Source organism: Acidovorax sp. GW821-FHT09B03 (genome assembly GCF_059418305.1).
In genome coordinates this window covers 1-54819 of the sequence record NZ_JBWKPP010000027.1, presented here as the reverse complement: position 1 = coordinate 54819, position 54819 = coordinate 1, and the positions used below count along the sequence as shown (strand labels likewise).

Below are 54819 nucleotides of genomic sequence, written 5' to 3'. Positions count from 1 at the left end.
GCTGACGCCCAGCGCCATCACGCACTGGCGCAGGGCCGTGCCCCGAAGCCGCATGCGCGAGCTGCATGCATTGACGCAGGGGGCAGTGGACTTTGCGGGCATGTTGCCCAGCAAGTCCCGGGGCGGCAGTGGGCCGGGCCCGAAAGCCCCGGACGCCGAGGGCTGCTGATTTTTCGCTTTCTCCTTCCGCAGCGCCGATGCAGCCGGTGCTGTGGACCTTGCCCGGCGCTGCCTTGTTTTGCCTGGTGCGGCGCCGGGTGTTTTTTCTTTCTTTTGTGATGGGCCCACCCGTGCGCTCCTGCGGGAGCGTGGGCGCCCGCACGCCTTGTGAGGAGCCGTACGAGCCATGCGATCGACCACACCATCCCCCGTGCATGCGGGGCCCAATGCCTTTGAATCGGTGCGCCCGCGCGGTGCCGTTGTTGCGGCCGCCGATGCGGCTGCGCCGCGCCTTCAGGCCCGCGGCGGCGCTTGCGCCCACGGTGTTGAGGCGGTGCCTGCCGATACGGCGGTACTGTTGTTCAACTGCCGGGGTCTGCGCACCGTGGGCCTGGCGCCGCGTGCCAGGGGGGCGATCTGCATCGAGAGCCGCGCCCAGGCGCAGGCCAGCCTGGACAAGAGCCGCCGCATTGCGCGCGACTGGAGGCAGTGATGGCGGTTGGCAACACCATACAGCGCCTGACGCCCGACGTGCTGCGCGCCGCCGCGCAATTGGCGGCCGCGCAGCACATTCCGCTGGCCGAGGCGAACCCCCACGAGCCGGGCACCGCCTTGTGGGCGCAGTTCAACGAGGCCTATGCCGTGGCCCCGGGGCAGGAGGGCGCGTGAGCCATAGCAGCACCAGCACCAGCAGCAATGTGAAGGTCAGCGCAGGCCTGCCTGCACCGCTGACCTTGCCCGCCTGCGACCTGAGCGACTTCCAGTACATGGAGCTCGACGTGCGGCGGCTGCGCGATTCGAAGTTTGCCGCGGCGGCCGAAGGCGAGGCGTTTCGCGCGGGCATTTTGCTGTGGTGCGCGGCCTGGCACCAGGTGCCCGCGGCCTCGCTGCCCGACGATGACGTGGAGCTGGCCAACCTGGCCGGCTATGGCCGCGTGCTCAAGGAATGGAAGAAGGTGCGCGCCGCGGCGCTGCACGGTTTTGTGAAATGTGCCGACGGGCGCCTGTACCACCCCGTGGTGGCCGAGAAGGCGATTGCGGCCTTTGCCGCCAAGGAGAAGTACGCCTACGAGAAGTACTGCGACCGCCTGCGCAAGGAGAACGCCAAGCGCGCCAAGGAGGGCAAGCCCGCACTGGGCGTGCCCCCGCAGGCGCTGTGGAAGACCGGGGCCTACCCGCATGGCATGGCGCCGCAGGGCGAGGGCTGCGGGCCCGAACAGGGCGACTGCTTTCCGCCGGAAATCCTGCACCCGTCCGCCGGCAATCCACCGGAAACCTGCCTTAAAGGGAACCGAAAGGAACGGAGCCGAGAGCGAGACGGAGAAGGAGATGGAACAGACCTCTTTGGTGGGGACAGCAGCCCCGTTGCTGGCGCAATGTGCGGCGCTGCACCGGCCAGCGGGCAGGGCAGCACGCAGGGGCCTGCGCCCGCCAGCCGGGGCGGCGGTGCGGGTGCCGGCCTGCCACCCGAGGGGCCTGCCGATGGCCTGACGCGCGATGCGCTGTGGTCCGCGGGCAAATCGCTGCTGCAGCAGGCGGGCATGCCGCGTGCGCAGTGCGGCAGCTTTGTCGGCCGGCTGTGCAAGGACTATGGCAGCGACATCGTGGCCGAGGCCGTGCGCGTCGCCTGCGTGGCCCGCCCGGCCGACCCGGCGCAGTACCTCAAGGCCGTGTGCATGCGCGCCGCAGGGCAGCGCAGCGGCAGTGGCGCTGCAGGCATGCACATGCCGGGCGTGCTGCACGCGCCGGCCAACCGGCAGGAGGCGCTGGAGCAGCGCAACCGCAGCGTGGCCGATGCCTGGGCGGCCGAGGCGCCCGGGCTGTCCGAGGTATTGGATCACCCACCCACCCATGGAAAGGAGCCACCGCATGCAGCCCTCTGAACGCACCTTGTTTGCGCAGCTGATCACCGACGTGCTCGCCTACTACCGGCAGGACGCCAGCCGCTTTGTGCTGGACCTGTGGTGGGGCGCGTGCCATCCGTTCGAGCTGTCGCAGATCCGCCAGGCCATGCAACGCCATGCCACCGACCCCGAGCACGGCCGTTTTGCGCCGCGCGTGGCCGATGTGGTGCGCATCCTTGCTGGCACGGCGGCCGACCGGGCGGCCCTGGCCTGGGGCAAGACGCTGGAGGCCATGGGCAGCGTGGGCGCCTACACCGACGTGGTCTTTGACGACCCCGCCATCCACGCCGCCGTGCAGGACCTGGGCGGCTGGCCCAAGGTGTGCCGCACCGACCTCAAGGAGCTGGGCTACCTGCAGCACCGCTTTTGCGAAAGCCACCGGGCCTACACCGGGCGCGGCAGCTTCGACTACCCGCGCTGCCTGGGCGGCGACCGCAGCCCGGACAGCGAGTACGCCAAGGTCGGCCTGCCGCCGCCGCGCATCGCATTCATTGGCAATGCAGAGCGCGCGCGCCTGGTGTACGAAGGCGGCAACGCGGCGGGCAAGACGGCGGTGCGCTTTCACTCGCTGCAGGCCCTCACGGCAGCGCCGCTTGCCGGTGGTGGAGACGGTGATGGCATGCCATCGAGCGCACCCCCAGCCACGGCGCAGCCGGCTTCGGCCGAGCCGCGCCATGCGCTGCCCATTGCTGTGCGGGCAGTGCAACCAGCCTCGCCCGCCATGGACCGTGCCGCCCTGCGCGCACTGGCATCGGCGGGCCCCCTGGCGGCCGCAGCACCACTCCAACGGCCCGGCGCATTGCGTGCCGCGACCGGGGTGCGGCGGCCGGCCTACCGCCCGGGCCCCGCAGCCCATCCCCTGAACACCACCGCAGAAAGGACGTACCACCCATGAAAGCCATGCTCATCAAATCCGCCGAAGGACTGCGCGGCACGACGCCGGCCGACCACGATGCCTGGACCCGCTTCGCGCGCAAGCTCGAAGTCATGAAGCCTGGCACCTGCCTGCGCATGGAATGGAGCCGCCCGCGCAATGCCCCGCAGCACCGCCGCCTGTTCGCGCTGCTGCAGGTGGTGGCAGAGAACAGCGAGATCTACGACACGCGCGAGAAGGCGCTGGTGGCCTTCAAGCTTGCGGCTGGCTATTGCGACGATGCGATCGACCCGCGCAACGGGAAGACCGTGCCCATCGTTCAGTCGATCCGCTACGAGGCCATGGACCAGCAGACCTTCGAGCGCTTTTACACAGCGGCGGTGGATGCGGTGCGGCAGCGCATCTTGCCCGCCATGGACCGCGCCACCCTGGTGCGCCTGATCGCCATGGTGGAGGAGGGCTGGTCATGAGCGCCGCACTGCTGATTGCCGAGCGCCCAGGCGCACGGCCCGTGGTCTGCGCGCTGCTGCGCAGTGGTGGGGCAGGGCAGCCATGCCCTGCGTGCCAGGCCGCGCAGACGCGCGCGCACAGCCCGCTGTTTCGCGCCCACTGCCATGGCTGCAAGGTGCGCGCGCTGGCGCAGGGGCCGCAGTTCTGGCGCTCGCTGAAGGAGGGCGCCCACACCGATGCCTACCAGGGCGAGCTGGCCGCCGTGTTCGGCGCGGCCGGCGCCGGCGCCGGCCATGCCGTGGTGCTGGCGGAGTACCGGCGCCTGAAGGCCCTGCAGGACAACGCCGTGCGCTGCGGCGTGGTGCCACGCACGCTGAAAGCCGCAAGCGCCGATGCCCTGCACGGCCACACCGACGACACCACCACCAACCAACACCAGGGATGACCATGCTGATGACCACCGACCCCACCCACAGCCCCTACCGTACCGTGGAAGAGGGCTATACCCGCGCGGGCACCTCGTCCTCGAACCTGAAGGTGGACCCCGATCGTCGTGGCGATGCCGATGTGCTGATTGCCGCCGGCTGGTCGCCCGGCATGCTGGGCGGCGCGCTGATGCGCCTGCGCGGCGAATGGGACAGCACCGCGCAACAGCGCCGCAGCCACCCGGTGGCCGATGCCGTGCAACTGCTCTCGCGCCTGCGCTCGCTGGCGCAGGTGCTCGAGGCCGTGGAGCACTGGGCCGCCGCCAAGCGCCTGGCCGACCCGCGCTGCCTGGCGCGCACCAGCGTGTGCTATTGGCTCGACCCCACCTGCCGCGCCTGCATGGGCCGCGGCAGTGCGCTGGTGCCCGGCACGCCCATGCTGGGGCGCGTGTGCAAGGCCTGCGGCGGCAGCCGCAAGGCCCGCGAGCCCATGGGCCAGGACGGCCGCCGCATGCTCAACATGCTGGACGATTGCGTGAGCCGCCGCAACCAGTCGATGAAAAAACGCTTGCACAACGCCATGCATCGCGGTTAGAATTGCACCAGACGATTGCAGGGGGTGCTTACCCTCTCGCCCGTCGCCCCTCTGTTGATTGCCCGCAGCCACAGCCTGGCTCCTCGCCTGTAGCGACTGCGGTAGATGGTTGGGGTGGTGTGTCGTCTTGAATTTCTGCCAATCCCGCATGGTTTGCCCTGCGGGATTTTTTGCTTTTGCGGCCCTGCTTTTCGGGGCCGCAGCGTTGGTTTCGTTCTCCCTCTTTCCACTGTCCCTGTGCATGGCGCACCCGCGCTGCGCGCGCGTTGCGGCGTGCGCCAACATCCATTCGCCGAGGTCCCCATGAACCCCGCCACCAAAGCACTGCATGAAACCTTGATCCGCCTGGCCAAGGGCGCGATCACGGCCTGGGAGCTGTGGCTGCACAAGCAGCAGCCGCCGCAGTCCTGACCCACCGCTCACTCTGCCCCGCGGCAGGCCGCTCCTTCCGGTTCTTCTGGATGGACACGCCTGCCCCATGCCACGCAGAACTTCCGCCGCACTTTCGTTGATTGATGCGGCTTTTTTGTTTGTCTGTTGTCACTTCAACATCTCCACTGAAAGGCCCATTCCATGGCTGTATCCCTGCCCGACGGCGCAACCATCGCCATTGCAACTACCTACGGCTCGGTCAAGACCGTGACCGCCGTTACCAACGCCAACCCCGGCGTCATCACCTCGGCCGCGCACGGCCTGCTCAACGGTGCCTTCTACGAGCTCAAGTCGGGCTGGCAGAAGATCAGCGACCGCGTGTTCAAGGCCTCCAACGTGGCCACCAACGCGCTGGACGTGACCGGCATCGACACGACCGACACCAACCGCTTCGCGGCCGGTACCGGCGTGGGCAGCCTGCGCGAGATCACGGCCTGGACGCAGATCCCGCAGATCCTGGAGTTCACCACCAGCGGCGGTGATCAGCAGTTCGCCAACTTCTCCTTCCTGGAAGAAGACTACGAACGCCAGCTGCCCACGGTGACCAGCGCCCAGTCGATCCAGATCGGCATCGGCGACGACCCATCGCTGCCCGGCTACCAGGCCCTGAAGGCCGCCGGCGAAGCCCGCGCCATCCGCGCGCTGAAGGTCACCCTGCCCAACGGCGCCGTGCTGCTGTACAACGGCTTCGTGTCCTTCAACGAAACGCCCACGCTGACCAAGGGCAGCGTGATGCAGGTGCGCGCCACCATCTCGCTGCAAGGCCGCCCCACGCGCTACTGAGCGGTTGTTCCCGGCGCGCCCGGGCACTTCGCTCCATGACCTGCACCGCCAGCCATCCCCGGCCTGGCCGTGCTGTCACACCCCATGCACCGACCCGGCCCTGTTCGCTCCTTCGAGGGGGCGGCAGGGCTGGGCACGGGCTTTTCTTCTCTCTCCCTCGAAAGAACAATCACCATGGCCAAACTCGTTATCGGCAAATCCACCCCCAAGTCCTTCGCACTCAAGGTGGAAGTGCCCACCCCGCACGGGCTCGACGAAGTGAACTTCGACGCCCGCCACCTGCCTTCCACCGTGTGGGCCAAGATGCGCGAGCAACACGCCGATGCCATCGGCAAGACCGTGCAGGCCCTGTTCGACGCCGCACGCCAGGAGGCCGAGCAGGCCTATGCGGCCGAGCAGGCGAACAAGCCTGTGGCCCCGGCTGCCGTCGCCAAGAAGCCTGCCGGCAAGAAGCTGGCGGCTGCTGCAGCGGTTGCCGCAGCCAACGATGGCGGCGAAGTGGTGTCGTCCGACGCCGACGCCAAGGACGCCGCCATCACGGCGCTGATCAAGCCCGTGAAGGAAAGCGACATCGCCAGCCTGCGCGCCCGGCACAGCGCCGAACTGATCGTGCAGATCGTCACCGGCTGGGACCTGGACGAACCCCTGGGCGTGGACGCCCTGGTCGACATGTGCGACAGCTACCCCGGCGCCGCCGAGGCCGTGTTCAAGGCCTACAACGAAACCCGCGAAGGCCTGCGCCTGGGAAACTGAAGGCCATCGGGCGCGCGCCGTACCACAAGCCGCCCGACGAAACCGAGCTGGCGGCCTGGGGCATGCGGTTAAGCGACTTCCCCGAGCAGGACGTGGAAGTCTGGCCCGAGCACGTGGACGCCTGCCTGCTGTTTTGCAGCGTGAGCACCCAGTGGCGCGTGGGTATGGGCGGGGCCACGGGGCTCGACTACCCGGCGGTGTTTGCGACGCTGGATCGTTTGCACCGAGGCAAGACCGATGGCGAGCGCGACGCGATCTTTGCGGATGTGCAGGTGATCGAGCGGGCGGCGTTGGAAGAGATGAACAGCGGCAGGGATTGATGGCCGTAGGTTTTCGTCCCCTGGTTGCACCAGGCATCGCCAGCGATGCCATCCAATTTTCATGAGGCTTTGTGCTGCGCATGCGCACCAGGGCTGCAGGTGGCCGAGAGCAAGGCTGCTTCGAATTGACTGTAGCCAGGCCACCTTCGGGTGGTCTTTTTTGTTTTCTGGACCTGCTGGGTGCGAGTCCTCTTTTGTTGGGGTTTGACTATGGCCATTGATTTATCTGCAGTAAGCGGCATGACCCCTTCGGGGCTGGCCGTGCCTAGCTATATCGAGGATGAAATCAGACTGAGCCGCAAGCTGCGCAGCGAGCAGGAAATGGTTGCTGCTGCCGTCAAGGAAGTGACCGCTGCGGCTGGCGCCAGCATGGCGGCCTTCTCTAAGGTGGGTGATGCCGTAGGCGGAGTTTCCAAAGACATCGCGTCTTTGGTTTCGGTCCTGCAGACATCGTTTGGCTCTGCCACGAAGGATGCGGGTGCGCTTGCGTCCAGCTTGCAGTCCGTCGCAGGGTCTGCGCCGAAGGGCGTTTCAGAGCTCAACGCCGGTCTGGCCGATTCGTCGGCCAAGGCCAAGGCGGCAGCCAATGATTTCATGGGGTTAGGCCAGGCTTTTGGGGCCATCAAGGGCCACGTTGCTGCGAACATTGGCGATTGGGCTCTGCAGGGTGTCGAAAAGCTTGTGGACGTGCAGCGGGAGTTCGACAAGCTCAACACCACCATGGTTGTGGCCACGGGCAGCTCGGCCAATGCCGCCCGCGAATTCCAGTGGCTGCGGCAATTTGCCATGGACACGCCTGTCAGTCTGGCAGAGGTGACGCAGGGCTTCGTGAAGATGAAGGCGGCGGGCCTCGATCCAACGCAGGAGGCCATGACCAGCTTCAGCAACACCGCCACGGCGATGGGGCTGGACTTCGGCAAGATGATCGATGCGGTCACCGATGCCACCGATGGCAAGTTCAGCGGCCTGGAGCAGCTTGGCATCTCTGCGAAGAAGGAGGGGGACAACGTTGCCCTGACCTTCCAGGGCGTTACCACCACGGTCAAAAACAGCTCCGAGGAGATCGTGGGCTATATCGAGAAGATCGGCAACACGACGTTTGATGGGACGACCGCCAGGCACGCGCAGACCCTGGATGGGGCGCTGTCCAAGCTCAGCAATACCTGGGATGAGCTGTTCCGGTCGATCAGTGAAGGTGATGCAGGTTCACTGATTTTTGACTCCGTGACGCTTGCGACGGGGGCGATCAGGGACGCCATCACCATTGTCCGGTCCATGACTGGGGCGATGGATGACAACGCACGGTCTACCGGAGCGCTGGCCACTTTGCAGAAAGGCATTGGCCTGGTGTTTGAAGGCGTCGCCATCGGTGCCGCCACCCTCAAGCATGTGCTGGTGCAGGTCGGCACCCAGATTGGCGGGATGGCCGCGATCGCGGTGCAGTTGGCCACTTTCAATTGGTCTGCCGCGGCTGAGATCTCCAAGCAGGTGAAGATCGACAGTGACGGCGCGGCGAAGGACCTGGTGGAGACAATTGGGCGCATCACCAGCGCAAGGCAGAAAGCGCAGGAGGCTCCAGCTCCAGCCCAGAAGCCTGCTCCCGACACTGGCAGTCCGAAAACCACCTCGGGACCGGCGAGCGTTTCTGAGGCGGCCACACCACCTGCCGGAGGCAAGCCAACCCCTGCAACCCCGTCCGCTGTCCGCTCGGCTGTCTGCTGCTGTGATGATAAATCCGGGAGACCCCCTGCCGCACCAGCGGTGTCCATGCAGCAGTCGCAGGCGCAATCGCAGCAGCAACAACAACAGGAAGCCAAGGCCGCAGCTGCGGCAACCGTTTTGGGGTCGGCGCGGGCGACGGGGAAGACGCCGGCAAAAGAGGCAGTTGTTGCGGCCGCTTCATCTTCGTCCTCATCGTCATTGGCACTTGTCATCCCTGCGGCCAAAGCGCCTGCCGCTCCTGTGGGCAAGCCGGAAGCAGGCGCGGACGAATACGCCAAGGCGACGGAAGAGATCAGGAAGCAGACGGCCGAGCTTGCCAAGCAGCGGGCGACCCTGCAGGCCAGCATCGACACACTGGGCAAGAACGAAATCGCCGTCGCGAAGCTGAACGTTCAGCAAACAAAGGAGCGACTCAACGCCGCCGCCACTCCTGGCTCCGAAGACCATCAGCCCGAACGCATTGACGCATTGAAAAAGCTGCTTGAAGAGCAGGAAAAGACGGCAGCTACCAAGGAGACGGCGGACTATTCCAAGCGCAACCATGCGCTGAAGGAGCAGATCGAGCAGTCCCGCGAGAACAACGCGCTCGTTCAGCAGGAGGTCAATCTGACAGGCTTGTCGCAGTTGGAGCGCAGCAAGCTCGCTGCGCTGCGGACCATCGAAATACGCCAGGCCAAGGAGCTTAATGAGATCAGGAAGAGCGGCCACTCCGAGGAGAACAAGAAGGAACTGAACGACAAAGTCAAAGAGAAAAGCCGGATCGATGCGGAAACCGAGGTCCAGAAACTGGTGCAGGCCGACTGGCAAAAGACAGCCGACCAGATCAACGGGAGTTTGACCGACGCGTTCATGAAGAGCCTGGAGTCGGGCAAGGACTTTGGGAAGAACCTCCGCGAGGCGTTGAAGGAGCAGTTCAAGAGCCTAGTGCTCAAGCCGACGATCAGTGCAATCATGAGTCCTATCTCAGGGGCGCTCAGCAGCTTGGTAACTGGCGTGATGGGCGGGAGCAATGGCACCGTCGCTGCCGGGGGGGGGGGGGCACTGGGTAGCCTGTTCAGCACGGGCAGTTCGCTGTACCAAGGCTGGACGGGCCTGACCAGCGGCCAAGGTTTCCTAGGCAGCATCGGAAACGCCTTTGGCCTTGGTAGCGGTGCTGCGGCAGCTAGCAGCAGCGCCGCCGGTCTGACGCCACTTGTACCCCAGACCGTTGCGTCCTGGGGCGGGGTGGCCAATGGCGTGGTTGGTGCGGGCGGCTACACCGTTGCACCAGCAGCAGCGGCCGGCTCATGGACTGCGGGCGGCGTGGCTGGCCTTATCGCCATGGCCGTGATCAACATCCTCGGCGGCATGCGGTCCGAGACCATGATTGGTAGCGGTCTGGCGGGCACGCTTGGCAGTGGAACCACGCTCACCCCGTGGCAAGAGTGGCGCGAGGGAGGCAATCTTGTTAGCGGCCCTGAGTTCTCAACGCACAACCCGCTTGAAGCCCTTAGCGGCTACCGCGAGCGTCTGCAGAAGCTGCAAGACGGGGGCGAAGGCGCGAGCCAAATGGCAATGGTCTATGAAATGATCATTTCAGAGATGGAGAAGAACACCGCAGGGCTTGAGGAGGCCACGCGCAAGCAATCTGACTCCATCAACAAGGCGTATGAAGGGGTGCGCCAGAACGTCGTGAACATGGCCAATAGCCTGGGCCTGGCCGGCGATTCGGTCGCCGACTTCAAGCACCAGCTTGACCAGCAAGACCTGAATTTTCAGGGTCTCAATGCCCAGGAAATCGAAGCAAAAATAACCGCGACAATGGGCAAGGCCGGAACGGCCATGGCAAAGGAGCTGCTGGGCTACTTCGAGCCGGTGACCGAAACCATCACGCGTACCGTGGCCGACAGCGTGGGCAGCGCTATGGCTGGCCAGGACTCGATGTTCACCTATCGCCAGGAGTCGGAGACATCAACCAAGATGGTCTACCGTGCCAGCGAGTTTGCAAAGGTGGGCGAGACCGCCCTCGAAACGCTGACGCGCCTGTCCACCAGCTTCAACGCGCTCAACGAAGCAAGCGATGCCTTGGGCTTTGGCATTCAACAGGGCACCCTGGCGCTAGCCGACTTTGCCGATGATTTCATCGAAGCGTTCGGCGGCCTGGAGCGATTCAGTTCGACCACGTCAGCGTATATGCAGGCGTACTACACCGATGAGGAACGCAAGCAGTCTCTGCTGCGCAGCGGCGCGCGCCAGGCGAATCGGTTGTTCGGCGCTGAGGTCGTGACCGCTGAGAGCCTGCAGCAGATGGGCAATGCCGGAATCCGGGCGTTCGTGGACGGGCTGGTGGAGGGTGGCGCAACGGCCGGGGAGATCGCGGACGTGATGGATCTCGCCGTCCACCTGGCGCCCGCATTCGACAGCCTCGACGCACAAGCCCCCGTGGTCGAGAACCTGTCCAACGTGGTCGACGAACTCACGCAGAGCTACCAAAACGCCGTGAAGTCGCTCACCAGCGACCGCGACAGCCTGGCTGTGGAGGTGCTGCGCGCCCAGGGCAAAGAGCCCGAAGCCAAGGCGTTGGAAAAGAGCCAGTACATGGCCCAGTTCGCTGGCCTGGACGAGATACGCCGCAAAGAGATCGAGACGCTCTATGACGCCAACGAGGCAACACGCGCCTACATCCAGGGCATCAAGGACGCGGCACAGGCCCAGCTCGATGCGCTGACTCGGCAGCGTGATTCTGCAGTGCAGATGGTCGATGCAGCCACCAGCAATACCGATGCGGCCTTCGCACGGTTCGAGGCGGCAACCAACAAAGAGCGTGAACGGCTGCAAGGCGTCATCGACAGCGCGCGCAGCGTGTTCGATGCAACCAAGTCGGCCGCTCAGTCGCTGTTCGGCGAAGTGGAGGCAACGGTCCAGTCCGAGGGCCTGCAGGGACGAGACTTCATCAGCGCAGCGTTGGCGGCGGCACAAACCTCGGGCAAGCTTCCAGATGGCAAGCTGCTGTCCGAGGCCATCGAGGCGGTCGGCAAGGATTTTGCCGCCACGACCTACGCCAGCCAGTCCGAGGCCGACTACGAGCGCCTGGTGGTGGCCAACGAGCTCAAGGGGCTGCAAGACATCAGCGGCGACCAGCTTACCGAGGCGGAAAGCCAGGCCAAGAAGCTGGAGGAGGACCTGGAGCAGGGCCGTGAAATGATCAGTGCAATGCGCGGTATCGACACCGGAGTTGGCACCCTGTCGGAAACCTTGCTTGTGTTGATACGGGCCTACAACCAGGAGTCGCAAGTTCGTTCCAACGTCGCTGCACGAGGGGCGCTGGGCAAAAGCGGTGCTTACTACAACTACGCGACGGGTACGGGACTGAATTCCTCGGGCGTGTACTTCGAGGGCGCGGCCATCCGCGAGGCAGCGGGCATTGCGCTCGATCACGGGGCCACGGCAAAGGACATCTACGACGTGATTGCCGGCAGCGGCTTTTCGCTGGAACAGGCCGAGGCGATCCTGGGGGCCATGCCTGGCAGCTTCGAGGAGTTCGCCAAGCAGATGAACTGGCCGATCTTCCACCGCGGAACGCGCAGCGTTCCGCGCACCGGCTTTGCGCTGCTGCAGCAAGGCGAGGCGGTGATCCCTACAGCCTACAACCCCTTCACTGCGGGCAAAGGCTGGAGCAACAGCAACGACATGCTGACCGCCATGGAGGGCGTGCGTGCCGAACTGATCGAAGTGCGGAGGCAGAACGATGCACTGCAACGCGCTGCAACGCGCACCGCCGATGCCGTCAACGGGCGGCCCGAGGCCCCCATGCTTGTGGAGAACGTTTGACCATGAACATCATCGACAACATCACCATCACCGACACCATGATCGGTGCCGGCACCACCATTGCCGAACCTTCCGCGGGCGAGACGGCGTGGGCCGCTGGCGTGGCCTATGCAGTGGGCGACATCCGCATCCGCGCGACGACGCATCGCAAGTACAAATGCGCCGCCGTGCACACGAGTGCAGCGACGCCCACACCCGAGAACGATGGCACGCGCTGGGTGGACATCGGCCCCACGGACCGCATGGCGCCGTTCGATATCTACACCAGCACGCAGGCCTCAACCATCGGCAGCTTGACCTATGTGCTCAAGCCGGGCTATTTCAACAGCCTGGCGCTGTACGGGCTCACGGGTGGACAGTACAGCGTGACGGTGCGCGACGCGCCGGGTGGCGCGGTGATCTATGCGCGATCGGGCTTTCTGGTGGACGATGCGTTGGGCTGGTACGAGTACCTGTTCACCCCCGCAAGACCGGTGGGCAAGCTGGTGTTCACCGGCATCCCAATCCGCCCCACGGCCGAGCTTACGCTGACCATCACGGCAGCAGCGGGGCAGCCGGTGGGCGTGGGGATGATCGTGGTGGGCGACTACATACCGCTCATCAGCGACGAAGCCCAGTGGGGCGGCACCCAGTACGGAGCGTCGGCGGAGCCGGTGACCTACAGCTACATCAAGACGAATGACGACGGCACCACCAGCATCGTCAAGCGCCACAGCGCCACCAACCTGCGCGCCAGCGTGGTCATGCCGCGTGAGCATGCGGATGCTGCGCTCAAGACCCTGCAGCGCGTGCTCGACCGGCCTGTGGCGTTCTTCGCCACGCCCTCCAAGGGCTATGAGGGCCTGAACGTCTTTGGCATTGCTTCCTCCTCGCCCGTGGGCTACGACAGCTTCGGGCACGCCTCCATCAACATCAACGTGAAAGGGCTCATCTGATGCCAACCAATCCACCCACCATCACCGCGCTGCCCAGCCCTCCGGACCCGAACGACCGCAGCAGCTTCAACGTACGCGCGTATCCCTGGAGCGTGGCGCAGCAGACCTTCGGGGTTGAACTGTCAGCAGTGGCAGCGAATGCGTTCGGCAACGCGACAGAGGCTGCTGACAGCGCCTCGGGTGCTGCAGACTCTGCGGCCGAAGCTGCCAATGCGGTCACTGACGCGGAAGCCGCTCGCGACGCCGCTGCGGCCAGCGCCGCCAGTGCCGTCAATTCTCCCGCCACCAGCGCCACCAGCACCACGAGTCTCACGCTCAGCTCCGGCACCAAGAGCCTCACCCTGGCCCAGACCGGGAAGCTCTTTGCCATCGGCCAACGCATCGTGATCGCGCGCACTGCTGACCCGACGAATTCCCGCATGGTCGGCACGCTGTCCAGCGCTGACCCTGGGACAGGTGCGCTGGTGGCCACGGTGGCTTTCTCGGACGTGCGAGGCTCGGGCACCTACACCGATTGGACGATCAGCCTGGCCGGCGAGAGTTCGACCTTGCCGTCGCCAGGCATGCCCGATGCGGGCAAGGTGCTGGGGGTGGATGGAGGCGGGCTGTATGCGCTGATCACGGCGCCGACCCGGGGCGTGGGCGCCGGCACCGCCAGCGGCAACACCACGCTCATGGCCGCGAGCGGTGCGGTGCAGGCCATCACCACCACCGGCCCGGGCCAGTGGGTGCAACTGCCTGCTGCCAACATGCTGACGGTGGGTATCGCAGGTTTCGTGATCCAGAACGCCGGAGGCTGGGACCTGGAAATCCGCGATGGTGCCGGTACTCCGTTGGGCTGGGTGCGACCTTCGGAAAGTGTGGCGGCCGACCCTAAGAACGTGGGCAGCGTGGCTGGGGCCTGGGTGTTGCGCGGGCACCTGCCTTACTCTTTTCTGAGCGTGCCGCTGGCGTTCGCCAGCGCGTCCAACCAGTTGAAGTTCGTCGTGCAACTAGACGCGACACGCGAGGTTCTGTTTTTCACCGACAACGCGACCCGCATCGCTGCCGTGGTGTGGGACGGTCAGGCCGGGCAGTTCGGCACGCCGGTGGTGGTCCGTACGGCTGCGCAATCGCTCAACATGCGAGCCATCAAGTCGATGACTGACCAGGTGCTGCTTCTCTCGTCCCCGAACGGCCCCGCTTGTCAGGCTGTCGTGTTGGGGTTTTCTGGCACCGCGATCACCGTCAACAGCCCGGTGTCTTTCTCGGTGGCGGGTGCATCTCTGATAACCGATGGCATCCAGGATCTGATCTCAGTCGCTGGGCAGGGGTTTGTGGCGTCGTTCAACTATGGCGCGGCCGGCACGCCAAAAGGCGGTTTGAAGGCCATCACCATTTCCGGCACCACGCCCACCATCGGTGCCGGGGAATACGGCATCACGAACGTTGGCGGCGGTAACGGCAATGGTGGCAGTGCAACCATTGATTTGATTGACATCGGCAGCAGCAAAGTGTTGTCGTTCTCCTGGGGTAGCGATCAAATCGGCTATGTGCAACTGGTGACGGTGTCGGGCACGGGGCTGACTGGTGGCACGGGTCACCAGTTGGCCAACCCCGTTGGAAACAACGGCCATTACCGGTTGCTGGGTTCGGGTCGCGTGGCCATGGTGTATGGCGCAAGCAGTAGCTATGGCGTTATTTTGAGTGCGCCTGCAACGACCGTTGTCGCGTCGGCGGTGACGCTGATGTCCAACATCAAACCGAGCGTGCTTCACGTTGTCGGAAACAACCAGGTAATTGTGGCTGGCTGGAACAGCAATCCAGGCCCCGATGCGGCCTTTAACGTATTGACCGACAACGCTGGCACCGTGGTTGCGGGCACGCAAATCAGCGTCACCACTGCCGGTAATTCAAACCATGCAAGTTTGATGGTAGCTGATACCTCGGGTTGCGTTGTGATGGTGGGCACCAACGAAAACAGCGGGGTTATCTATCGCCTGGAGATTTCCGGCAACAACCCTGTGATGAAAACTGCGCGGGCCATTTCGGCGACTACTACGTACACCAACGGGGGCGTACCACCTCTCATAAATTTCATGTGGGGCAAAGTTCCCACGCCGGCACAGTTGACAGCAGGCAACCTGAACGCAATCAACAACTACACCGGAACACCCAGCGTTCTTTTTGCAACACCGACGGGCGGTAACGTTCCCAACTTGGTCCTCGCGGAGCCATTCGGTTTCTCGATTTTCTCTGTGCGTGAGGTTTCCGGTCCTGGATATCGTTGGGATTCGACGGTATCGCTCGCTTCCGCAAATCGCGTCATTGCGCAAAAATTTAAGGTGGCCTGACCATGAAAAAGATCACTGTTGCCGGGACTGTGCACGGTCCTTTCAAGAGCGTGGTCGTGCAGACCTCGGTATACCGTGTCGAGGGTGTGGAGGGCGGCGAAGAGTTGCTGCCCTTCAACGCTATCGGCGGCCAGGGCGTCGTGTCCAATTGGATCGGCGACCTTCCTAGCTCTTCAGGGTCCGACCTAGTCCCCCTGCGCCCCTGCGCGCCGCGGCCGTGACACAGATCGATGCCGATGCGGATGTGATCTACAGCCTGACCACCGGCGATCGACAAGCCGAGTCCGACGAGGCCCAGCGCGAGGCGCACGCCTATGCGCAGGGCGGTTACCTGGGCACGGTGCCAGGCATGGTCCAGAGCTGGGCCATTGCCAGGGCTTTACCGGCGAGCAGGCCGTCAACGACATCCTGCAGAAGGCCGCCACCTGGCGCGGGGCCCAAGATGCCATCCGCGCCGCCCGGCTGCTGCGCAACGAGCCGGACCGCGCCGCCTCGACCTCGCAGGCCCTGGCCACTGTGCGCACGGCGTGGGCGGCCTTCGTGGTTGTCGTACGCGGCCAACTCGGCCTTGGGGTCGCGTGATGCACGCCGCCTTCTACGAAACCATCTGGCCCGCCCTGGGTGCGGTCTCAAGCCACGCGGCGCGCATCCTGGACCACGGGCAGTACTGCCTTGCGAGCTGGTGATTGCCGATGGGGCCCACGGGGCCGCCAGCTGGTTGAAAAGGGCGTGCGCTTCAATGAGATCGCCTACAAAAAGGCGCGCGCACTTGGATGCGCTCTGAGTCCTCGACGAACTGGAAGACCGGGCTCGCCAGTGGTTCGAGAGAAGCAAGGGCAAGCGCTACGGCCTGCGGGGGAACCTGCGGTTCGTGGTGCCCATCGTGCCCCAGGATCCCGACGCGCTGTTCTGTTCCGAAACCCTGGCTGGCGAGAGCCCCAGCGATACGGATCCAACGACGCCGCAGCGCCAATCCGCGCATGTACCCACAACCCGCCCCGTGCGGGTTTTTTTACGCCCGACGAAAGCGAGCAGCACCCATGAGAAACGAAACCATCGACGCCCTGGGCGCCACGGGCGGCAAGACCATTGCGGCCGGCGCGGGGCTTACCAGCTTTGGCTGGATCACGTCCAACGAGTTCCTGGGCCTGGTCGGCGCCGCCGTGGCCATTGCCGGCCTGGCCGTCACCTGGTACTACAAGCGCGAGGCCAATCGCCGCCAGGCACGCGAGCATGCGTTGCGCATGGCGCGCCTGCGCCAGGGGCTGGGCGAAGAGAGCGACCTGGGCGAGCAGGGGGCCGAAGAATGAGCGGCAGCCCATCTTCCGGTGCCGACCGCCTGCGCTACTTCCCCCACCTGGTCGGCTCGCTCGCGCTGGCCAGTGCCGGCGTGCTCACCTTCCTGGGCCAGTGGGAGCCCGATGCGCGCGACCCCGGGCTGGTGTATGCCGATGCGCTGGCGGGCGGCCTGCCCACGGTCTGCAAGGGCATCACCCGGCATGTGACGAGCACGCCGGTGGTCGTGGGCCAGCGCTGGACGCCGGCGCGCTGCGCGCAGGAGGAGGGTGCCGCCATCGAGGTGCTGCAACTGCGCCTGGCCCGGTGCTTCACGCGGCTGCCGCCGCAGAGCGTGTTCGACATGGCCACCAGCCATGCCTGGAACAACGGCGTGGGCAACACCTGCGCGAGCCAGGCCCTGGTGGCCTGGAACGCGGGCGACTGGGCGCTGGGCTGCCGGCGGCTGGGCATGTCGGACAGCGGCAGGCCCGTGTGGAGCTATGTGCGCACCGGCCGCATGCTGCCCGATGGCAAGCCCGAGATGCGCTTTGTGCAAGGCCTGGCGAATCGGCGTGTGGCCGAGACGACGGCCTGCCTGGAAGGGCTGCTGCAGGGGCACAGGCCATGACCGCGGTGGTGGATATCGCCCTGGGCATGGTGCTGCTGACCATGCCAGCCACGCCCCAGCCCGTGACCTACACCGCGACCTCGGGGGCCACCACGCTGGGCTACAGCAGCGTGGCCGGTTGGGTGCCTGCGGAGCAATGCTTCAACCGCTGCCGCACCATCGCTGGCCAGGATGTACCGCTGTTGCGGGGGGAGCTATCGCTGGCCGACATGGCGGACCTGAACATCGTGATTCGCCGCGATGGCGTTCCCGTGCTGTCGTTTTGGCGCTTCTTCGGCAACATGCCTGTGGCCTATGTGGAAGGGGGCCGGTAGTGGCGCCGCTGCTCGTCACCCACACCGCTGCGGCCGTGCTCGGCGCAGCCGTGGCGGCCACTGCCGCCTGGCAACTGCAGGACTGGCGCCTGGGTGGCCAGATCGCTGCCCTGCAGACCAACCATGCCACCGAGCGCGCACGCGCCAGCCAGGCCGCATGGGCGGCCGAGCGCGCCACCGCACTCAAGTACCAAGGAGCCCTGAATGAAGCACGCAACCGTGAAGCGGCTTTGCAGCGCGATGCTGACCGCGCTCGCACTGAGTCTGACGGCCTGCGCGAGCAAGCTGCCGACGCTGCCCGCCGCATTGCTGCCGGTACCGCCCCCGCCACCGTCGCTGAGTACGCCACTGCCGCCGGTGAGCTACTCGCAGACTGCAGCCGAGCGCATCAAGAGCTGGCGCGACAGGCTGACGGCCACGCAGCTGATGCGCGGGCCTTCCGAGACGCCTGGCCTGTGAAGCAGCAGGCGGCTGCCAGCCGCCCCTAGTTGTCAGTTGCAGGCGATCGTGCCCGGTGCCCCGGCAATCCCCGCATAGCGGATCTGGAACGGCTGCGCCAGGTTGATGCTGGAGGGGAAGGCCGAGAACACGGCCTGCTTCTGCGCGGGCGAGGCGATGGTGCCGACGCCGGACCAGCCGCCCGAAGGGGTGAAGAGCGCCGTGTCGGCATCGAAGGTGTAGGGCGACACGTCGATGGAGGTGGTGCCCTGCACGAAGAACAGGCTGCCGTGCAGGAAGCTGGGGTTGCCCGATGCGGCCGTGAGCAGCATGGTGACCTTCTGCGTCTCGGGGTTCACGCCGAAGTCGGCCAGCAGCATGCCGTTGGCGTTGTTGGCCAGCGCGCCCGCGCAGGTGCGGGATGCAGCGGCCACGTTGACCACCTTCACCGTGTAGGTGCTGGTGATGGTCTTGCCCTGCAGCAGCACGCTGGCGGTGAACACGGCGTTCACGTCGGCGGTCTGGCTGGCGGCGAGGAACACGCCCTGCGGGGTGATGGTGCCGGCCGATGCGGGCACCACGCTCCACACGGCCACGGTGGGGGCGAAGGTGCCGTCGGCATTGCGCACGGCGGCGGACAGCGTGATGGTGCCGCCCTCGTTCACCGTGGTCGGGCCCGAGATCTGCAGCTGTGCTGCCGTGCTGGCGGCCACCGCCTGGGGCACGAAGTGCAGGGTCTGCGGGTCCCACTTGAAGGTGACGTCCCATTCGCCCGCGCCGGGCACTTTCAGGCGCTTGACGGTGAAGCTGTCGACCGCCTCGTTCTGGTAGCCCGCGTTGGTGAGGTCGATGTCGATCGCCGCCGAGGCGGACATCGACAAGGTGGCGGCCGCAATCGCGGCGCAGATGGTTTTGGGTGATGCCCTCATGAACGAAATCCCTTGTTATCAGTGGTTTTGGGTGGCGGGATCGTAGCCGCCCGGCACCACGCCCTGGTGGCACCTGTCGTATTGGCGCCAAGCCCCGTGCCGCCCTGCAAGGCCCTGCACCGCAGGGCTTTTTTCTGAAGCCCTGCGGCCTGCCGCAGGGCCACAACCCAACACCCGCGCGGCTTGCGAGGCGATGCCCCCATGGCCCCGCATGCGCCCAGCGCCGGCCGCAACCCCTGCCAACTCCCTTGAGGCCTGCCATGCAAGCACACACGCAGTTACACCTTTCTTCCGGCGCACACGGCACGCCCAGTGCGCTGACCATGCCCTCGCGCACCATCACCAGCATCCGCGCGGGCGGCCTCAAGTCGCGCGTGGAAAAGCTGTTGCACAGCCAGGCCGGGCAGCCGCTCACGCTGGGCCAGATCGGCGCCGCGCTGGACCTGCCCAAGACATCGCACCCCGAGATCAGCAGCTGCCTGGCCAAGCTGCGCGAGGCGGGTCGCGTGCAGACCAGCACCGGCCCGGCATCCAGTGCGCGCGGGCGGCGCCTGGTGCAGTGCTACAGCATCCTGCAGCGGCGCGTGGGCGGCGATGTGTGCGTGTCGGAGATGGATGCGCGCCGCTCGCTGGCGATGGCCGCTTGATGGCTGTCAAGAAGGGGACCGACCATGGACAGTGAGCACAGCGAAGAAGACCTGCACCTCATCGAGCTGCAGGCCCCCGGCGGCCTTGCGCCACCCCTGCAGGCCGGCGTGTCCGCGTCGGGCCTGGTCTACCTGCGCGGCGACCTGCACCCGCTGGGCAGTGCCACGGCCCTCATCAAGGCCGCGCGCGAGCACGTGCCGTACGCCGCACTGGGCGCGGTGAACGTGCTCTTCCCGGCCGATTGGCTGCGCGGTGAATGCCTGCACGATGCAGACCGCCTGCGCGTGATTGCCGCGATGGAGCGCCTGGTGCGCGGGGCGGCTGCGGCATGAGCGGCCGCCCCGCCGCGCCGCGCCTGCTGGCAGTGCCCTCGGCTGCAGCAACTGCCGAAGCCCCCGTGCCGGGCAAGGACCCGGCACTGGATGGCGGCAGCGCCCGCGTGCCAGAGGACGGCGTGACGCCCGCCATGGTGGTGCGCGAGCTGGCCAGCATCGCCTTCTTCGACATCCGCAAGATCTTCAACGGCGACGGCAGCCTGAAGCGCGTGCAGGAGCTCGACGGCGCCACCGCCGCGGCCATCGCCTCCATCGGAGTTGTGGAGATCGGGCCCGGCGGCCAGCTCGAGCTGGCCAAGAAGTTCAAGTCACCCGAAAAGCTCAAGGCCCTGGACCTCTTGGGCACGCACCTGGGCATGTTCGCCAAGAAAGCCGACGATGCCCCCGACCCGCTGCGCAAGGCCCTGGCCCACATGCCTGCTGAGCGGGCCGAAGGCATGCTGGCTGCGTTGGAGCAGGTGAAATCGACCAAGGAGAAGCCGCACGGTGCCGCCTGAACTTCCCGCCCTGCCCGATGTTCTGGCCGGTGCCACCCTCGAAGAGATAGAAGCCATCGAAGGCCTGTTGCGCGACAAGCTTGCAGGCTGGCGCATGCGCCGCTTCTTCCAGGACGAGGGCCCCCTGCGCCGCGCGCTGTATGCGCGGCACCTGGCCTTCTTCAAGGCCGGCGCCACGCACCGCGAGCGCTGCTTCATGGCCGGCAACCGCGTGGGCAAGACCATCGGCGGTGCGTACGAGACGGCCCTGCACCTCACGGGCCGCTACCCCGCCTGGTGGGAGGGCCGGCGCTTTGCAGGCCCCATCCAGGCCTGGGCCGCAGGCAAGTCGCTCGAGACCACGCGCGACATCGTTCAGCTCGAGCTCTACGGCCCTCCGGGCCAGCCCGGCACCGGCATGGTGCCGGCCGACGACATCGCCAAGGCCCGCCCCCGCGCCGGCGCCAACGGCGCGCTCGACTACCTGTGCGTGCGCCACCAGAGCGGGGGTGAATCGGTCATCGGCTTCAAATCGTATGACCAGGGCCGCAAGGCGTTCGAGGGCACCGCGCGCCACTGGGTGTGGCTGGACGAGGAGCCGCCCGTGGCGGTGTACAACGAGTGCCTGACGCGGACTGCGACGACGCAGGGGTTGATTGCGATCACCTTCACGCCGCTGGAGGGGGCTACGGAGGTGGTGCTGGATTTTTTGACGAAGGGGGTGGTGGTGGGGGGGCGCGCGGCGCAGCAGGTGTGGCGTGATGGCTGCTCTGGGGCGTGCTGAGACAGTACGATCACGCCCATGCGTGAATTCCAATTGCTCACCATCGCCGAATGCCATGCCCACATTGCGCCATTGGTAGACGCGGCGTTGGGGCCACAAGGTTTTGTCAATGTGCGTCCGATGCTGTGGGTGAACAGCAGTGCCGCGCCCATTCGCCGCATCTTTGAGTATTGGCAGCTGGGCAGTGGGTTGTCGCCGCGTTGGGGCTACTCTTTCGACGCCGTGCCCCACCTGGCGGGTGGCAAGCCCAAATGGCACCGCACGGAAAAATCGGCCTTGCTCGATGCCTTTGTGGATGGCCAGGGTGCGGCGCACAACCTGTCTTATATCTGGGGCGTGGATGGGCTGCTGACGGGCATGCCCGAGAAGGTGCACGCGGCAATCGCCCAGGCACATGCGTTCTGGCAGGCGGCCCCCACACCTGCCCACGTCTTTGCGCAGGTGATCGAGATGGCCGAAGGGTCGAAGCAGCGCCATATGCAGCTGCCACTGCACATGGCCGCGGCCATGTGCCATGCCTTCGCGGGGCGCGAAGAGCAGGGGCGCAAGGAGCTGGCGCTCTTCATCAGCCGGGGCAAGGCCAAGGAGGAAGCGGTGCCCAAGCTATCGGATATTTTCGAGGGGTGGCTCAGGGATGGTTACAGGCCGGGCGCTTGAAGCGCAGAGCCACAGCGCTCGATTGCATGGTCATGCCCGACCAGCCCATCCCTCCTGGCGCAAGCGCCCATGATCCGGGTGGCCATCAAGTTGCTGGCGAGAAAAGCCGGCTCCAGGTCCTTCGACTGACTGCCGACGGCACCCCCGGCCATCCGCTGTACCTGCCAAGCCATCTGCGGCCGATGGATTACACCCCTGCACAGTAGGTCGGCGCAGTGCTGCAGAGCGGCTCATACACCGGCGGGCTCCAGCCTGCCCAACCAGGATCCTCCATGAGCAAAGCAATCATCCAGGCCGGCTGGAACGATGTACCCCACCTCGACGAAACCGCCAAGCGCGAGCTGGCCGAGAGCTACCCCGTGCACGAGCGCGAGGCGCGCATGAACGGCGTGCCCGTGCTGGGCAGCGGCAAGGTGTTCCCGGTGGCCGAAGAGTCCATCGTCGTTGCGCCCTTCGCGCTGCCCGCGCACTGGCCGCGCATCGTGGGCCTGGACTTCGGCTGGGACCACCCGGCCGCGGCGGCCTGGCTGGCGTGGGACCGCGACACCGATACCGTCTACGTGTACGACACCTTTCGCGTGCGCGAGACCAGCGTGGCCATGCAGGCCCCGCTGATCGCGGCGCGCGGCCGCTGGATGCCGGTGGCCTGGCCGCACGACGGCCTGCAGCACGACAAGGGCAGCGGTGAGCAACTGGCCGGGCAGTACCGCGCCTTGGGCGTGAACCTGCTGCCCGAGCGCGCCACGTTCGAGGACGGCAGCAACGGGCTGGAGGCGGGCATCAGCGAGCTGCTCACGCGCATGCAGACCGGGCGCTTCAAGGTGTTCAGCACCTGCGGCGACTGGCTGGAGGAGTGGCGGCTGTACCACCGCAAGGACGGGCTGATCGTGAAGCTGCGCGACGACCTGCAGAGCGCTACGCGGTATGGGGTGATGATGCTGCGGTTTGCGGTGGTGGAACCGCGGGGCTCTACCTTGGGGGGCAGGTCGGCAGGGTATGGAGGGAGGAGAGGGGGGTATTGAGCGTGCACCGATATGCGGCAGACTGTTGCGTACCCGCCGCCAGAGATACTCACCCAGCCTGCATGCGTATTTTTTTCGATGTGGAGAGACAGCTTGTGCTGCTGCGGCAACTAGACCCTAGACTTGAGCGACTGGCACATCCTTCCATCGCGTCGTGTATTGCGGTGATAGCCGTGCATCCCGAATTGCAGCCCATTCCGCGTCGTTCGTGTACCTTGCTTCTTCACCGCCGGGCACTAAGTCGAGCATGGCCACGCCAGCGTTGGTAAAGTCATTCCTGTACGCGTAGATGTGGCGCATGCTGTGTATTGCTGCACGCTCCATTTCCTCGGCATTGGCGGTGGGATAGTCAAGGCTAGTGGTCACGCTGCGGCTGAACACCGGGCCCGGGCCAAATGGGCTAGTGCATGCAAATACGTGCATGTGGCAAGCAAGACTGTCTTGCTTGCGCAGTCGTTCTGCAGCAAGCCGAGTGAAGTGGCGCACAACCTTGATGAGTGGCTCCAGATGGCTTATGGGTTTCTGAAAGGTGTGGGTGCAGGTGACTTCCCTGCGCCGCGCAGGCGCGGTCTTGGGGGTAAAACGGGAAATACCCTGTAGTTCACACACCGTGCGTTCGAGCGTCACGCCAAAGCGTCGACGTACGGCGGAGGGGGCCATGCGGGCGAGGTCGAGCACGGTATAGACGTTTGCTTGGCGCAGTTGCTCGGTGAGCTTTTGGTTAATACCCCAAACGGCTCGCACCGAGGTAATGGCCAGCGCTTGGTCTAAGTCTGAGGCGGGCAGGTCGGAAAGGTCGCACACTTTTGCAAGGTTGACAGGGTACTTGTCGGGCCTGCGCTCCGCGGCCTGGGCAATGTAGTTGGCCAGCTTGGCCAAGGTCCTGGTCTGGCCTATGCCGACGCTGCAAGGTATGCCGGTGTATTGCTTAATACGAGCGCTCAAACTGCAGGCCCGCTCGTTGGTGTCAGGCACGCCATGCAGGCCGATAAAGCACTCATCTATGGAATAGATTTCCTGCTCGCGGGCAAGGCTTGCAGCCAGAGGCATGAAGCGGCTGCTCATATCCCCATAGAGGCCGTAGTTGGCACTGAGCACCACCAGGCCATTGTCGTACTCCATATGCTTGAGGCGAGACCATGGCGTGCCCATGCGAATACCCAGAGCCCTTGCTTCGTTGCTGCGGGCAATCGTGCTGCCGCTGTTGTAGCCGAGGACAACAACTGGACGGCCTTTGAGTGATGGCTTGAAGAGTCGCTCGCAATTTACATAGAAGTCGTGACCGCTTACCAATGCGTACATAGCTGTCTCCTGAGAGTCGCGTGGCAACGTCGCGCCATGCTCGCGGTCGAGAGCGAATTTTGAGAATGGCTGTATTTTAATACAGTGTTTTTTCGCCTGCCATAGTTTGTGCCACGATTGGCTTCCTTGTGCTTTGTTCGCTTATCATTGATGTTCATGAAAAATGAACATGTTAAAAAAATGAACAACATGTTAGTGATCGAGCAAGCCTTGCACGCCGCAGAGCCAGTTCTGCAAGGCGAGGTTCTGACTATGCGGGATGCAATAGATAACGGCATCGACGCAACCGTCCAACTCAGCCGACTGGGGCAAGACCTCGGCCCGTTTGCGGTACAAGTACGTCGTGTCGAGCGCAACAGCCTGGTCTGGTATCGCATGGAGAAAGAGGCTCGCGAGACCAACGGGCAACCATGGCTTTTGATCGCGCCCTACATGTCGGCCCATCTGGCCCAGGAATGCCAGCGCACCGGAATCAACTTCCTGGACACTGCGGGCAATGCCCACCTCGATGTCCCGGGGACGCATCTGTTCATTACCGGCAAGCCACGCCCCAAGGCGCCGCGCATTCCGGCGGACCAATCCGCCCTGCGCAAGGCCAGCACCTTGCGGGTCATCTTTGCGCTGCTGACGGTCGAGGGCTTGGCGCAGCAGCCGGTGCGGGCCATTGCCGAGGCGGCCGGTGCCGCGCTGGGATCTACATCGAATGCCATCGAGGACCTGGCGGCGCTGGGCTTCATCACGGGTGGAGCGCGCCAGCGGCGGGTGGCGAACATACAGACGCTGCAGATGGAGTGGGCGCGGCAGTATCCGATTTCGCTGCGGGGCAAGCTCAAACCGCAGCGGTACGCCTGCGTGGATGGTGCCGATTGGCGGGGGAGCAGTCTTCTGACTGATGAACCCGAAGTGGCGCTGGGCGGTGAGGTGGCTGCCGCTGCGATCACGCAATACATCAACCCGGCCAGCGCGTGCATCTACAGTTGGCTGGACAGGGGCCAACTGCTGCGCAAGCATCGCCTGCGCCCAGACCCTGAGGGGCCCATCGAAGTGTTGGATGCCTTCTGGCCGCTCGCAGACCAGGCGAAGGCGAATGCAAAGGTCTTTGTGCCGGCTGTGGCGCCCTTGCTGTTGGTCTACTCCGACCTGATGGCCAGCAACGAAGGCCGCAGCGTGGAGGTTGCGGGCATGCTGCTGGAGCGGCTCAAGAATGCTTAGGGTACTGGCCGAACGTCCCATCGATCCAGGCCTGCATGCGATTCTTGCGCATGCCAAAGCGGCCACGCAGGCGCTGGGCATCGATGTGTTCGTGGGCGGAGCCATGGCCCGGGACATCATGCTCACGCATGTGCATGGTCAGGCAGTGCGAAGGGCCACGCGCGATGTGGACATCGGCCTGTACATCGACAGCTGGGAGCGCTTCACCATGCTGAAGAATCGGCTCACCGCGACGGAGGCATTCTTTGAGGTGCATGGCATGTCCCACCGGATGCACTACTTGCGGCCCGGTGGAATTCCGCTGGATCTCATTCCTTTCGGGGGCGTTGCAGGAGAGGACCAGACCATCACCTGGCCGCCTGGCCACGACGTGGTGCTCAATGTGGCCGGGTTCAGGGAGGGGTTGGAGAGCGCGGATCTGGTGGATCTGGGTGCGGGGCTGTCGATTCATGTCTGCACGCTGCCCGCGTTGTCGGTGCTCAAGCTGCTCGCCTGGCGTGACCGCGGTAGCGAAAACAACAAGGATGCCACTGACTTTCTTGCATTGGCGCAGGCGTATGCCAATGCCGGCAATATGGACCGGCTCTACGAAGAAGAGGCGGCGCTGCTGGAGATGGCCGGCCACGATCCCGACCTGGCCGGCGCGGCGTTGCTCGGCAACGATGCTGCAATGCTCTGCAGTCCGGGAACCGCACAGCAGGTGCGTGCCATTCTTGCTGACCCTGAGCAAATGCTGGACGCGCTTTTGCGCGTGCGCAGCCAACTGGCAATGGACGGTGATGCGCGGCGGCTGCGCGCATTCATCGCGGGTTACCGCAGCGGATTTCTAGGGCCAGTTGGCGGCTGAGCACGGTGGTGACGGCTGAAGCTTTGCATCACACCGCAGTCAACGCCCGGCCACGCGACTGCACTGCCGACCTGGCACGCTGCTGACCCGGTGCCGGCGCTGGCACCGCAGCCCGCGCCGGCAGCCCCCCCGCCTCCAGCCGAAAAACCTGCACCGAATCCGCCACCGCACCCGCAGTGCGCGTCAGCCCCTGCGCTGCAGCCGCCACCTGCTCGACCAGGGCCGCGTTCTCCTGGGTGATGGTGTCGAGCTGGCCCACGGCGGTATTGACCTCGGAGATGCCGGCCAGCTGCTCCTGGCTGGCGTGGCTGATCTCGCCGACCACGGCGCCCACGCGGCGCACGCCCTCGACCACCTCGACCATGGTGGCCTGGGCCGCCTGGGTGCGCTGCTGGCCCTGCTCCACGCGGTGGGCCGACTGGTCGATGAGCTGCTTGATCTCCTTGGCCGCGTCAGCGCTGCGCCCGGCCAGGCTGCGCACTTCGCTGGCTACCACGGCAAAGCCCCGGCCCTGTTCGCCGGCGCGGGCGGCTTCCACTGCGGCATTGAGCGCCAGGATGTTGGTCTGGAAGGCGATGGAGTCGATCACCTGCGTGATCTCGCCGATGCGGCTCGAGTCGCCCTGGATGTCGCGCATGGTCTGGCCCACACTGTCCACCGCCTCGCGGCTGCGCGCGGCGGCCGCGCTGGCCTGGTCGGCCAGTGCCGTGGCCTGGCGGGCGGCGTCGGCGCTCTGGCGCACGGTGCCGGTGATCTGCTCCATGGACGCCGCGGTCTGCTCCAGGCTGGCGGCCTGCGACTCGGTGCGCGCCGACAAATCGAGGTTGCCCTGGGCGATCTCCTGCGCGCCCAGGCGCATGGATTCGCTTTCGTCGCGGGCATCGCGCACGATGGCGCACAGGTTGAACGACAACTGGCCCAGCGCCTGCTCCAGGTCACCCAGTTCGTCGTTGCGGCCCCTGCGCACGGTGGTCGTCAGGTCGCCGGCTGCGACCCGGTTGGCCGCCAGGGTGAGCCCCGCGATGGGCCGCACCAGCAGCCGCGCCAGGTACCACCAGGCCGTGCCGAACAGTGCCAGCAGCACTGCCCAGCCGGCCGCGCCGGGCAGCAGCATGCTGGTGGCCAGCGAGGCCGCCAGCAATGCGAGCAGTGCCAGCGCCAGCCGGGCCGACAGGCCCAGTGTGGCCAACCCGTGCGCCACGCGCCCGGCCAGCGTGTGCCGCAGCACGCGGCCCGAGCGCAGCCCGTGCACGCGCCGCCCGGCCTGCTTTTCTGCGCGCATGGTGGCATACAGCTGCTCGGCCGCCGCGATCTGCGCGCGCGTGGCCTCGGTGCGCACCGACATGTAGCCCACCGGGCGCCCGTCCTGCAACAGCGGCGTGGCGTTGGCCATCACCCAATAGTGGTCGCCGTCCTTGCGCCGGTTCTTCACCGGGGCCGACCAGGGCCGGCCCGAGGCGATGGTGGCCCACATGTCGCGGAACGCCTCCTCGGGCATGTCGGGGTGGCGAATGAGGTTGTGGGGCTGGCCCAGCAGCTCTTCGCGCGTGTAGCCGCTGACAGCCACGAAGGCCGCATTGCAATGGGTGATGCGGCCCTGGGTGTCGGTGGTGGAGACAAGGGTCTGGCCCTTGGGGACAGCATATTCCTGTCCGGTGACTGGCAGGTTGTGGCGCATGGAAAAGGCTCCGCTGGACGATGCAGCCGATTGTCCGGACCTCCTCTGCGGGGCGCCTTGACCAAGGTCAACGTTTGCTTGACGAGCGTCAATCCTCACGCCTGCCAGACCCCGAAGCCCGCCGAGCGCAGATCGATGCCGATCTCGATCTCGCGCTCCACCGCATCGTCGTAGCGCATGGGGTTGAAGCCCTCGTACAGATCGGGCAGCAGGCGCAGGCCGTACAGCATGACAAAGCGGTTGGCCTGGATGCCGGCCTTGTGCTTGTCGAAGCGCACATCCGGGTCCAGCCCGGTCATGCCCACATACACGCAGGGCTTGCCCTCGATGTAGCCGGGGTTGCAGCGCAGGAACTTGCGCTCGCGCAGCACCGCCATCGACAGTTCGACGACATAGACGTTGTGGTGCGGGCGCCTGGGCATGCGGTGCATTATTGTGCAGCGCATGCATTCCAGTGTGTGGCCGGGCCCGGGGTAGACCGCCAGAACCAGCCCATCCGCCAACCCCTGCGCGAGCACGGCTGGACAGCCGAGGCATGCCTCGCCGCACGGCAATCTGGCCTTGCCCCTGTGCCCTGGCGACAGCGGCTTTAACAGACAGAGACAGTTTGCGCCTTGCTGCCGCCCGGCCCGCATGCCACCATCCGCAGCTCCAACCACACACGACACGAGGGACGCGCATGCCACAGCCCAATTTGCGGATCTATTTCGATGGCCTGGAAGAGGCGACGCCTGGCATGCCGTGCTACGACCCGGAGCAGCCCTGGTTTGCCCACGTCACAGTGGTCAACGCCAACCTCGACCCCAAGTGGCCCGCCGAGAAGCGGGCGCTGAATCCGCAGAATCCCACCGGCCCAGCGGGGCCGTTCAAGGTGTTCTTCCAGGTGTTCCCGGGGCAGACTTCCAAGTCGACATCGGGCTCGACCCCGTTCACGACCTACCTGGTCGATGGCATGGGTGCCTATCCCGGCGGCACAAACGCTTGCGCGCAAGGCTTTTCGATGCAGTTGCCCAAGGGCACGGCCAAGGCGGATTTTGGCGTGAAGTACGGCTTCATGTTCCAGGCCGACATGTACCATTCGGTCACCGAGTCCAACGAGGACGACAACTACTTCGTATGGGAGTCGGGCCTGGCCCCCTCGCTGGCGCCGCAGTGGAAAGAGGGCGATCCCAGTCCGTTTTCCAACCTCAAATTCATCGACTTCAAGGCAGTGCCGGGCTCGAAGAACCAGCTCGACATGCTGGTCAAGAACCAGGGCAGCGAGACCTCGTACCAGCTGGAGCTGCGCTTGTCCATCCTGGGGGCGCCCAAGCCTGGCAGCCCCACGGGCAGTGTTGTCGAATCGGTAAGCGCCAATTCCACGGCCATCCCGCCCGGCGGCTCCACCTGGGTGCGCTTCAAGGCCAGAAGCGCCTTCGTGCAGCCGCGTGCGGCGCTTTCGGCGCGCGAACTGCAGCGCCTGCACTCCGCCAACCCCGCCAGCCGCCGCTTCCGCCAGGTGCAGTTGGGCAGCAGCGGCCTGCTGGATGGCCAGAACATTCCACGCTACCTGGTGATGGAGAAGGACTTCGATTTTGTGCCGCTCAAGCCGTTCTTCATCACCCTCATGAACGCCTCGACAAGCGAGCGGGTGGCGTTCGGTGAAAACCCGCTGGGCGTGGTCAAGCAGCCGGGCCCGGGTGGGCCGATTGCGATTCCGCACAAGTAGCCGCCAGCCCGTCCGGCGCCGTGGTGCAGGGCGGGAGCGCAGCTCTGGCGGTGCGTCCCCTGGGGGCCTGCGCCGTTGGTCTTTATTCATCCAGTGCTCAAAGCTAGCCCGCCGCCACCAGCTCGCGCGTGCGCGTCAAGGTGGACAGCAGCGCGGTCTTGTAGCCCTTGTCGCTGTCCATCCAGGCCTGCTCGGCCTGTTCCTCTGCGCCGCCTGGTTCTTTGCCGCGCAGGCCGGTGTAACAGTAAAAGCGCAGCTGCAGCTCGCCTGCCTCGTCCTCGAAAAGCTCGTTGACGATCACGCCCTCGCGCGGGCCGGTGGCCTGGAAGAAGCTCACCTTCTGGCAGGGCTCGAACGCGATGATCTCGCGCAGCTCGGCGCCGCCGATGGTGGCTTCGCGCACGATGTGATCGGCCCCGTCGTAGACCACGTCGCAGCGCGTGCACAGGCCGGGCGGCAGGAACTGGCGCGCATCGCGGGCCTTGAGAACAAGGCCGGCCCAGGCCTGCTCGCGGGTGAGTGGCATTTCGCCAGCGGGGTTGACGGGGACGGTGGCGGTGGAATAGATCATGGTGGTTCTCCTGGATGGTTTGATTGGGGCATTCAGGCCTGGGCAGCGACCTGTGCCGCTAAGTCGCGGTAGCTGCGCAGCGGGCGGCCGAGCAGCGCGGTCAGGCGGTCCACGTCGCCCGCCTCGGGCGCCATGCCGTCGGTGAGAAAGCGCTCGGCCATCAGGCGCATGTCGTAGGCCATCCAGCCGGGCATGAAGTGGCGCAGGTTGGCTTCGAAGGCGGCGGTGTCGTCGCCACCATGCACGATGGGGCGGCCCAGCACTTCGGCCCAGGTAGCGGCCACGCTGGCGCCTGTGAGCGTGTCGGGGCCCACCAGGTTGATGCGCGTGGTGGGCAGCGGGCCGCTGGCCTGGGCGCGGCGCAGCAGCTCGATGGCGGCCACCTCGGCGATGTCGGCCGTGTCCACCATGGCCAGCCCCTTGGCGCCAATGGGCATGGGGTACACACCGTGGGCCAGCACCACATCCTTGATGCTGAGGTCGTTGCCCATGAAGTAGGCGGGGCGCAGGATGCTGGCGCCAAAGCCCATCTGCTCGATCATGCGCTCCACGCCGTACTTGCCGGCAAAGTGCGGCACGTTGACATAGCGATCGGCATGGATCACCGAGAGATAAACGATGCGCGTGATGCCCGCCTCGCGTGCCAGGTTCAGCGCCACCAGGGCTTGGGTGAACTCGTCGGGCACCACGGCGTTGAGCAGGAACAGCGTGTCCACGCCCTGGAACGCGGCACGCAGCGAATCCACGTCGAGCAGGTCGCCCTGCACGGCCGCCACGCCAGCAGGCAGGCCGCTGGCCTTGGCGACATCGCGCACCAGGGCACGCACGTTGGCGCCGCGCTGGGCGAGTTGCTGCACGACCTGGCGGCCCACGGTGCCGGTGGCACCGGTGACGAGGATGGCGGGGGAAGAAGAAGGGTGGGCGGAAGAAGCGGTGGTCATGGAATTTCTCCGGGTTGGGTGGTTGACAGCCCGAACTTTAGGGATCTCATCCATGATCCGATAGCCGTTATAGTTGGACAGACCGTCTCAAAATCGGAACACTCCGCCATGGACCTGCACACCCTTGCCGACTTCAACCTCGTCGCCCGCCACGGCGGCTTTGGCCGCGCCGCGCGCGAATCGGGGCGGCCCAAGGCCACGCTGTCGCGGCGCGTGGCCGAGCTCGAAGCGTCCCTGGGTCTGCGCCTGCTGGAGCGTGGCGCCCGCGCCGTGAAGCTCACCGAAGAGGGCCGCGCGTTGCACGAGCGCACCGGCGCGCTGCTCACCGAGATCGACGAGGCCGCCGCCGCGATTGCCTCGGGCGGCGAGCAGCCGCGCGGGCGCCTGCGCATTAGCGCGCCGCTGCTGTTCTCGCAGACCGCCATGGGCCGGCTGGCGGCCGACTTTGCGCTGCGCTACCCGGCAGTGCGGCTGGAGGTGACCACCGAGGACCGCAGCGTGGACATGGTGGAGGAGGGCTACGACCTGGTGATCCGCGTCAACCCGTTGCCCGACGCCAGCCTGATCGGCCGCGTGCTGCTGCGCGACCGCCTGGTGCTGGTGTCCCCGCCCGGCCTGGCGCGGCCGCGCAAGGGCAGCACCGCAGCCGTGCCTGCGGTTGTGCGCGGCACAGGTGCGCAGCAAGGCAGCACGTGGGAGATAGCGGCGCCGGTGAAAGGCAAGGGCAGGGCCCCGGCGGGGCAGCCGCCGGTGCAGACCATCGCCATCGACCCAGTGCTCAGCCTCGCCTCGCTCATCATGGTGCGCGACGCCGTGCGCCGCGGCGTGGGTGTGGCGCGCCTGCCCATCTCCCTGGTCGGCCACGACATCGCTGCCGGCACGCTGGTGCACTGGGGCGATGTGCCCGGCCCGGCCATCGAGCTGTGGGCGTTGTACCCCTCGCGCCGGCTGCTGAGCGCGCGGGTGTCGGCGTTTCTGGAGCACTTGAAGGCGGCGTTTCCGAAGGGGGAGCCGCAGGAGCTGGCGGCGTATGTGGGTGCGTGACGCCGGGACAACGATCCGAGCGATAAGCGGCTACGGGCGGTGCAAGCCCGTTGCGCTCTGCCAGAAGTGGCAAGCTTGAATGGGCACCATGCAGGCTGGGCCTGTCTCGAACTCCAGGCGCAACTGCCTCCCATCGGCCGCCGTGACCGTTGCCAAGTCTGTGGCCGGAGTGATCCCTGCTGCCGCTGTCTCAAAGTCATGGGCAGTGCCTTTGGGATCATGGCCGAAGGTGGCTGTGATGCCGTCGCTGCGTGGGTCCAGTGTGTGCTGTTGGCCCGCATGCTGGCTGGTGATGCGGCGTGTGGTGACAAGCCACCAGTTGTTGTCGCTCATAAAGCCGCAGGCAATGGGCAGTTCGCCTGCAGGCAATGTGAGCCGGTGCGCGATGCCCGGGTGGAGTTCTCCGATGAACGTGTGCTTCCATTCCTGCGGGCCACGCGCGCGGCGACGGATGCGGGCGAGGGCGAGGCCTTGGACATCGTGGTCGATGGTATGGGCCGATAGCAAGATGTGCTCCTGAAATTGCTGGATGTACTTTACCGTGCAGCAACGCTGCAATTTCTGAGGCGCAACAGAGTCGTCCAACAAGATGGGTTGAGCCCATGTCCCATGGCGCAGGTCAGTTGCCCGATGAGTGCCTTGCAATGAATCGCTGCGAGGTGCGTTGCTCGATACCTTCCTCGCCGAGGCTGTCCAGGTCCTTGAAGAACTCGCGATAGAGGTCAGGCAATGCGGCCAAAGCCGCCCCGTCCGAACCGAGTAGATCACAAAGGACTTGCGTCCAGGGCATCGCCTGATGGCGTACTAGGTACCGCCCTTCAAGCCAGCGGGGCCAAGTTTTCATCCACCCTTCACCAACGGAGCTGCATGTCAGCCCGTCTTCCATTCCGTACAGATAGATCGAGACATCACGAAGGCTATCCGTGCCCACGTACATGCCGGGGCGTTTGCAAATCGTGTCGATCCGTGCCAGGAATGCTTCTCGGTTGCTCAAGGCCATTGGGTGAACTGATGCGGGTTGTGCTTTCGACGGATGGATATGGTAAACGGCTTGGCTACCCAGCGTCCGCAGGGTGGTGCGGGATACAGTACGCCAAGTTTCACCAAAGACATCATGGGAATCACCATCCACTACGCTGGCCGGGCGACGTCCGAGGACAGCATCGCTGACGCTTATCGGGACTGCCTCCTTCTTGCCCGTGGGTTCGGCTGGGAAGCGCCGGAAGTACCACCAGAACTGCTCAGGGAGCGCGGCTTGGTGCTTCTCCCCCATCCCGACTGCGAGCCCGTACATATCCGGTTTTCGAGAACACGGCGGTTCTCCGAATTCTGTAAAACACAGTTTGCCGGTCCCGTTGTGCATCGGCAGGTTCGGGATCTGATTCAGGCGCTATCCCTGCATCTGTCCCGGTCCATCGTCTACGACGAGGCGGAGGAATTCGAGGACGACGATGGCGAGTCCGTTTCGCTGGAAGCGGCGTTTGACAGGGCGTTGCAATTCATCGAGGACGGCCTTGCGGAGTACCCGGGCGCACAGATGAAGGTGCGGCTGCCCAGCGGGCGCATAGCGGATCTCTACGGATAGAGCCTGGTATTGCAACCGTGGAGGGCTTCTCCTTGCCCATGTCCATGGGAGCTTCGATGGCAATTGGCATGGGGTCGCCGAGCAGCCGCCCATTTGGTCAATTCAAATATCTATTCATTAATCAATTCAATTTGATTTAAATTGCTGCATGCCAAGTGCCACCCATCGCCATGCCGAGCAGATCCGCGACCTGCTGCGCAGCGGGCTGAAAGCTGCACGGGTGCTGACAGACACGCTGGGCACAAGCCAACCCACGGTGTCCCGGGCATTGCAGGCGCTGGCGCCAGATGTGGTGCGCCTGGGCGCCGCACGATCCATTCAATATGCGCTGCGCGATGTGTCGCGCGCAGACCTGGTGGCCCCGATCTACCAGGTGACGACCACAGGCCAGTTGCAGGGGCTGGGCACGCTGGTGCCGGTGCGCCCGCAGGGCTTTGCTATGCTGCGGGCCGACGGCAGGCACATGCACACCGACGGCCTGCCCTGGTGGCTTTTCGACATGCGGCCCCAGGGTTACCTGGGGCGGGCCTACAACCAGCGGCGTGGGCAGGCGCTGGGGCTGCCCGAGCGGCTGGCCGACTGGAGCGATGCGCATGTGCTGCGCGCGCTGCTGCGCGAGGGCGGAGACCTGCAGGGCAATCTGCTGGTGGGCGATGCGGCGCAGCAGGCGTTCGTCAACGCCGCCCGGCCGGCGCCCATTCCCCTGGCCGGCAAGGCGCGGGCCTACGCGGCGCTGGCACTGGCGGCGTCGCGCGGCGAGCAGGCCGGGTCGTCGGCGGGCGGGGAGCAGCCCAAGTTCACGGCCTTTGCGCATTGGGGGGCGGAGGGTCGAGGGGCTGCTGCAGCCCCATCGGAGCCCGCGCACGTGATCGTGAAGTTCAGCGCGGCACTACCCAGCCCGGTGAGCGCGCGCTGGCGCGACCTGCTGCTGGCGGAGCACCTGGCGCTGCAGGTGCTGCGCGCCCATGGCATTGCGGCGGCGCGCACCCAGGTCATCGACCATGGCAGCCAGCGCTTTCTGGAGGTGGAGCGCTTTGACCGGGTGGGCGCCCTGGGCCGGCGCGCGCTGCATTCGTTGACGGCGCTGGATGTAGAGTTCGCGGGGCAGAGCGGGCGCTGGCCCGAGATGGTGGCGGCCCTGGCGCGCGAAGGCGTGGTGCAGCCGCAGGCGGTGGACTCGGCCGGCCTGCTCTGGGCCTTTGGCACGCTGATCGGCAACACCGACATGCACAGCGGCAACCTGTCGTTCATGGCCGAGGGGGGGCTGCCCTACCAGCTGGCGCCGGCCTATGACATGACGCCCATGGCCTTTGCGCCCACGGCGGCGGGCGAGGTGCCGGTGCGCCCGCTGGCGCTGGTCATCGGCTCGCAGGTGGCAGCGCACACCTGGCGGCAGGCGCTGCCGCTGGCGCAGGACTTTGTTGCACGGCTGCTCGGCCAGACCCGCGGGGGGAGCGGGCAAGGCGGATTCAGCGAAGGTTTTGCACAGTGCATCGTCGCACTCAAGGCGCATGTCGGGCTGGCGCAGGAGCGGATTGGTCGGCTGGCGATGTAAGGGGCCGGCGGTGATGGCCACTCCAGGTTGGGGCGCGCCGCACCATGGGGATCACAAGGGGAGACAAAAAAAATGGGAGGGAGCCTGTGATGATGGGACCGGTGAGAAACGGCGGCGCGCTCAAGCTGCTGTCCGGAGGGCTGCTGGCGGGCCTGTGTGGCGTGCTGGTGCACTGGGTGCACGTGCATTGGCACCAGGTGCCCGTGGGTGGGGGCCTGGTGGTGGTGGGGCTGCCGGGGGCGTTCGCGCTCACGGGCTTTCTGGAGCTGCTGACGGGGCACCCCTTCCTGTCGCTGGCCAGCAAGTGGGATGACCTGGCGGGTTGGCAGCGCGGCATCCTGGGTACGCTGGTGGCCGCGCTGGCCTTCGGGGTGGCGCTCTGCGCGCTGGTGCTGTTCGGCTAGTGAGGGAAGACTCCGGCCCACAGCCCGGGGCGGCCCCATCAGTCATCGCGCTGGCGAGGCGGGCCTTGGCCGCCATGGGACGGCAGCCGGTAGGACACACCCGATTTTTCTCCCAGGTCGTCGCGCCACAGCAGCACCTGGCCCCGGTTGGACACGGCGATAGCCTGGGACCGGGTGGCCGCGATGCGTTGCAGGCCGTACTGCATGCGCTGGCGCGCGTTGGCGCGGCTGGTGCCGGGACCACGCTCAATGCAGCAGGACAGGTCCAGGTCCCAGTACTCGGTGAGTTCGAAGAAGTGGCCGCCGTAGCCCCGCAGGCGCTCCCAGCGGCCGATGCGGTCCGCCACGCCCTCCCGCCCGCGCAGGCCTTGCGGGCCCAGGGGCCGCATGCCGACCAGGGGCACGACGAGCGCCGTGCGGTGGGCTAGCGAGAGCCCGACCACCGTGGGGTACGAGGCCAGGGCATCGCCGTGCAGCGCATCGATGGCGGCATGGGTCGCCAGGGGCTGGGCGCCGGCGGTCAGGGTGGTCAGCAGCGTCGCGTCGTACAGGCCCTGCACCAGGCCCTGCGCGTCCAGGTGCGTGGGCAGCAGCAGCAACTGGTCATAGCCCAGGCCATCGCTGGCGGGTGTGCGCAGGTCCAGCAGGATATGCAGGTAGGACTTGATGGCCCGCACGCGCAGTTCCTCGGCCGGCAGGGGCGGGCATTGCGGGCCGCACCGGGCCTGCTCCCAGGCCTCGGCCAGGCCGGCGTGGTGCGATGTGAACGCCGCCGTGGCCAGGCACAGGCCGGGCAGGCCGATCCAGATTGCAAAGGACCGCGTCCTGGGCAGGGCCTTGTAGCGCTGCAGGCGACCAACGCCCAGCGCCGCCCATTCCTCCGGATGGCGCCACAGCCAGAAGGCCAGCAGGCCGAACCAGGCCAGCAGCACCAGCGCAAGGGTATCGATGGCGGATGACATGGCTTGGCAGGCGCTTTCTTCAGGGCGCAGGTACTGCCGGCAGTACACGCGGGGTTGGGCTTGCCCGGCAGTGTGGCGGGTCTGTGTGAGCTGTGGATGAAGTCCCGGCTGGCAGGTGGGCGGCTTCGCCAACGCCGGGCACTGGGGCCACGTCGACCTGCCCTCAAGGCATCGGCGCGCAAAAGACCTGCAAGGGCGTGCACCCCCTCTCGCCGCCGCTTAGGGCGTGGGGGCGTGCAGGTCCAGGTACTCCACCGCCAGGCCCGCGGCCTGGTGCGCGTGCTGTGCCTGCGCGCCCACCTCGTGCAGTATCTGCAGCGTCTGCGGCTGGGGGCTCAGCAGTTGCCAGTGGCCGGGGGGCGGTTCGGCTGCGGCACCGCTATCGCTGTCGCTGCACTGCTGCAGCGCCGCCAGCAGCTCGGCGCGTGCGGGCTGGTGCACGGCAAAGCTTTCGTTGGCCATGGCGGCGACCCGTATGCCCAGCGCATCGCACAGGCGCTGCTTGGCGGGCATCTCCTGCACGGCCCGGCGGCGGGCCTCGTCGATCAGCGGCAGGGTGGCGGCGTCCACCAGCTGGCCCGCGCGCGCGAAGGCCGGGCCGTGCGCGTCCCAGGCCTCGGGCGGGCAGGCCTTCGAGGCCTTGAATTCGGCACCCAGGGGCTCGAACGGGTTGATCGATGCCGGGTAGATGCGGCAGACTAGTGGCCGCTCGGCATAGATGCTGCAGCGTTTGTCGCCCATCAGGTGCGGGCAGCGCCCCGGGAAGGACGCGGCCAGGATCACACCCACGCGCACCGGCAATGCCCCGCTGGCAGCGGCAAAGCTGCGTTGGCGCCGGTACTGCGCAGGGGCATCGCCCTGCGCGGGCTCGGCGGGCCAGGCAATGGCGTCGCACAGCAGGTGGACATCGCCGCCGCGGCGCAGCCAAGCCATGGCTTCGTGCACCGATACCGGAACCCGGTGGTTCTGGCAGCACCGGCCGCACTGCGTGCATGTGAAGTTCAGCTGCACAGCCGGTCCCTCGGTTCCAGCGGGCTAGCCAGTAACCATGCCGCCCGCGTCCAGGGCCGGCGGGCGCAGCAGGTCCTCGTTGATGCCCATGACCTGGCTGGCATGCTCCACGGCCCGCCACAGGGCGGAGGGCATCTGCAGAATCTCCTCGGGCGAGGCCGAGCGCGCAATCCAGGCGCTGATCTGGGAGTGCTGGTCGCGGGTGAGCAGGTCCAGGCTCAGCATCTCGTCGATGGTCTTCATATGGGGCTTGGTGGTCAAACGGTGGGGTCTTTCAGGGGCTGTTCTGGAGAGGCAAGCTGCGAGTCTGCCCGAAGGACGAAGCCGGTGCTGGTAAGGGGGTTGCAGCGGCATGTTCTGCGGATGGCTGCCATGGTAGCGCTTGCCCCGTGCTCAGCCGCCCGCGCCCCTGTCCGCCCCCATTGCCAGCGGCTTGCGGAACACACAGTCGCGCCGGTCCACCACAAAGCCGCAATCTGCGTACACGCGGTGGGCGCCGCTGCCGTTCTGGCTGTCCACGCGCAGGCCCGATTCGGCCATGCCGGCGGCGGCCTGGGCGCGCAGGCTGTGCGAGATGAGCGCCCGCGCCAGGCCGCGGCGGCGCCAGGGCTCGCCCACGCTGATGAACTCGGTCCAGCCGAGCTGGCGGCCGTTGTGGGTATTCCATGCGGCATCGATGTAGCTGCGCACCTGGCCGGCGACCTGGTGCGATTGCACATCCCACGCCACCTGCCACAGGTGGGGCTGGAAGACCGGGCTCTTCAGCCACGTCAGGTAGTCGGCTTCATCGGGCGGGCAATAGCCCCAATGGCTCTGGAAGGCGCGCCAATGCGCGTTCCAGATGGCGCGGTAGTGCTCGGGCTGCGCGGGCCGCAGCTCCAGCCCTTCGGGCAGTGCAAAGTCGGCCACCTGATCGAGCGTGGGGCGCAGCATGGTGAAGATGTAGCGCTCGGGCGTGTAGCCTGCTTTTTCCAGCAGGGCCGCACGTGCGGTCTCGCCCTGGGTGACGTAGGCGTGGTGCGCATGCCGCGGTGCGCCTGGGTGCTCGGCCGCGGCCTGGGTGCGCTGGCGTTGCTCCAGCCAGGCGTGCAACACTGTGCCGATGCCCTGGCGCCGCCACTGGGGCGCGACCACGGCGAACTGGGAGTACAGCTGCAGCCCGTCGGCCTGCGCCCATGGCCACGAGCGCACATAGCCCGCGATCTCGGTGCCGGCCTGGGCGATCCATACATCGCGCTCGGGCACGCAGCTGGTGAAGGCGGCGTAGTCGCGCGCCACCTCGTGCACCGTGCGAAAGAACCCGGTGTAGTCGGCCGCAAAACTGGCGTTGGCGCAGGCGACCATGGCCTCGTAGTCTGAGGGGCCGGCAAAGGGCCGAAAGATCACGTGCGGGGGCGGGCGGGTGTGCATCGGTGGGTGGTCCTGGCGCCGGTCTCGCGCAGCCTGTGGGCGCGCCCTGGCGGTCTGCCGGGGATGGTAGCGCAGGCCTTTGCGCAGCTTGCCGCGGGGTGTGCGCAACAGGCTCACCCATTCGGGTGGAGGAGGGCGCGAACGCGCCGGATCAGCCCCGCTGGCGGATACATTCTGCGGGCCCCGATCCAGGGCGTCCCTGTTCGTCGTATGTCCCACCGGAAACCATCACCCATGCACCCCCATCGCTTCGTCTTCCACTTCGCCGCAGCGGCCCTGCTCAGCGTGTCTGCACCCACGGTCTTTGCCCAGGAAACCCGGCAGGAGCTGGTGCAGAAGATCCAGGCGGCGCAGGGTATCCAGGACCAGTTTGAAAAACAGTTGGCCGACCAGCGCGAGTCGCTGAAGGGCTACGGCGCCAAGCTGCTGGGCGACATCGCCGCCCAGAGCGGTGGCGAGGCCAGCGCCAGGGACAAGGCTGCGTTCGACCGGTTCCTGCAGCGCTGCGCGCAGATGTTCTCCGGCAAGGAACTGGCCGCCAAATGGGCTGCCAGTTACGGTGCGGATCTGTCGACCGATGACCTGCGCGAGATCCTGGCGCACTACGAGTCCCCCATCGGCAAGAAGGAGGTTCGCGCCAACAAGGCGGCCATGGCGGCCTTCTCGGCGTGGATGAACGCCGAGTCCCAGACCCGTACGGATGCGCTGATCGGCGGGCTGTTGAGGGACCTGCAGCAGCCGGCAAAGCGGTAGGCAGGCCGGGTCGCGGCCGCCACCTGCACGGGCACGCCTGCCTGGCATGGGCGGATGCCATCGCAAGCAGGCACCGAGGCGCCTTGTCCTACCCGGCCAGGGCGCAGCTTGCGGCACAGTGCACGCATGGCAAAAGCGGCTGCAGTTCTTTCAGCGCACGGGGGGCTCGCCCCGCACCGGTTGATGTGGGCGCTGCTGCCCTGCTTGGCCGCACTGGGCGGCTGCCAGGGCACGCATGACCTCTCGAACAGCGGCTGCCTGCCCCTGCGCGCGCCGGCCCAGGTGGTGCTGGTGCAGGAGGCCGGCCTGTACACCGTGCGCGACGCCAAGGCGCTGGTGCTGGCTGCGCACCCCCGCGATGCCATCAACGACGGTTTCCATGGCACGCAGCTGGTGCGCGTGTTGCCGCCGGGCACGCGGCTGGGCATTGACCGCCTTCAACAGGCCTGGGGCTTTGATGTGGGCAAAGGGCGCATCAGCGCCTTCGGGCACGCCGTGGGCGGTGGCGAGCGCTTCGAGTACGGCTGGGGCGGCGGCACCACGATTGGCCGTGCGCCCTGGGAGCCTGCCTCGCTACCCCAGCTGCGCACGGTGGCCTGCGGCGATTGACTGAGTCCCGTGCGCGGCCACCCACCATGTCAAGAAAGGAGCATTCCATGCAGCCGATACACCTTTGCCTTCGCCGCGCGGCGCTCGCCACCGTGGTGCTGCTGGCCACTGGCACGCCCGTACTGGCCCAAACGGCAAGCGTGCTGTACTCAGCGCGCCCGGCCATTGCGCTGAGCGTGGGCGACAGGATGGCCGCCCGGCAGGCGCCGGTGGAGTTCACCGTGACCATGCCGGACGGCAAGACGACCACTGCCACGGCCGAGCCCGAGGGCGGTGGCGAGCGCGCGGGCACCGTGCACTATCCCAGCGACTTCGGCAACGCCGGCACCCGCGTGGGCGACTACACCTGGGCCGCGCGCGTGGGCGGCAAGGTTGTGCTGACGGGGCGCTTTGCCTACCGCCCGGGGCAGGGCGGGCAAATGCTGTTCGTGCCGGGCTGAGCGTTCCGGCGTCGATGCCGTCCTACGCTGCTGGGTGGTGGCGGTGGATATCATGCGGTATGAAACAAAATGTCAGTGAAACACGGCTCCTGGCGCCGTGGTGCATGCTGCGTGCGGCCTGTGCGGTGGCTTTTCCGGCGCCACGGGCTGCTGCATTTTGTGAATGCGTCCGGCCATGACCTTCAGAATAGGCAGCCACCACAAGCGGGCCTTGCGCGCGCTGGGGGTGACGCTGCTGGAGCTTCTGATTACGGTCACATTGATCGGGCTGCTGACGGCCGTGGCCATACCCAGCTACAAGGCCTATATCGAGCGCGCAAAGATCGCCACCGCCAAGAAGGACATCCTGGAGATCAGCATCAAGCTGGACCGGTACCTGCAGTTCAAGAACGCGTTTCCGGCGAGCCTGGCCGATGTGCCCGAGAACCGGCTGGACCCTTGGGGAAACCCCTACCGCTACCTGTCGATGGAGGGTGCCAAGGTGGGCGACAAGCGCAAGGACAAATCCCTGCACCCGCTCAACAGCGACTACGACCTGTACAGCATGGGCCCCGATGGCAAGAGCCAGACGCCCTTGACCGCCAAAGCCAGCCGCGATGACATCATTCGCGCCAACAACGGGGGGTTCATTGGCGTGGCCGAGGATTACTGAATGCGCCTGAGTGCGGCCCAAGCCATCCTGCACAGCCGCGTGGGGCGGCAGTTGCTGGCCACCTTCTTCGTGCTGGTGGCGGTGCCGGTGGGCGCCATGTCGCTGCTGGCCTATCAGCTCACCGAGTACGTGGTGCAGCAGTCGGCCGCGCAGCTCAGCGGCGAGCTGGCCAAGGCGGTGGGCATCAACCTCATCGACCGCCTGCGCGCCGCCGAGAGCCTGCTGCACGTGCATGGGCTGCCCGCCGAGGGGAGCACCGGGCCCGCAGTGCCGGACCAGCGGCTGGGCGCCGTCTTCGCCCGCGTGGACCGGCTGTCCCCGGCAGAGGCCGCGCTGGCGCCCGGGGGGCGCAGCGCCCTGCGGGTGGCCGGCGCCGCACAGCCCGGGGCTGCACCCACGGTGGATCTGATCGTGCCTGTCGAAGGCGCCGTGGTGCGCGGTCGCTTCACTGCCGACTACCTGTGGGAGAACGCGCAGTCGGGCACCCACAAACTCTGTTTTTCGGGGCCACAGCTGGCCGCGCCTTTCTGCCAGGGGGTGGAGGTGCAGGCCCCCCACGCAGTGCAAACGCAGCGCGAGATCTTTTTCACGCCGTACTTCGATGCGCCAGCCTGGACCCTCACCACCACGCTGCAGCCGGATGTGCGGCGCTACCTGCCCATTGGCGTGGCAGCCCTGGTGGGCAATGTGGCGGGCATCGCGTTTTTGCTGGCGCTGGCGAGCAGCTCGGTGGTGCTGCGCCGCCTGACCAGGCCGCTGGATGCGCTCACCTCGGGCACGCGCGCCGTGCTGCGCGGCGACTTCACGCGCCAGGTGCAGATTGCCGGCCAGCGCAGCGAGTTCACCGATCTTGCGGATTCCTTCAACGCCATGACCGAAGAGGTGGGGCGCGACCTGGCGCTGTTCCGCGTGCTCGCGCAGATGGACCAGGCCATCATCGAACAGAAGCCCTTGGCCGAGGTGGTGCGCCTGATGCTGGCGCACCTGCACCTCCCGCCGGCGCAAGGCAGGGTGGACGTGGTGCAGTGGCTGGCGGGCGCGCCCAGGCCCCACCTGCTTTCGCTGGCAGGCGATGGCACGCTGCAGCAAAGCGAGACCGGCGCCGTCCCTGCCGACCCCGCCAGTGAACCAGGGCCCTGGCACGACCTGCCCGTGGCCCAGACCGGCACCCAGCGCGTGTGGCTGCGCCTGGCGCAGCCGCTGGCAGCGCAGGGGCGGGCGCAGCGCGAGCTGGGCGCCTTTCGCCAGCGGCTGGCCGTGGCCCTGCATGCCGAGCAGCACGAGCAGCAGCTGCGCGAGCGCGCCACCCACGACAGCCTGACGGGCCTGCTCAACCGCTTCGGGCTGGTGGAGGCCATTGACCGGCTGGCGCAGGCGCTGGGCACCCCGTTTGCCGTGGTCTACATGGACCTCGATGGCTTCAAGGAAATCAACGACGCCTATGGCCACTATGTGGGCGACTGTGTGCTGCGCGAGGTGGCCAGCCGCCTGCGCGACTGCATCGGCACGCGTGCGCTGGCCATGGCCCGCCCGGGCGGGGACGAATTCGTCTTTGTGCTGCCGGCAGATGCGCAGGGGATGTTCCGGGCCGACATCGACGCCGTGATGCAGGCCGTGCGCGTGCCCTACAGCGTGCCCCCGCGCGTGCTGCCGCTGGCCGCCAGCCTGGGCGTGGCGCTGTTTCCCGAGCATGGCAGGTCGCAGGACGAGCTGCTCAAGCACGCCGACCTGGCCATGTACACCGCCAAGGCCGCGGGCCGCAATGTGCTGGTGGAGTTCGAGCCCGCGCTGGCCGCCCAGCAGGCCGAGCGGCTGGCGCTCAGGCACGACCTGCGCCAGGCGCTGGCCGCGCAGCAGATGTTCGTGGTGTACCAGCCGCGCGTGGGCGCACACGACCGCCAGACCGCCTCGGTCGAGGCGCTGCTGCGCTGGCGCCACCCCGAGCACGGGTTGGTGTCGCCCGACGTCTTCATCGCACTGGCCGAGGAGTCGGGCTTCATCCTCGAGCTGGGCCTGTGGGTGCTGCGCCAGGCGCTGCAGCAGTTTGCGCTGTGGCGCGCCGATCCCGCGGTGCCGGTGCGCCACCTGTCGGTGAACCTGTCGCCGGTGCAACTGGCCGACCCGGGCTTTCCGGGGGCGCTGCAGGCGCTGGTGCAGGAGTTCGGCATCCGCCCCGGAGAGCTGGAGCTGGAGATCACCGAAGGCGCGCTGATCCAGGACGTGGACGCCGCCGTCACGCGCCTGGCGGCGCTGCGTGCGCAGGGCGTGGCGATTGCGCTGGACGATTTCGGCGTGGGCTACTCGGCCATGCGCTACCTGAACCGCCTGCCGTTCGACACGCTCAAGATCGACAAGAGCTTCGTGTTTGCCTTTGGCGCGGACCGCCCCGCGCTGGCCATTGCCACCGCCATCGTGGCCCTGGCCAAGGCGCTGGACAAGCGGGTGGTGGCAGAGGGCGTGGAGACGCCCATGCAGGCCGACCTGCTGCAGGGCCTGGGCGTGAACGAACTGCAGGGTTACCTCTACGGCAAGCCGCAGACGGTGGCCGAACTCGAAAGTCTGTGGTCCCGCGCCGAGAACGCCGAAAGCCCGTCCCGCAGCTGAGCCTTGCGCTGCAGAGGCAGCGGCTGCGTGACTTTGCAGTTACCATTCATACTGATTGGTCGCAATTCAGCGCGAAGCAGGAGAAGGGCAACCGGGTTGGCCCGGTCGGTACCCCTTGGTTGCACCGCATTCAGTAGTGACCACGGCCCGTAATGTGGCGAGCGTCTGCAACGGCGCAGACACTTTGATCAAGACAGCGCATCAAGTGCCCAGGGGCTCGCCCTGGTTGGGTCCGGTACGAACCGGCCGTTTCCGTTGGCGTTTTGCGATGGCGTGCTGTGCCGCGTCCTTTTGCGGGTACCGCGTGGCACTGAAGCCAGGCGCCTCCATCGGTGTTGAATTTCATTGACTCGCTCGCTAGGACAAGCCATGTTGACAAGAAAAAGAGCCGGGGGCAGGGGCTCCAGAGAGGCGGCAGAGTCGGTGCGCTGGCTGCGCCTGATGGCGCTGCTGAGCGTCGTGGTTCCCTTGGTGATCTACGCCATCTTCGGGGTCGTCGGGTTCCTGCGGGCCACGGACGAAACCGATGCCCGTGTGTCCCGTTCCCTTCGTGTTGCGCATGAGCATGCCTCCAAGGTCATGGCCACGTCCGAGGCGGTCATGGAAAAGGCGTACTCCCTGGTGAACGGCAAGAATCCGCAGGCGCTGCACAGCATCGAGGCATTTCTGCACGAAGAGCTGCGCAAGCGCACCGTGGACCAGCCGCAGATCCAGTCCATCCTTGTCCTGGATGCGCAGGGTCGTCCCATTGCCAGCAGCCGCCTGTTCCCGTTTCCGGGGGTTGATCTGTCCGATGGTGAGTATTTTCAGCACCACCTGCAGGGCCGCCCGGGCGCGCATCTGTCCAAGCCACTCGTGACCCGGACTTCCAACGAGCGTGTCTTGAATGTCAGTGTCGCCTTCGAGGATGACGCCGGCAAATTTGGCGGGGTCATCAACGTGGCCTTGCTCACGTCCTACTTTTACGATTTCTACGGGGACCTGGTGGCGGATGAGCCCAACCTGGCGGTCACCCTTTTCCGGGATGACGGCGCCGTCTATACCCGCTGGCCCCACAGTGCCACGACGCCCGGCACGCTGCAGCCCGATTCGCCGGTGATGCAGCGGCTGCGTGCTGGCGAGGAGGTGGGTCGCCTGCAGGGGATCTCGACGGTAGACCGCAAGGAACGGATCATTGCCTTTCGCAAGGTAGGCGCATACCCTTTGTACGTGGCCACGGCAATGCGGCTGAATGTGCCGCTGCGCGAGCTGTTTCAACAGCTTGCGCTGTTGTTTGCGATGGGGGCGCTGCCGGTGGCCGCGCTGGTCATCACGGCAAGGACGGCGCTGCAATGCGCCCTCGCTGCGCACAACACGCTGCAGGATCTGGAGCGGGAAACCGAAAGCCGTCAACGTGCCGAGGAGGCGCTGCGCCAGGCGCAAAAGCTCGAGGCGCTGGGCCGGTTGACCGGTGGCGTGGCGCACGACTTCAACAACGCGCTGATGGTCATCAGCAACAACCTGCACCTGCTCAAGCGCACGGCGCCGCAGTCGGGCCTGCGCCAGATCGAAGCCATTGCCCGGGCCGTGAAGTCAGCCACCAACCTCACCCGCCAGCTGTTGGCCTTCTCGCGGCGCCAGCCCCTGGTGGCCGAGTACGTACAGTTGCAGCACAAGCTCCCGGCCATCCAGGATCTGCTGGTTCCGGTCATGGGCAGCCGCGTGCAGCTGGATGTGCAGGTGGACCCTTCGACCGCGCCCGTGTTTCTGGACATGAGTGAGCTGGAACTGGCGCTGCTCAACCTGGGCATCAATGCGCGCGACGCGATGCCCACGGGGGGCGCGTTGTCGATCCAGGTGCGCAATGCCGGGCCCCGGCAGGTGGGGACACCGGGTCAGGAAATCGAGATGGTCGTGATCGAAGTGTCCGACACCGGCAGCGGCATTGCGCCGGACGACCTGGACAAGGTGTTCGAACCCTTCTTCACCACCAAGCCCGTGGGCGAAGGCACGGGCCTGGGCCTGAGCCAGGTGTATGGCTTTTGCCAGGGGGTGGGCGGATACGCGGAAATCGCCAGTGAAGTGGGCAAGGGCACGAAGATCAGCCTGTACCTGCCCAGCACGGCGGCCAGGGCATCCCGCGATGAGCCCGCCTCCGACACCTCGTTCAAGCCCCTGGGCATGAGCCTCCTGGTGGTGGAGGACAACGACGAGGTGGCCGAGTCGCTGGTTCCCCTGCTGCAGTCGCTGGGATGCAGCGTCACTCGGGTGGACCGCGCCGACAAAGCCATCTACCTGCTGGATGAAGGCCAGCGGCCCGACCTGGTGCTGTCTGACGTGATGATGCCAGGTGAGCTCAACGGAGAAGGCCTGGCAAGGCACATCCGCGAGACATGGCCTGCGCAGCGGGTTCTGCTGATGACCGGGTATGCCGAGCAATTGGCCCGCATCTCGCAACTGGGCTTTGACGTGCTGCCCAAGCCCTGCACGCCACAGATGCTGCATGCCGCCATCGGCAAGTCTGCAACCTAGCCGCACCAGGCCGCGCCTTGGTGGCCACGTCATCGGCCGTGGCCTCGTTCCTGACACGAATGCAGCCTGCGCGGCTACAGGGATTGATCGGAAGATCGGCCAACATGGCTGATGAAGTTCTGGGTGCTGCTGCGCCTGGCCTGTTCCCTTCGATCCCGTCACCACTTCGCTTTTGAAGCTGGCCGGTGTCAGGAGCACGGCGGCATTGCCGACCTGCTGTCGTGGGGCAACACCGCCGCCGTGCTGCTGCCCCCGGTGCTACCGCAAAGGCCCCGCCTGCAGGGCTATGCGGCGGCGGCTGCATAGCGCCATCCGCATGGCAAGTTCACCCGGGGCCTGGCGGGGCGGGCCTGGCCAGCCGGATCGGCCCTACCGCATGCACAGCCGAGGCCACCGCCTGGCCGCGCTGCAGGACCCGCAGGTGGCCTTCGCGCGCCAGGAGGTCGGCGGCGGCGCGCACGGCGGGCATCATGGGGCGCCACTGCGCTGGGGCATCCCCGGCCAGTGCCCGCGCCACTTCGGAAGGGCAGATGGTCTTGCCCGGCGCGCGCCCATCGAGCAGTGCCAGGATGGCCCGTTCAATGGCTGCGTGGTTCAAGGAGACAGACCTGGTGGTCACTCCGGCAACACGTAGCACAGGCCTTGCTGGGTAGTGTTGCCCACGAGGCGCTCCACATCGTCCATGGTGGAGAACTGCGCCCAGAAGTGATCAGCCGCCCAGCACAGGTAGGGGCCCGAGCGTGCAAGAACGGCACGCGTGGGGCGGGGGTCTACGCTGTAGGTCCAGTTGCCCCAGAAGGCGGTGATGCCGCCCCGGGTTTCCTTGCGGTCCACCTCGAAGCGGGCATATTCCTTTTCGGACTGCACGGTGCCGGCGCCGCTGCATTGGGCGTTGGCGTACGCCATGGTGGCCTGGTTGACGGTGACGCGGGTCTCGTCCTGGCGCGTCAGGCGAAACATGTTGCGGGTTCCCTGGCCGGGGGAGGGGCTGTTGCAGGCTTCGCGCACCCATGCGCCCTCGGGCAGGCCCCAGACCGCTGCGGCGCAGCTCACCTGCACCGAGTCCACGGCGGCACCCGGCATGGCACCGCTGCCCTGGGCCACGGTGCAGGTCTGGCCGTTGGGCTGCGACTTCACCCGCACCGCATAGGCGCTGCCCGCCGCGAGCGGCGTGGCAAACACGAAGCGGCCATTGGCCGTGGGCAGCAGGTCGTCGCCCTCGTTGTTCTGCAGCACCAGCCGGCTGCTGCCGCTGGTGCCCGAGGCGGGTGCCAGGCCGGTCACCGTGCCGCCGATGATGAAGCGTTCGGTAGGGGTGGGGCCAGGCCCGGGGGCGGGCGTTGTGTCACCGCCACCACCCCCGCAGGCCGCCAGCGATGCCGCCAGGACCAGCCAGGCGAAGGGAGCGCAGCGGCGGTGCAGCGGCGCTGCGGGCGAAGAGGTCAAGGGCGTGGTGATGATGTTGGTCATGGCAAAAATTCGAAGTATGTCGAGGCAGGGCGTGCGGAGGAATCCCACAAAGGTGGCAGGACGTGACGCCCGTCACCTGCCGTGCTTCGTGCCTGCCAGCGGGGTTGCCGCGGTGCCTGCTGCCAATGGGCTGGTGGGCATTGGCGCCAGCCATGGCGCTGGCCGCTGTCGCGGGCGGCCGCTCAACCCCGTGCGCGCGCCAGCTCGTTGCCCACGGCGGTGTGCAGCGTTTCCAGGTCGAAGGGCTTCTTGAGCACCGACTGCGGGCCCACGAGCTTTTCCACCTCGGCCATGTCGGCATAGCCCGTGGCCATCAGCACGGGGATGCCGGGGTGCATCTTGCGGGCGGTGGAGATGAATTCGGCGCCGTTCATTCCGGGCATGAGGTAGTCGGCCATCAGCAGGTCCGGCACGCGGCGGTGCAGTTCGCGCAGGCCGCTCTCACCGTCGCAGGCTTCGCGCACCCTGTAGTTCAAAAGGCGCAGGCCTTCGACGATGCCCTGGCGCACGGCGTCGTCGTCTTCCACCACCAGCACCTCGGTTCGCGCCTCGGATGGAGCAGGGGCTTGCGCAGCGGTGGGGGAGGCCGCATCGTGTTCGCGGATCGGCGTTGCCTGCGAGAAACGCAGGGTGACGGTAGTGCCTTCTCCTTCGGTGCTTTGAATCTCCACGCCGCCACCGGACTGGTTGGCGAAGCCATAGACCTGGCTTAGCCCCAGCCCCGTGCCTTCTCCCTCTGCCTTGGTGGTGAAGAACGGGTCGAACACCTTGGCCTGCAATGCCTCGGGTATTCCGCACCCGGTGTCCTGCACGCTGATGTGCACCTGGCGGCTACCCCCTGCGTTGCCCGGGGCTGCGGCCAGCGCGGTGTGGATGGTCAATGTGCCGCCATCGGGCATCGCGTCGCGCGAGTTGACGGCCATGTTCAAGAGGGCCATCTCGAACTGTGCGCCATCGAGCAGAACCCATGCAGGCTCTTCACTCAGGTCGAGCTGCACCTGCACCTTGGAGCCCACCGATACCTCGATGAGCTCGCGCAGGTTGAGCACCATGGCATTCACGTCGTGCAGGCGCGGCATCAGGCTTTGCGCGCGCGCAAAGGACAGCAGCTGGGCCGTCAGGCGGGCGCCGCGGTCCACCGATTCCTTGGCGCGGCGGGCGTAGTCGGTCACCCGCGGTTCGGTGGAAATCCGGGCGATGAACTGCAGGTTCAGGCTGACCGCGTGCAGCAGGTTGTTGAAGTCGTGCGCGATGCCGCCGGTGAGCCGGCCGATGGCTTCGAGCTTCTGCCCCTGCACCACCTTGGACTGGATGCGCTCGCGGTCCGCGATCTCGCGCGTGAGGCGGTCGTTGGCGCTGGCCAGGTCGCTGGTGCGCGTGGCGATGCGGCTCTCCAGCTCCGCATTCATGCGGTCGACCGTCTGCTTGGCATTGTTCAGGTCGTGCAGGTGCAGCCGTGTGGTGTGTTGTCGCTTGCGCGCGCGCAGGGCGGAGCGCACCGCGCTGACCAGCGTCTCGGGGTTGACGGGGCGCTCCAGGATGACCAGGTTGCCCAGCTCCTGCAGCGAGGCGGTGGCGCGCACTGACCGGCGGCTGGCCTGGCGCGTGGCCAGCACCACGAAGGGCAAGTCCGACCAGGCCGGCTGGCCTGCCAGGTACTGCCGCAGCGATTCATCCAGGCCGCCGGCAAGCACTTCTTCGGTCAGGATGGCGGCATCGGCCCCTGCCGCAAGCTCTGCCAGCAGCGATGCGGCATCGGGGCACTGGACGCAGACAAATCCATCGCCGCACACCACCGATGCGATGACCTTCGCATCACGGCCATGCGGCGCCAATATGAGAACCCGGCTATCCATGCGCGACATCCGTGTTCAAGAGCGCTGGGAGGCGCTGTCGGCGTCTCCCAGCAGGGCCTGCCGGCCGGTGTACTGTGCTGCGCCAAGGAGTATGCCGTGGAAGTCGGTCAGGGGCTTGCCGATCTGGATCCCATTGGCGCCCAGGCGCAGCTCGCGGATGGTGGACTCGTGTTGCGCGGTACGGCTCTTGATGACTGACAGGGCCTTGAGCACTTCACCCCGCGCCTCGAAGAAACGGTACTGCACCATGGCATCGCTCAGGTAGCTCAGGTCTATATCGGCGTGCATCTCCCCCACGGTGCCGTGCAGCGAGAGGATGATCAGCGTGACAACGCCCATCGAGTTCAGGTACGACAGCAGCTCGTGCATCTGCAGCAGCAGGTACTGCCCGCCGGGCATGGCCTGCATGTAGGAGTTGAGGCTGTCGACCACCACCAGGCGCACCTGTTCTTTTTCAACGGCTTCGCGCACCGCGTGGGCAAACTGGCCAGGAGAGACCTCTGCGGGGTCGAACGAGCGGATCAGCAATTGGCCATTGGCGATGAACGGATCGATGTCCAGCCCCAGGGCGCGTGAGCGCTGGCGCAGCGACGAGAAGCCCTCGTCGAAAAGGTAGTAGGCCACCTTTTCGCCGCGCCGCATGGCGGCCACCGCGCAGCTGATGGCGGTGGTGGTCTTGCCCACACCTGCCGGGCCGGCCAGCAGCAGGTTGCTGCCGGGCGACAGGCCGCCGCCCAGCATGTCATCGAACGCGGACGTGCCGGTGGAGATGGGGGTCTCGTCGAACTTGCCCCCATGTTCGCCCGCCGACAGGCGTGGAAACACCACCAGGCCGCCACGGTCGAGGTCGAAGTCATGGTCGCCGCTGCGGAACTTGACGCCGCGCAGCTTGACCACACGCAACTGGCGCTTGTCGGGGCCGTAGGTGTTGATATTCTGGTTCAGGTGCACCACGCCGTGGGCGATGCTGTGCAACTGCTGGTCGCCCTCGCCGGAGGTTTTGTCGTCGAGCATGAGCACGGTGCAGCCCACCTGCGCGAAGAAGCGCTTCAGGGCGAGTATCTGGCGCCGGTAGCGCAGGGGGCTCTGGGCCAGCAGGCGCAGCTCGGACAGGCTGTCGAACGCCACGCGTTGCGGCTTGAGTTCGCCGACCAGGCGCATCACCTCGCGGGTGGTCTCGCCCAGCTCGAACTCGGAAGGGTGCAGGATGGTCTGCTCCGCCTCTTCACTCAGGCCTTCGTCGCTGACCAGGTCAAAGATCCGGATGCCATCGAGTGACCAGCCATGCGACTGGGCCACCTGCGCAAGTTCTTCCGAAGTCTCTGACAGGGTGACGTAAAGACCCCGCTCGCCCTTGTCGCGCCCTTCGATCAGGAACTGCAGTGCCAGGGTGGTCTTGCCGGTGCCCGGGCTGCCTTCGACGAGATACAGATGTCGCGGGGGAAGGCCGCCACCCAGCACGTCGTCGAGCCCGGCAATGCCGGTGCTCGCGGCGCCCTTTGGCGGGGAAGACGGCGAGGAGGAGTGGAGGGCGTACTTCAAATTTTTTTCCTTCCAGGGGCAGTTGTCTGGCAGCGCCCCGGTCAGTGCACGCGCCCGGGATGGGACAGGACCACCACGTGGCTTCACGCGATGAGGTGCACATTTGTATCGGATTGTGGTGGGGCAGCGCTGGCGCGGCAGTCAGCCAACTTCGGCGGACAAGGGGAGGGTGGTCCTACACGGCAGCTGGCGTGGCAACGGCTGTGCGTGGTTGTCGTCGGCCGCCACGAGGGTGCTCGGGGGTTGCGCCAGGGGGCGCTGGGTAAGGCTTTTTCCTACACGCGCAGGCCAATGGCCGTGCATAGACTGCTTGCACCCATACCCTGGTGCTTGCGTTCATGATCTATCACTTTCACATTGCACACGCCGATGTGCACACCGTGCAGAATTCTGGCCATGCGGCATTGGCCCGCGAAGAATGCGTGCAGGCTTGCTGGCGGTTGAGTGAAACGCTGCAGCGCTTCTGCCAGTCCGTTCAGCACCTCGGTATCCGTTTTGCGGCGTGTGAGCCCGATGACCATGGACTGCTCATCTGGCTCGACACCCATCTGGATGATCGCAGTGTGCACAACCTTGCCGAGTCGTTTCTGACCGAGATAAACCGTGGCACGCCAGGGTTGAAGCTTGCACTGAGGCAGGGCCAAAGCGCCTGAGGGGCAGGCATCCACCCGTGGTTGGCAGCAGTGGCCGCCATTGCATTGGGCCGCTGCCGCGCGCAGGTATGCGCGCTACGCGCTGCATCCGTCGGGCAGATGGGTTTGCTCAGCGGCTGGTCGGGGACGGTGTCGTGGCGCTGGTTGCCGGTCCGCTGCCCGTTGTGTCACGGGCCTTGTACTTCTTCCACAGGTAGCCGGCAATCGCCATCAGGATCATCTTGCGCATGGGTGTTCTCCAGGTTGGGGTGATCCAGGAGCATCGACGGCAATGCAGGCTCCCGCTGTAGGAAGTCGGGGCGAGCGCGTGTCGGCAACGAGAGGATGGGGTGCAGCGCTGCCCACGCATGCCAGGGCCCGTGCGCGCGTCAGCGCATGTCCCTGAACGTCACGGACCAGCGCAGTGCCGGCGTCGGCTCCACGCAGTGCTGCCACTTCCAGCGCGCATCGCCCTGCAGCAGGTAGATGGAGCGGGGCTCCACCTCCAGCGCCACCACCTGGCGTTGCAGCTCCGGGTAGGGCGTGTCATCACCCATTTCACCCCCGCGCTGGCCCCGGCATGCGGATGGATGCGCGAAGCGCGGCGCAGCCCATAGTGGACTATGGGCAAGCCGAGCGACAAAGCAGACGCCGCATGCCGGGGCCAGCCCGAAGGGAAAGCCTGCAGCGCGGCGCATTGCGGTGTTGCCCTTCGCTTGCGTAGCGGTGCTACGCGGCGCTCAGGGCGCCTTGCACTACACCGCTCTGCAGGCTTTCGCGGGGGTGAAATAGGTGATGACACGCCCTGGGCCAGGGCCGAAAGCGCAGCGTGGCCGGGCCGCCCAGCGATACGCCGATGATGCGTTCGAAGTCCGGCACATCGCGGTGCCAGCCCAATGGGGTGCCGGGCGCGTATTCGGACACCAGCGCATGGGCCAGTTGCTCCGGCTGCATGCCCTGCCAGGCGGCCACGCGCTCGCGCAGGGGTGCCAGGCGCTCGTCGAGCGGCTTGCCCGGCAGCAACTGGTTGGTGTCGAAGTCGAACGACCCGCCAAAGCCCGCCACACGGCGCCGTGCCATGTACTCCTTGTACCGGGCCGCGTGCAGCGGCAATGACTGCAGGATGGCGATGAGATCGCTTTCTTCGGCCCGGCCCAAAAACCCGGCCTGGTAGACCAGGCCGGGAATGGAGGCGCGCACCGGTGCATCGCCGAACAGGCCCGGTTGGTCCATGGCGGGCAGGGCGGCAGGCACGCTCTCAGCCCAGCCGCACCTCGAAGCGGCTGCCGTCGCGCGGCGCCAGCCCCCGGTAGCCCGCCAGGCGCGCAATTCCCAGGGCGCGCACCCAGTGCTGCAGGGCCACCAGGTCGTGCGCCGAGACGTCCTCGGGCTCGACGCGCTCCAGTGAGTCGATGGTGTGCAGCGTGGCCGCGATGTCATCGGGGCTGCCGAACTGGTGCTCCAGGGCGACGGCAAAGCGCACTTCTGCGGCGGTGCGTTCGGCCTGCGTGAGGCCGGGGTAGTCGCACAGGGCGACGGTGTAGGTGGTGTCCAGAACATCCATGCTCATCTCCAAAAGACTGTATGAATTTACAGTATTTTGGGGCGGGCCGGTGGGATATTTATGCGCAGTGGTGCGGGCGCTGGCCCTGGCTTGTGGCGCCGCTACAGATTTGGGAGTGGCGCGCCGACAAAAGGGCCCTGCCGTTCTGCGCGCGGGTACCTGGCATCCAGCCCCCAGGCCGGGCAACGCAATCCCCGAAAAAAGTGTGAACAGGCCCTATGCCCTGGGCAGCCCGTGCTGCGCGGCACGTTCTTGCAGGCGCTGCTGTTCGCGCAGGAGCACCTTGCTCACCTTGCGCAGGTTCGCGATCTGGGCCTCGATCGCGGTGCGCTTGTCGGCCATCAGGCGGGCGCCCTTGGCGCAGTCGATGCTTTTGGCGCGCATGGCATCGAGCACCTGGCGAATCTCCTGCAGCGAGAAGCCCAGCGACTGCAGTTGCTGCAGCAGGGCTGCGTCCCTGGCGGCCGACTCGGGGTAGTCGCGGTAGTTGTTCTCGCCGCGTTGCACGCCGACGAGCAGCCCCTCGCGCTCGTAAAAGCGCAGCGCGTGGCGGCCCAGGCCGGTGCGGCTTTCCAGCTCGGAGATGCGCATTGAATTTCCCTTGACTATAGATCTCACTCTACAGATTAGCATGGCTTTTTGAAAAGGACACCCCATGCATTTGCTGGTCGAAAAGACGGTTTCCATCCACCGGCCTGTGCAGGCGGTGTTCGGCTATGTATCGAACATGGAGCAGTTTGGCGAATGGTTTCCGGGCGTGCTCTCGATCGAATCGCTCGGCGCGCTCGCCCATGGGCAGCCGGGCAAGGAGTACCTTGAAACCGTGGCTGTGCCGTTCAGGGGGCGCCGGCAGGTCACCCTGCAGGTGCGCGAAGCTAGTGTCGTGAGTTAGAAGTTCGTTGAACTAGTGATAGCGTGTCGAGTCAATCGTGTACCGTGTGCACACGAGGAG

At 66.5% G+C, this 54819-nt stretch carries 61 protein-coding genes (1 of these 61 only partly in view); 41 read left to right on the top strand and 20 right to left on the bottom strand.

All coding sequences use genetic code 11. The features are described from left to right. From AC07PA_RS30395 to AC07PA_RS30305, 19 genes are all read left to right on the top strand, one after another. A protein-coding gene (locus AC07PA_RS30395; protein WP_007862257.1) for a hypothetical protein crosses the window boundary here: on the top strand, positions 1–169 show its 3' portion. Its footprint begins 65 nt before the window's first position; the window shows 169 of its 234 coding nt (coding positions 66–234); its start codon lies beyond the left edge, outside the window; the stop codon is at positions 167–169. A gap of 177 nt (positions 170–346) precedes the next feature. Then, positions 347–652 (top strand): hypothetical protein, encoded by a 306-nt coding sequence (locus AC07PA_RS30390; RefSeq protein WP_494610085.1) that lies wholly within the window; start codon positions 347–349, stop codon positions 650–652. Continuing rightward, entirely contained in the window at positions 652–828 is a 177-nt protein-coding gene (locus tag AC07PA_RS30385; protein ID WP_494610084.1) for a hypothetical protein, read from the top strand. The genes AC07PA_RS30390 and AC07PA_RS30385 overlap by 1 nt, the downstream gene beginning before the upstream one ends. Next, complete coding sequence (locus AC07PA_RS30380; protein ID WP_494610083.1) at positions 825–2042, top strand: DUF1376 domain-containing protein; 1218 nt, start codon at positions 825–827, stop codon at positions 2040–2042. Before AC07PA_RS30385 ends, AC07PA_RS30380 begins: the two co-directional genes overlap by 4 nt. After that, complete coding sequence (locus AC07PA_RS30375; protein ID WP_494610082.1) at positions 2029–2958, top strand: DUF6475 domain-containing protein; 930 nt, start codon at positions 2029–2031, stop codon at positions 2956–2958. Before AC07PA_RS30380 ends, AC07PA_RS30375 begins: the two co-directional genes overlap by 14 nt. Then, positions 2955–3407, top strand: coding sequence for a hypothetical protein (locus AC07PA_RS30370; protein ID WP_494655411.1), 453 nt, complete (start codon positions 2955–2957; stop codon positions 3405–3407). Before AC07PA_RS30375 ends, AC07PA_RS30370 begins: the two co-directional genes overlap by 4 nt. Then, positions 3404–3832 (top strand): hypothetical protein, encoded by a 429-nt coding sequence (locus tag AC07PA_RS30365; RefSeq protein WP_007853361.1) that lies wholly within the window; start codon positions 3404–3406, stop codon positions 3830–3832. Before AC07PA_RS30370 ends, AC07PA_RS30365 begins: the two co-directional genes overlap by 4 nt. A gap of 2 nt (positions 3833–3834) precedes the next feature. Further along, positions 3835–4407, top strand: a complete 573-nt coding sequence (locus tag AC07PA_RS30360; protein ID WP_494610080.1) for a hypothetical protein — start codon at positions 3835–3837, stop codon at positions 4405–4407. Positions 4408–4980: 573 nt separating this feature from the next. After that, positions 4981–5622 (top strand): phage tail protein, encoded by a 642-nt coding sequence (locus tag AC07PA_RS30355; RefSeq protein WP_057202751.1) that lies wholly within the window; start codon positions 4981–4983, stop codon positions 5620–5622. Between the two features lie 174 nt (positions 5623–5796). After that, positions 5797–6375: a phage tail assembly chaperone gene (locus tag AC07PA_RS30350; protein WP_494610079.1), complete on the top strand. Its 579-nt coding sequence runs from the start codon at positions 5797–5799 to the stop codon at positions 6373–6375. Positions 6376–6437: 62 nt separating this feature from the next. After that, positions 6438–6695, top strand: coding sequence for a DUF1799 domain-containing protein (locus tag AC07PA_RS30345; RefSeq protein ID WP_494610078.1), 258 nt, complete (start codon positions 6438–6440; stop codon positions 6693–6695). Between the two features lie 210 nt (positions 6696–6905). Further along, the gene (locus tag AC07PA_RS30340) at positions 6906–12227 is read left to right on the top strand and encodes a tape measure protein (protein ID WP_494610077.1); all 5322 of its coding nucleotides are present in this window, start codon (positions 6906–6908) and stop codon (positions 12225–12227) included. 2 nt (positions 12228–12229) lie between these two features. Further along, on the top strand, positions 12230–13162 hold the full coding sequence (locus AC07PA_RS30335; RefSeq protein ID WP_494610076.1) for a hypothetical protein: 933 nt from the start codon (positions 12230–12232) through the stop codon (positions 13160–13162). Continuing rightward, positions 13162–15495 (top strand): hypothetical protein, encoded by a 2334-nt coding sequence (locus AC07PA_RS30330; protein ID WP_494610075.1) that lies wholly within the window; start codon positions 13162–13164, stop codon positions 15493–15495. Before AC07PA_RS30335 ends, AC07PA_RS30330 begins: the two co-directional genes overlap by 1 nt. A 2-nt stretch (positions 15496–15497) precedes the next feature. Continuing rightward, positions 15498–15716: a hypothetical protein gene (locus AC07PA_RS30325; RefSeq protein ID WP_494610074.1), complete on the top strand. Its 219-nt coding sequence runs from the start codon at positions 15498–15500 to the stop codon at positions 15714–15716. 819 nt (positions 15717–16535) lie between these two features. Beyond that, positions 16536–16805, top strand: a complete 270-nt coding sequence (locus AC07PA_RS30320) for a holin (RefSeq protein ID WP_494610073.1) — start codon at positions 16536–16538, stop codon at positions 16803–16805. Beyond that, positions 16802–17401, top strand: a complete 600-nt coding sequence (locus AC07PA_RS30315; RefSeq protein WP_494610072.1) for a lysozyme — start codon at positions 16802–16804, stop codon at positions 17399–17401. Before AC07PA_RS30320 ends, AC07PA_RS30315 begins: the two co-directional genes overlap by 4 nt. After that, a complete protein-coding gene (locus tag AC07PA_RS30310) occupies positions 17398–17715 on the top strand; it encodes a hypothetical protein (RefSeq protein ID WP_494610071.1) in 318 nt (105 codons plus the stop codon). Before AC07PA_RS30315 ends, AC07PA_RS30310 begins: the two co-directional genes overlap by 4 nt. Continuing rightward, on the top strand, positions 17715–18203 hold the full coding sequence (locus AC07PA_RS30305) for a hypothetical protein (protein WP_494610070.1): 489 nt from the start codon (positions 17715–17717) through the stop codon (positions 18201–18203). The genes AC07PA_RS30310 and AC07PA_RS30305 overlap by 1 nt, the downstream gene beginning before the upstream one ends. A gap of 3 nt (positions 18204–18206) precedes the next feature. Here the strand turns inward: AC07PA_RS30305 and AC07PA_RS30300 are convergent, their stop codons facing one another. Beyond that, complete coding sequence (locus tag AC07PA_RS30300) at positions 18207–19082, bottom strand: hypothetical protein (protein WP_494610069.1); 876 nt, start codon at positions 19080–19082, stop codon at positions 18207–18209. Between the two features lie 260 nt (positions 19083–19342). On the opposite strand from AC07PA_RS30300, the gene AC07PA_RS30295 reads away from it, so the two are divergent. The 6 genes from AC07PA_RS30295 (at position 19343) to AC07PA_RS30270 (ending at position 23004) form a co-directional block, all read left to right on the top strand. Next, positions 19343–19729, top strand: a complete 387-nt coding sequence (locus tag AC07PA_RS30295) for a hypothetical protein (protein ID WP_494610068.1) — start codon at positions 19343–19345, stop codon at positions 19727–19729. Positions 19730–19753: 24 nt separating this feature from the next. Next, a complete protein-coding gene (locus AC07PA_RS30290; protein WP_007853346.1) occupies positions 19754–20062 on the top strand; it encodes a hypothetical protein in 309 nt (102 codons plus the stop codon). Continuing rightward, positions 20059–20562: a terminase small subunit gene (locus AC07PA_RS30285; RefSeq protein ID WP_494610067.1), complete on the top strand. Its 504-nt coding sequence runs from the start codon at positions 20059–20061 to the stop codon at positions 20560–20562. Before AC07PA_RS30290 ends, AC07PA_RS30285 begins: the two co-directional genes overlap by 4 nt. After that, positions 20552–21325, top strand: coding sequence for a terminase large subunit domain-containing protein (locus tag AC07PA_RS30280; protein ID WP_494610066.1), 774 nt, complete (start codon positions 20552–20554; stop codon positions 21323–21325). The genes AC07PA_RS30285 and AC07PA_RS30280 overlap by 11 nt, the downstream gene beginning before the upstream one ends. Positions 21326–21343: 18 nt before the next feature. Continuing rightward, positions 21344–21982 carry a hypothetical protein gene (locus AC07PA_RS30275; protein WP_494610065.1) on the top strand — a complete coding sequence of 213 codons (639 nt, stop codon included), beginning with the start codon at positions 21344–21346 and terminating at the stop codon, positions 21980–21982. A 272-nt stretch (positions 21983–22254) separates the two neighbouring features. Further along, complete coding sequence (locus AC07PA_RS30270; RefSeq protein ID WP_494610064.1) at positions 22255–23004, top strand: phage terminase large subunit family protein; 750 nt, start codon at positions 22255–22257, stop codon at positions 23002–23004. A 117-nt stretch (positions 23005–23121) separates the two neighbouring features. On the opposite strand, the gene AC07PA_RS30265 is transcribed toward AC07PA_RS30270, so the two are convergent. Continuing rightward, positions 23122–24306, bottom strand: a complete 1185-nt coding sequence (locus AC07PA_RS30265; protein ID WP_494610063.1) for a Y-family DNA polymerase — start codon at positions 24304–24306, stop codon at positions 23122–23124. Between the two features lie 156 nt (positions 24307–24462). On the opposite strand from AC07PA_RS30265, the gene AC07PA_RS30260 reads away from it, so the two are divergent. Then, the gene (locus AC07PA_RS30260; protein WP_494610062.1) at positions 24463–25518 is read left to right on the top strand and encodes a type IV toxin-antitoxin system AbiEi family antitoxin; all 1056 of its coding nucleotides are present in this window, start codon (positions 24463–24465) and stop codon (positions 25516–25518) included. Then, positions 25511–26365 carry a nucleotidyl transferase AbiEii/AbiGii toxin family protein gene (locus AC07PA_RS30255; protein WP_494610061.1) on the top strand — a complete coding sequence of 285 codons (855 nt, stop codon included), beginning with the start codon at positions 25511–25513 and terminating at the stop codon, positions 26363–26365. The genes AC07PA_RS30260 and AC07PA_RS30255 overlap by 8 nt, the downstream gene beginning before the upstream one ends. Positions 26366–26393: 28 nt before the next feature. Here the strand turns inward: AC07PA_RS30255 and AC07PA_RS30250 are convergent, their stop codons facing one another. Together AC07PA_RS30250 and AC07PA_RS30245 are read right to left on the bottom strand one after the other, a co-directional pair. Further along, positions 26394–28043 (bottom strand): methyl-accepting chemotaxis protein, encoded by a 1650-nt coding sequence (locus AC07PA_RS30250; RefSeq protein WP_494610060.1) that lies wholly within the window; start codon positions 28041–28043, stop codon positions 26394–26396. A 95-nt stretch (positions 28044–28138) separates the two neighbouring features. Further along, positions 28139–28465, bottom strand: a complete 327-nt coding sequence (locus tag AC07PA_RS30245) for a hypothetical protein (RefSeq protein ID WP_035203068.1) — start codon at positions 28463–28465, stop codon at positions 28139–28141. Between the two features lie 257 nt (positions 28466–28722). On the opposite strand from AC07PA_RS30245, the gene AC07PA_RS30240 reads away from it, so the two are divergent. Next, complete coding sequence (locus tag AC07PA_RS30240) at positions 28723–29751, top strand: hypothetical protein (protein WP_494610059.1); 1029 nt, start codon at positions 28723–28725, stop codon at positions 29749–29751. A 103-nt stretch (positions 29752–29854) separates the two neighbouring features. Here AC07PA_RS30240 and AC07PA_RS30235 read toward each other — a convergent pair whose 3' ends face one another. Together AC07PA_RS30235 and AC07PA_RS30230 are read right to left on the bottom strand one after the other, a co-directional pair. Then, a complete protein-coding gene (locus AC07PA_RS30235) occupies positions 29855–30322 on the bottom strand; it encodes an AtaL-like protein (RefSeq protein ID WP_494610058.1) in 468 nt (155 codons plus the stop codon). Between the two features lie 32 nt (positions 30323–30354). After that, positions 30355–31263, bottom strand: a complete 909-nt coding sequence (locus AC07PA_RS30230) for an SDR family oxidoreductase (protein WP_494610057.1) — start codon at positions 31261–31263, stop codon at positions 30355–30357. Positions 31264–31371: 108 nt separating this feature from the next. Here AC07PA_RS30230 and AC07PA_RS30225 point away from each other — a divergent pair, with 108 nt between their 5' ends. Further along, positions 31372–32307 carry a LysR family transcriptional regulator gene (locus AC07PA_RS30225; RefSeq protein WP_494610056.1) on the top strand — a complete coding sequence of 312 codons (936 nt, stop codon included), beginning with the start codon at positions 31372–31374 and terminating at the stop codon, positions 32305–32307. Positions 32308–32337: 30 nt separating this feature from the next. On the opposite strand, the gene AC07PA_RS30220 is transcribed toward AC07PA_RS30225, so the two are convergent. Both AC07PA_RS30220 and AC07PA_RS30215 read right to left on the bottom strand, forming a co-directional pair. Beyond that, on the bottom strand, positions 32338–32892 hold the full coding sequence (locus AC07PA_RS30220; protein WP_494610055.1) for a hypothetical protein: 555 nt from the start codon (positions 32890–32892) through the stop codon (positions 32338–32340). 34 nt (positions 32893–32926) lie between these two features. Beyond that, positions 32927–33307 carry a hypothetical protein gene (locus AC07PA_RS30215; protein ID WP_494610054.1) on the bottom strand — a complete coding sequence of 127 codons (381 nt, stop codon included), beginning with the start codon at positions 33305–33307 and terminating at the stop codon, positions 32927–32929. 114 nt (positions 33308–33421) lie between these two features. Here AC07PA_RS30215 and AC07PA_RS30210 point away from each other — a divergent pair, with 114 nt between their 5' ends. From AC07PA_RS30210 to AC07PA_RS30200, 3 genes are all read left to right on the top strand, one after another. Beyond that, entirely contained in the window at positions 33422–33892 is a 471-nt protein-coding gene (locus AC07PA_RS30210; protein ID WP_494610053.1) for a hypothetical protein, read from the top strand. A gap of 148 nt (positions 33893–34040) precedes the next feature. Next, positions 34041–35447: a type II toxin-antitoxin system HipA family toxin YjjJ gene (gene yjjJ, locus AC07PA_RS30205; RefSeq protein WP_494610052.1), complete on the top strand. Its 1407-nt coding sequence runs from the start codon at positions 34041–34043 to the stop codon at positions 35445–35447. A 92-nt stretch (positions 35448–35539) separates the two neighbouring features. After that, positions 35540–35851 (top strand): hypothetical protein, encoded by a 312-nt coding sequence (locus AC07PA_RS30200; protein ID WP_494610051.1) that lies wholly within the window; start codon positions 35540–35542, stop codon positions 35849–35851. Between the two features lie 38 nt (positions 35852–35889). Here AC07PA_RS30200 and AC07PA_RS30195 read toward each other — a convergent pair whose 3' ends face one another. The 4 genes from AC07PA_RS30195 to AC07PA_RS30180 all read right to left on the bottom strand — a co-directional run bounded on the left by AC07PA_RS30195 (position 35890) and on the right by AC07PA_RS30180 (position 39234). Beyond that, complete coding sequence (locus AC07PA_RS30195; RefSeq protein WP_494610050.1) at positions 35890–36813, bottom strand: hypothetical protein; 924 nt, start codon at positions 36811–36813, stop codon at positions 35890–35892. A gap of 219 nt (positions 36814–37032) precedes the next feature. Then, the gene (locus AC07PA_RS30190) at positions 37033–37824 is read right to left on the bottom strand and encodes a YkgJ family cysteine cluster protein (RefSeq protein WP_494610049.1); all 792 of its coding nucleotides are present in this window, start codon (positions 37822–37824) and stop codon (positions 37033–37035) included. A gap of 24 nt (positions 37825–37848) precedes the next feature. Beyond that, complete coding sequence (locus AC07PA_RS30185) at positions 37849–38067, bottom strand: hypothetical protein (RefSeq protein WP_494610087.1); 219 nt, start codon at positions 38065–38067, stop codon at positions 37849–37851. A 150-nt stretch (positions 38068–38217) separates the two neighbouring features. Continuing rightward, entirely contained in the window at positions 38218–39234 is a 1017-nt protein-coding gene (locus tag AC07PA_RS30180; protein WP_494610048.1) for a GNAT family N-acetyltransferase, read from the bottom strand. Positions 39235–39468: 234 nt separating this feature from the next. On the opposite strand from AC07PA_RS30180, the gene AC07PA_RS30175 reads away from it, so the two are divergent. The 7 genes from AC07PA_RS30175 to AC07PA_RS30145 all read left to right on the top strand — a co-directional run bounded on the left by AC07PA_RS30175 (position 39469) and on the right by AC07PA_RS30145 (position 47109). After that, the gene (locus tag AC07PA_RS30175) at positions 39469–39987 is read left to right on the top strand and encodes a DUF2059 domain-containing protein (protein ID WP_494610047.1); all 519 of its coding nucleotides are present in this window, start codon (positions 39469–39471) and stop codon (positions 39985–39987) included. Positions 39988–40191: 204 nt separating this feature from the next. Beyond that, the gene (locus tag AC07PA_RS30170) at positions 40192–40596 is read left to right on the top strand and encodes a hypothetical protein (RefSeq protein WP_494610046.1); all 405 of its coding nucleotides are present in this window, start codon (positions 40192–40194) and stop codon (positions 40594–40596) included. A 47-nt stretch (positions 40597–40643) separates the two neighbouring features. Next, a complete protein-coding gene (locus AC07PA_RS30165) occupies positions 40644–41036 on the top strand; it encodes a hypothetical protein (RefSeq protein WP_494610045.1) in 393 nt (130 codons plus the stop codon). A gap of 175 nt (positions 41037–41211) precedes the next feature. After that, on the top strand, positions 41212–41688 hold the full coding sequence (locus tag AC07PA_RS30160) for a prepilin-type cleavage/methylation domain-containing protein (RefSeq protein WP_494610044.1): 477 nt from the start codon (positions 41212–41214) through the stop codon (positions 41686–41688). Then, positions 41689–44292, top strand: a complete 2604-nt coding sequence (locus AC07PA_RS30155; protein ID WP_494610043.1) for a putative bifunctional diguanylate cyclase/phosphodiesterase — start codon at positions 41689–41691, stop codon at positions 44290–44292. 369 nt (positions 44293–44661) lie between these two features. Further along, positions 44662–46803, top strand: a complete 2142-nt coding sequence (locus AC07PA_RS30150; RefSeq protein ID WP_494610042.1) for a hybrid sensor histidine kinase/response regulator family protein — start codon at positions 44662–44664, stop codon at positions 46801–46803. A gap of 111 nt (positions 46804–46914) precedes the next feature. Further along, on the top strand, positions 46915–47109 hold the full coding sequence (locus AC07PA_RS30145; protein WP_494610040.1) for a hypothetical protein: 195 nt from the start codon (positions 46915–46917) through the stop codon (positions 47107–47109). A gap of 19 nt (positions 47110–47128) precedes the next feature. Here the strand turns inward: AC07PA_RS30145 and AC07PA_RS30140 are convergent, their stop codons facing one another. From AC07PA_RS30140 to AC07PA_RS30125, 4 genes are all read right to left on the bottom strand, one after another. Then, positions 47129–47401 carry a DUF3253 domain-containing protein gene (locus AC07PA_RS30140; protein WP_494610039.1) on the bottom strand — a complete coding sequence of 91 codons (273 nt, stop codon included), beginning with the start codon at positions 47399–47401 and terminating at the stop codon, positions 47129–47131. Between the two features lie 17 nt (positions 47402–47418). Beyond that, positions 47419–48273, bottom strand: coding sequence for a hypothetical protein (locus AC07PA_RS30135; RefSeq protein ID WP_494610038.1), 855 nt, complete (start codon positions 48271–48273; stop codon positions 47419–47421). Between the two features lie 182 nt (positions 48274–48455). Continuing rightward, positions 48456–50129, bottom strand: coding sequence for a response regulator (locus tag AC07PA_RS30130; RefSeq protein ID WP_494610037.1), 1674 nt, complete (start codon positions 50127–50129; stop codon positions 48456–48458). A gap of 15 nt (positions 50130–50144) precedes the next feature. Continuing rightward, positions 50145–51671, bottom strand: coding sequence for an ATPase domain-containing protein (locus tag AC07PA_RS30125; protein ID WP_494610036.1), 1527 nt, complete (start codon positions 51669–51671; stop codon positions 50145–50147). Between the two features lie 338 nt (positions 51672–52009). On the opposite strand from AC07PA_RS30125, the gene AC07PA_RS30120 reads away from it, so the two are divergent. Beyond that, positions 52010–52324: a hypothetical protein gene (locus tag AC07PA_RS30120; protein WP_494610035.1), complete on the top strand. Its 315-nt coding sequence runs from the start codon at positions 52010–52012 to the stop codon at positions 52322–52324. Positions 52325–52692: 368 nt separating this feature from the next. Here the strand turns inward: AC07PA_RS30120 and AC07PA_RS30115 are convergent, their stop codons facing one another. The 4 genes from AC07PA_RS30115 to AC07PA_RS30100 all read right to left on the bottom strand — a co-directional run bounded on the left by AC07PA_RS30115 (position 52693) and on the right by AC07PA_RS30100 (position 54458). Continuing rightward, positions 52693–52860 carry a hypothetical protein gene (locus AC07PA_RS30115; RefSeq protein WP_494610034.1) on the bottom strand — a complete coding sequence of 56 codons (168 nt, stop codon included), beginning with the start codon at positions 52858–52860 and terminating at the stop codon, positions 52693–52695. 172 nt (positions 52861–53032) lie between these two features. After that, on the bottom strand, positions 53033–53536 hold the full coding sequence (locus AC07PA_RS30110; RefSeq protein WP_494610033.1) for an alpha-ketoglutarate-dependent dioxygenase AlkB: 504 nt from the start codon (positions 53534–53536) through the stop codon (positions 53033–53035). Positions 53537–53561: 25 nt separating this feature from the next. After that, the gene (locus AC07PA_RS30105; RefSeq protein WP_007853277.1) at positions 53562–53867 is read right to left on the bottom strand and encodes a hypothetical protein; all 306 of its coding nucleotides are present in this window, start codon (positions 53865–53867) and stop codon (positions 53562–53564) included. Between the two features lie 216 nt (positions 53868–54083). Further along, positions 54084–54458, bottom strand: a complete 375-nt coding sequence (locus AC07PA_RS30100) for a MerR family transcriptional regulator (protein WP_007853265.1) — start codon at positions 54456–54458, stop codon at positions 54084–54086. Positions 54459–54522: 64 nt separating this feature from the next. On the opposite strand from AC07PA_RS30100, the gene AC07PA_RS30095 reads away from it, so the two are divergent. After that, a complete protein-coding gene (locus AC07PA_RS30095) occupies positions 54523–54759 on the top strand; it encodes an SRPBCC family protein (protein WP_494610032.1) in 237 nt (78 codons plus the stop codon). The last annotated feature ends 60 nt before the right edge of the window (positions 54760–54819 follow it).

Bases quoted from the DNA above. Each gene is read 5' to 3' on its own strand.
- AC07PA_RS30095 (WP_494610032.1), top strand. From the start codon at position 54,523: ATGCATTTGCTGGTCGAAAAGACGGTTTCCATCCACCGGCCTGTGCAG.
- AC07PA_RS30275 (WP_494610065.1), top strand. From the start codon at position 21,344: ATGCGTGAATTCCAATTGCTCACCATCGCCGAATGCCATGCCCACATT.
- AC07PA_RS30155 (WP_494610043.1), top strand. From the start codon at position 41,689: ATGCGCCTGAGTGCGGCCCAAGCCATCCTGCACAGCCGCGTGGGGCGG.
- AC07PA_RS30120 (WP_494610035.1), top strand. From the start codon at position 52,010: ATGATCTATCACTTTCACATTGCACACGCCGATGTGCACACCGTGCAG.
- AC07PA_RS30335 (WP_494610076.1), top strand. From the start codon at position 12,230: ATGAACATCATCGACAACATCACCATCACCGACACCATGATCGGTGCC.
- AC07PA_RS30235 (WP_494610058.1), bottom strand. From the start codon at position 30,322: ATGATCTATTCCACCGCCACCGTCCCCGTCAACCCCGCTGGCGAAATG.
- AC07PA_RS30180 (WP_494610048.1), bottom strand. From the start codon at position 39,234: ATGCACACCCGCCCGCCCCCGCACGTGATCTTTCGGCCCTTTGCCGGC.
- AC07PA_RS30260 (WP_494610062.1), top strand. From the start codon at position 24,463: ATGAAAAATGAACATGTTAAAAAAATGAACAACATGTTAGTGATCGAG.
- AC07PA_RS30285 (WP_494610067.1), top strand. From the start codon at position 20,059: ATGAGCGGCCGCCCCGCCGCGCCGCGCCTGCTGGCAGTGCCCTCGGCT.
- AC07PA_RS30115 (WP_494610034.1), bottom strand. From the start codon at position 52,860: ATGGGTGATGACACGCCCTACCCGGAGCTGCAACGCCAGGTGGTGGCG.
- AC07PA_RS30105 (WP_007853277.1), bottom strand. From the start codon at position 53,867: ATGGATGTTCTGGACACCACCTACACCGTCGCCCTGTGCGACTACCCC.
- AC07PA_RS30145 (WP_494610040.1), top strand. From the start codon at position 46,915: ATGAAGTTCTGGGTGCTGCTGCGCCTGGCCTGTTCCCTTCGATCCCGT.
- AC07PA_RS30150 (WP_494610042.1), top strand. From the start codon at position 44,662: ATGTTGACAAGAAAAAGAGCCGGGGGCAGGGGCTCCAGAGAGGCGGCA.
- AC07PA_RS30345 (WP_494610078.1), top strand. From the start codon at position 6,438: ATGCGGTTAAGCGACTTCCCCGAGCAGGACGTGGAAGTCTGGCCCGAG.
- AC07PA_RS30350 (WP_494610079.1), top strand. From the start codon at position 5,797: ATGGCCAAACTCGTTATCGGCAAATCCACCCCCAAGTCCTTCGCACTC.
- AC07PA_RS30255 (WP_494610061.1), top strand. From the start codon at position 25,511: ATGCTTAGGGTACTGGCCGAACGTCCCATCGATCCAGGCCTGCATGCG.
- AC07PA_RS30160 (WP_494610044.1), top strand. From the start codon at position 41,212: ATGACCTTCAGAATAGGCAGCCACCACAAGCGGGCCTTGCGCGCGCTG.
- AC07PA_RS30185 (WP_494610087.1), bottom strand. From the start codon at position 38,067: ATGAAGACCATCGACGAGATGCTGAGCCTGGACCTGCTCACCCGCGAC.
- AC07PA_RS30265 (WP_494610063.1), bottom strand. From the start codon at position 24,306: ATGTACGCATTGGTAAGCGGTCACGACTTCTATGTAAATTGCGAGCGA.
- AC07PA_RS30365 (WP_007853361.1), top strand. From the start codon at position 3,404: ATGAGCGCCGCACTGCTGATTGCCGAGCGCCCAGGCGCACGGCCCGTG.
- AC07PA_RS30250 (WP_494610060.1), bottom strand. From the start codon at position 28,043: ATGCGCCACAACCTGCCAGTCACCGGACAGGAATATGCTGTCCCCAAG.
- AC07PA_RS30315 (WP_494610072.1), top strand. From the start codon at position 16,802: ATGAGCGGCAGCCCATCTTCCGGTGCCGACCGCCTGCGCTACTTCCCC.
- AC07PA_RS30270 (WP_494610064.1), top strand. From the start codon at position 22,255: ATGAGCAAAGCAATCATCCAGGCCGGCTGGAACGATGTACCCCACCTC.
- AC07PA_RS30240 (WP_494610059.1), top strand. From the start codon at position 28,723: ATGCCACAGCCCAATTTGCGGATCTATTTCGATGGCCTGGAAGAGGCG.
- AC07PA_RS30360 (WP_494610080.1), top strand. From the start codon at position 3,835: ATGCTGATGACCACCGACCCCACCCACAGCCCCTACCGTACCGTGGAA.
- AC07PA_RS30390 (WP_494610085.1), top strand. From the start codon at position 347: ATGCGATCGACCACACCATCCCCCGTGCATGCGGGGCCCAATGCCTTT.
- AC07PA_RS30300 (WP_494610069.1), bottom strand. From the start codon at position 19,082: ATGAGGGCATCACCCAAAACCATCTGCGCCGCGATTGCGGCCGCCACC.
- AC07PA_RS30375 (WP_494610082.1), top strand. From the start codon at position 2,029: ATGCAGCCCTCTGAACGCACCTTGTTTGCGCAGCTGATCACCGACGTG.
- AC07PA_RS30210 (WP_494610053.1), top strand. From the start codon at position 33,422: ATGGGAATCACCATCCACTACGCTGGCCGGGCGACGTCCGAGGACAGC.
- AC07PA_RS30320 (WP_494610073.1), top strand. From the start codon at position 16,536: ATGAGAAACGAAACCATCGACGCCCTGGGCGCCACGGGCGGCAAGACC.
- AC07PA_RS30370 (WP_494655411.1), top strand. From the start codon at position 2,955: ATGAAAGCCATGCTCATCAAATCCGCCGAAGGACTGCGCGGCACGACG.
- AC07PA_RS30165 (WP_494610045.1), top strand. From the start codon at position 40,644: ATGCAGCCGATACACCTTTGCCTTCGCCGCGCGGCGCTCGCCACCGTG.
- AC07PA_RS30340 (WP_494610077.1), top strand. From the start codon at position 6,906: ATGGCCATTGATTTATCTGCAGTAAGCGGCATGACCCCTTCGGGGCTG.
- AC07PA_RS30385 (WP_494610084.1), top strand. From the start codon at position 652: ATGGCGGTTGGCAACACCATACAGCGCCTGACGCCCGACGTGCTGCGC.
- AC07PA_RS30230 (WP_494610057.1), bottom strand. From the start codon at position 31,263: ATGACCACCGCTTCTTCCGCCCACCCTTCTTCTTCCCCCGCCATCCTC.
- AC07PA_RS30225 (WP_494610056.1), top strand. From the start codon at position 31,372: ATGGACCTGCACACCCTTGCCGACTTCAACCTCGTCGCCCGCCACGGC.
- AC07PA_RS30330 (WP_494610075.1), top strand. From the start codon at position 13,162: ATGCCAACCAATCCACCCACCATCACCGCGCTGCCCAGCCCTCCGGAC.
- AC07PA_RS30245 (WP_035203068.1), bottom strand. From the start codon at position 28,465: ATGCCCAGGCGCCCGCACCACAACGTCTATGTCGTCGAACTGTCGATG.
- AC07PA_RS30215 (WP_494610054.1), bottom strand. From the start codon at position 33,307: ATGGCCTTGAGCAACCGAGAAGCATTCCTGGCACGGATCGACACGATT.
- AC07PA_RS30100 (WP_007853265.1), bottom strand. From the start codon at position 54,458: ATGCGCATCTCCGAGCTGGAAAGCCGCACCGGCCTGGGCCGCCACGCG.
- AC07PA_RS30110 (WP_494610033.1), bottom strand. From the start codon at position 53,536: ATGGACCAACCGGGCCTGTTCGGCGATGCACCGGTGCGCGCCTCCATT.
- AC07PA_RS30310 (WP_494610071.1), top strand. From the start codon at position 17,398: ATGACCGCGGTGGTGGATATCGCCCTGGGCATGGTGCTGCTGACCATG.
- AC07PA_RS30200 (WP_494610051.1), top strand. From the start codon at position 35,540: ATGGGACCGGTGAGAAACGGCGGCGCGCTCAAGCTGCTGTCCGGAGGG.
- AC07PA_RS30195 (WP_494610050.1), bottom strand. From the start codon at position 36,813: ATGTCATCCGCCATCGATACCCTTGCGCTGGTGCTGCTGGCCTGGTTC.
- AC07PA_RS30175 (WP_494610047.1), top strand. From the start codon at position 39,469: ATGCACCCCCATCGCTTCGTCTTCCACTTCGCCGCAGCGGCCCTGCTC.
- yjjJ (WP_494610052.1), top strand. From the start codon at position 34,041: ATGCCAAGTGCCACCCATCGCCATGCCGAGCAGATCCGCGACCTGCTG.
- AC07PA_RS30295 (WP_494610068.1), top strand. From the start codon at position 19,343: ATGCAAGCACACACGCAGTTACACCTTTCTTCCGGCGCACACGGCACG.
- AC07PA_RS30290 (WP_007853346.1), top strand. From the start codon at position 19,754: ATGGACAGTGAGCACAGCGAAGAAGACCTGCACCTCATCGAGCTGCAG.
- AC07PA_RS30135 (WP_494610038.1), bottom strand. From the start codon at position 48,273: ATGACCAACATCATCACCACGCCCTTGACCTCTTCGCCCGCAGCGCCG.
- AC07PA_RS30130 (WP_494610037.1), bottom strand. From the start codon at position 50,129: ATGGATAGCCGGGTTCTCATATTGGCGCCGCATGGCCGTGATGCGAAG.
- AC07PA_RS30355 (WP_057202751.1), top strand. From the start codon at position 4,981: ATGGCTGTATCCCTGCCCGACGGCGCAACCATCGCCATTGCAACTACC.
- AC07PA_RS30325 (WP_494610074.1), top strand. From the start codon at position 15,498: ATGAAAAAGATCACTGTTGCCGGGACTGTGCACGGTCCTTTCAAGAGC.